At 62.5% G+C, this 55,926-nt stretch carries 56 protein-coding genes (1 of these 56 only partly in view); 30 read left to right on the forward strand and 26 right to left on the reverse strand.

From position 1 onward, the window contains the following. The coding region (locus tag KF827_RS05370; protein ID WP_291001449.1) for a hypothetical protein at window positions 1–893 on the reverse strand (893 nt) is incomplete at its 3' end. Window positions 894–1,074: 181 nt separating this feature from the next. Further along, complete coding sequence (locus KF827_RS05375) at window positions 1,075–2,379, reverse strand: solute carrier family 23 protein (protein WP_291001452.1); 1,305 nt, start codon at window positions 2,377–2,379, stop codon at window positions 1,075–1,077. Window positions 2,380–2,716: 337 nt separating this feature from the next. Here KF827_RS05375 and KF827_RS05380 point away from each other — a divergent pair, with 337 nt between their 5' ends. From KF827_RS05380 to kefC, 3 genes are read left to right on the forward strand one after another with little or no spacing between them, the layout of a single operon-like run. Continuing rightward, a complete protein-coding gene (locus tag KF827_RS05380) occupies window positions 2,717–3,982 on the forward strand; it encodes a pentapeptide repeat-containing protein (RefSeq protein ID WP_291001455.1) in 1,266 nt (421 codons plus the stop codon). A gap of 8 nt (window positions 3,983–3,990) precedes the next feature. Continuing rightward, entirely contained in the window at window positions 3,991–4,575 is a 585-nt protein-coding gene (locus KF827_RS05385; RefSeq protein ID WP_291001457.1) for an NAD(P)H-dependent oxidoreductase, read from the forward strand. Continuing rightward, on the forward strand, window positions 4,576–6,411 hold the full coding sequence (gene kefC / locus KF827_RS05390) for a glutathione-regulated potassium-efflux system protein KefC (RefSeq protein WP_291001460.1): 1,836 nt from the start codon (window positions 4,576–4,578) through the stop codon (window positions 6,409–6,411). On the opposite strand, the gene KF827_RS05395 is transcribed toward kefC, so the two are convergent. Genes KF827_RS05395 through KF827_RS05425 form a run of 7 tightly spaced genes read right to left on the reverse strand, consistent with a single transcriptional unit; the run spans window position 6,406 to window position 13,491 of the window. Further along, a complete protein-coding gene (locus KF827_RS05395; protein ID WP_291001463.1) occupies window positions 6,406–7,971 on the reverse strand; it encodes an acyl-CoA synthetase in 1,566 nt (521 codons plus the stop codon). The two genes, kefC and KF827_RS05395, sit on opposite strands and share 6 nt — an antisense overlap. Window positions 7,972–7,977: 6 nt before the next feature. Further along, a complete protein-coding gene (locus KF827_RS05400) occupies window positions 7,978–8,541 on the reverse strand; it encodes an ureidoglycolate lyase (protein ID WP_291001466.1) in 564 nt (187 codons plus the stop codon). Continuing rightward, window positions 8,538–9,785 carry an MFS transporter gene (locus KF827_RS05405; RefSeq protein ID WP_291001469.1) on the reverse strand — a complete coding sequence of 416 codons (1,248 nt, stop codon included), beginning with the start codon at window positions 9,783–9,785 and terminating at the stop codon, window positions 8,538–8,540. Before KF827_RS05405 ends, KF827_RS05400 begins: the two co-directional genes overlap by 4 nt. Before the next feature lie 7 nt (window positions 9,786–9,792). After that, on the reverse strand, window positions 9,793–11,103 hold the full coding sequence (locus KF827_RS05410; protein ID WP_291001472.1) for a TRAP transporter large permease: 1,311 nt from the start codon (window positions 11,101–11,103) through the stop codon (window positions 9,793–9,795). A gap of 1 nt (window position 11,104) precedes the next feature. Next, window positions 11,105–11,593: a TRAP transporter small permease gene (locus tag KF827_RS05415; RefSeq protein ID WP_291001475.1), complete on the reverse strand. Its 489-nt coding sequence runs from the start codon at window positions 11,591–11,593 to the stop codon at window positions 11,105–11,107. A 51-nt stretch (window positions 11,594–11,644) separates the two neighbouring features. Next, a complete protein-coding gene (gene dctP, locus KF827_RS05420) occupies window positions 11,645–12,646 on the reverse strand; it encodes a TRAP transporter substrate-binding protein DctP (protein WP_291001478.1) in 1,002 nt (333 codons plus the stop codon). A gap of 35 nt (window positions 12,647–12,681) precedes the next feature. Beyond that, window positions 12,682–13,491 carry a helix-turn-helix transcriptional regulator gene (locus KF827_RS05425; RefSeq protein ID WP_291001481.1) on the reverse strand — a complete coding sequence of 270 codons (810 nt, stop codon included), beginning with the start codon at window positions 13,489–13,491 and terminating at the stop codon, window positions 12,682–12,684. A gap of 82 nt (window positions 13,492–13,573) precedes the next feature. On the opposite strand from KF827_RS05425, the gene KF827_RS05430 reads away from it, so the two are divergent. Next, entirely contained in the window at window positions 13,574–14,776 is a 1,203-nt protein-coding gene (locus KF827_RS05430; RefSeq protein ID WP_291001486.1) for an MFS transporter, read from the forward strand. 5 nt (window positions 14,777–14,781) lie between these two features. On the opposite strand, the gene KF827_RS05435 is transcribed toward KF827_RS05430, so the two are convergent. The 4 genes from KF827_RS05435 to KF827_RS05450 form a co-directional block, all read right to left on the reverse strand. Continuing rightward, window positions 14,782–17,856, reverse strand: coding sequence for an efflux RND transporter permease subunit (locus tag KF827_RS05435; RefSeq protein ID WP_291001489.1), 3,075 nt, complete (start codon window positions 17,854–17,856; stop codon window positions 14,782–14,784). Window positions 17,857–17,859: 3 nt separating this feature from the next. Continuing rightward, window positions 17,860–18,972 (reverse strand): efflux RND transporter periplasmic adaptor subunit, encoded by a 1,113-nt coding sequence (locus KF827_RS05440; RefSeq protein WP_291001492.1) that lies wholly within the window; start codon window positions 18,970–18,972, stop codon window positions 17,860–17,862. Window positions 18,973–19,183: 211 nt separating this feature from the next. Beyond that, window positions 19,184–20,920 (reverse strand): RimK family protein, encoded by a 1,737-nt coding sequence (locus tag KF827_RS05445; protein ID WP_291001495.1) that lies wholly within the window; start codon window positions 20,918–20,920, stop codon window positions 19,184–19,186. 12 nt (window positions 20,921–20,932) lie between these two features. Then, window positions 20,933–21,550, reverse strand: coding sequence for an N-acetyltransferase (locus KF827_RS05450; RefSeq protein ID WP_291001498.1), 618 nt, complete (start codon window positions 21,548–21,550; stop codon window positions 20,933–20,935). Window positions 21,551–21,617: 67 nt separating this feature from the next. On the opposite strand from KF827_RS05450, the gene KF827_RS05455 reads away from it, so the two are divergent. The 7 genes from KF827_RS05455 (at window position 21,618) to KF827_RS05485 (ending at window position 27,046) form a co-directional block, all read left to right on the forward strand. Next, a complete protein-coding gene (locus KF827_RS05455; RefSeq protein ID WP_291001501.1) occupies window positions 21,618–21,911 on the forward strand; it encodes a Rap1a/Tai family immunity protein in 294 nt (97 codons plus the stop codon). Between the two features lie 81 nt (window positions 21,912–21,992). Beyond that, window positions 21,993–22,634 (forward strand): aminodeoxychorismate/anthranilate synthase component II, encoded by a 642-nt coding sequence (locus KF827_RS05460; RefSeq protein WP_291001506.1) that lies wholly within the window; start codon window positions 21,993–21,995, stop codon window positions 22,632–22,634. Then, a complete protein-coding gene (gene trpD, locus KF827_RS05465; RefSeq protein ID WP_291001509.1) occupies window positions 22,631–23,689 on the forward strand; it encodes an anthranilate phosphoribosyltransferase in 1,059 nt (352 codons plus the stop codon). The genes KF827_RS05460 and trpD overlap by 4 nt, the downstream gene beginning before the upstream one ends. Continuing rightward, window positions 23,686–24,489, forward strand: a complete 804-nt coding sequence (trpC, locus tag KF827_RS05470) for an indole-3-glycerol phosphate synthase TrpC (RefSeq protein WP_291001512.1) — start codon at window positions 23,686–23,688, stop codon at window positions 24,487–24,489. The genes trpD and trpC overlap by 4 nt, the downstream gene beginning before the upstream one ends. Next, entirely contained in the window at window positions 24,490–24,981 is a 492-nt protein-coding gene (gene moaC, locus KF827_RS05475; RefSeq protein ID WP_291001516.1) for a cyclic pyranopterin monophosphate synthase MoaC, read from the forward strand. It begins immediately after the preceding gene. Further along, window positions 24,978–26,180: a gephyrin-like molybdotransferase Glp gene (gene glp, locus KF827_RS05480; protein ID WP_291001521.1), complete on the forward strand. Its 1,203-nt coding sequence runs from the start codon at window positions 24,978–24,980 to the stop codon at window positions 26,178–26,180. Before moaC ends, glp begins: the two co-directional genes overlap by 4 nt. After that, window positions 26,177–27,046, forward strand: a complete 870-nt coding sequence (locus tag KF827_RS05485; RefSeq protein WP_291001524.1) for an MBL fold metallo-hydrolase — start codon at window positions 26,177–26,179, stop codon at window positions 27,044–27,046. The genes glp and KF827_RS05485 overlap by 4 nt, the downstream gene beginning before the upstream one ends. Before the next feature lie 114 nt (window positions 27,047–27,160). Here the strand turns inward: KF827_RS05485 and hemB are convergent, their stop codons facing one another. Beyond that, complete coding sequence (gene hemB, locus KF827_RS05490) at window positions 27,161–28,174, reverse strand: porphobilinogen synthase (protein WP_291001526.1); 1,014 nt, start codon at window positions 28,172–28,174, stop codon at window positions 27,161–27,163. Then, window positions 28,175–28,402 (reverse strand): hypothetical protein, encoded by a 228-nt coding sequence (locus tag KF827_RS05495; RefSeq protein WP_291001529.1) that lies wholly within the window; start codon window positions 28,400–28,402, stop codon window positions 28,175–28,177. A 103-nt stretch (window positions 28,403–28,505) separates the two neighbouring features. Here KF827_RS05495 and KF827_RS05500 point away from each other — a divergent pair, with 103 nt between their 5' ends. Continuing rightward, window positions 28,506–28,847: a YnfA family protein gene (locus KF827_RS05500; RefSeq protein ID WP_291001532.1), complete on the forward strand. Its 342-nt coding sequence runs from the start codon at window positions 28,506–28,508 to the stop codon at window positions 28,845–28,847. Here KF827_RS05500 and KF827_RS05505 read toward each other — a convergent pair. Continuing rightward, window positions 28,833–29,738: a LysR family transcriptional regulator gene (locus tag KF827_RS05505; protein WP_291001535.1), complete on the reverse strand. Its 906-nt coding sequence runs from the start codon at window positions 29,736–29,738 to the stop codon at window positions 28,833–28,835. The genes KF827_RS05500 and KF827_RS05505 overlap by 15 nt on opposite strands. Window positions 29,739–29,860: 122 nt before the next feature. Between KF827_RS05505 and KF827_RS05510 the strand changes: the two genes are divergently transcribed. The 6 genes from KF827_RS05510 to KF827_RS05535 are packed head-to-tail and all read left to right on the forward strand — an operon-like array spanning window position 29,861 to window position 36,361. Next, window positions 29,861–31,360 (forward strand): CoA-acylating methylmalonate-semialdehyde dehydrogenase, encoded by a 1,500-nt coding sequence (locus KF827_RS05510; RefSeq protein WP_291001538.1) that lies wholly within the window; start codon window positions 29,861–29,863, stop codon window positions 31,358–31,360. Between the two features lie 14 nt (window positions 31,361–31,374). Further along, the gene (locus KF827_RS05515; RefSeq protein WP_291001541.1) at window positions 31,375–32,526 is read left to right on the forward strand and encodes an isobutyryl-CoA dehydrogenase; all 1,152 of its coding nucleotides are present in this window, start codon (window positions 31,375–31,377) and stop codon (window positions 32,524–32,526) included. A 4-nt stretch (window positions 32,527–32,530) separates the two neighbouring features. Beyond that, window positions 32,531–33,577 carry an enoyl-CoA hydratase/isomerase family protein gene (locus tag KF827_RS05520; RefSeq protein ID WP_291001544.1) on the forward strand — a complete coding sequence of 349 codons (1,047 nt, stop codon included), beginning with the start codon at window positions 32,531–32,533 and terminating at the stop codon, window positions 33,575–33,577. A gap of 22 nt (window positions 33,578–33,599) precedes the next feature. After that, on the forward strand, window positions 33,600–34,493 hold the full coding sequence (gene mmsB, locus KF827_RS05525) for a 3-hydroxyisobutyrate dehydrogenase (RefSeq protein ID WP_291001547.1): 894 nt from the start codon (window positions 33,600–33,602) through the stop codon (window positions 34,491–34,493). Between the two features lie 30 nt (window positions 34,494–34,523). After that, on the forward strand, window positions 34,524–35,303 hold the full coding sequence (locus KF827_RS05530; RefSeq protein ID WP_291001550.1) for an enoyl-CoA hydratase/isomerase family protein: 780 nt from the start codon (window positions 34,524–34,526) through the stop codon (window positions 35,301–35,303). A 53-nt stretch (window positions 35,304–35,356) separates the two neighbouring features. Beyond that, the gene (locus KF827_RS05535; RefSeq protein WP_291001553.1) at window positions 35,357–36,361 is read left to right on the forward strand and encodes a CorA family divalent cation transporter; all 1,005 of its coding nucleotides are present in this window, start codon (window positions 35,357–35,359) and stop codon (window positions 36,359–36,361) included. On the opposite strand, the gene KF827_RS05540 is transcribed toward KF827_RS05535, so the two are convergent. Both KF827_RS05540 and KF827_RS05545 read right to left on the reverse strand, forming a co-directional pair. Then, the gene (locus KF827_RS05540; protein WP_291001556.1) at window positions 36,339–36,992 is read right to left on the reverse strand and encodes a uracil-DNA glycosylase; all 654 of its coding nucleotides are present in this window, start codon (window positions 36,990–36,992) and stop codon (window positions 36,339–36,341) included. The genes KF827_RS05535 and KF827_RS05540 overlap by 23 nt on opposite strands. 12 nt (window positions 36,993–37,004) lie before the next feature. Then, the gene (locus KF827_RS05545; protein ID WP_291001559.1) at window positions 37,005–37,676 is read right to left on the reverse strand and encodes an NYN domain-containing protein; all 672 of its coding nucleotides are present in this window, start codon (window positions 37,674–37,676) and stop codon (window positions 37,005–37,007) included. A 100-nt stretch (window positions 37,677–37,776) separates the two neighbouring features. Between KF827_RS05545 and folK the strand changes: the two genes are divergently transcribed. The 10 genes from folK to KF827_RS05595 all read left to right on the forward strand — a co-directional run bounded on the left by folK (window position 37,777) and on the right by KF827_RS05595 (window position 47,241). Further along, window positions 37,777–38,331 carry a 2-amino-4-hydroxy-6-hydroxymethyldihydropteridine diphosphokinase gene (gene folK, locus KF827_RS05550; RefSeq protein ID WP_291001562.1) on the forward strand — a complete coding sequence of 185 codons (555 nt, stop codon included), beginning with the start codon at window positions 37,777–37,779 and terminating at the stop codon, window positions 38,329–38,331. A 119-nt stretch (window positions 38,332–38,450) separates the two neighbouring features. Beyond that, a complete protein-coding gene (rpoZ, locus tag KF827_RS05555; RefSeq protein WP_291001565.1) occupies window positions 38,451–38,837 on the forward strand; it encodes a DNA-directed RNA polymerase subunit omega in 387 nt (128 codons plus the stop codon). A gap of 144 nt (window positions 38,838–38,981) precedes the next feature. Continuing rightward, window positions 38,982–41,177 carry a bifunctional (p)ppGpp synthetase/guanosine-3',5'-bis(diphosphate) 3'-pyrophosphohydrolase gene (locus KF827_RS05560; RefSeq protein ID WP_291001569.1) on the forward strand — a complete coding sequence of 732 codons (2,196 nt, stop codon included), beginning with the start codon at window positions 38,982–38,984 and terminating at the stop codon, window positions 41,175–41,177. Window positions 41,178–41,198: 21 nt separating this feature from the next. Continuing rightward, window positions 41,199–41,786 carry an orotate phosphoribosyltransferase gene (pyrE, locus tag KF827_RS05565; protein WP_291001572.1) on the forward strand — a complete coding sequence of 196 codons (588 nt, stop codon included), beginning with the start codon at window positions 41,199–41,201 and terminating at the stop codon, window positions 41,784–41,786. An 11-nt stretch (window positions 41,787–41,797) separates the two neighbouring features. Beyond that, a complete protein-coding gene (locus tag KF827_RS05570) occupies window positions 41,798–42,544 on the forward strand; it encodes a pyridoxine 5'-phosphate synthase (RefSeq protein WP_291001576.1) in 747 nt (248 codons plus the stop codon). A 1-nt stretch (window position 42,545) separates the two neighbouring features. After that, entirely contained in the window at window positions 42,546–42,956 is a 411-nt protein-coding gene (gene acpS, locus KF827_RS05575; protein ID WP_291001579.1) for a holo-ACP synthase, read from the forward strand. 96 nt (window positions 42,957–43,052) lie between these two features. Further along, entirely contained in the window at window positions 43,053–43,817 is a 765-nt protein-coding gene (lepB, locus tag KF827_RS05580; RefSeq protein ID WP_291001585.1) for a signal peptidase I, read from the forward strand. A gap of 2 nt (window positions 43,818–43,819) precedes the next feature. Further along, entirely contained in the window at window positions 43,820–44,569 is a 750-nt protein-coding gene (gene rnc, locus KF827_RS05585; protein WP_291001587.1) for a ribonuclease III, read from the forward strand. Beyond that, on the forward strand, window positions 44,569–45,489 hold the full coding sequence (gene era, locus KF827_RS05590; RefSeq protein WP_291001589.1) for a GTPase Era: 921 nt from the start codon (window positions 44,569–44,571) through the stop codon (window positions 45,487–45,489). The genes rnc and era overlap by 1 nt, the downstream gene beginning before the upstream one ends. Before the next feature lie 48 nt (window positions 45,490–45,537). Then, a complete protein-coding gene (locus KF827_RS05595) occupies window positions 45,538–47,241 on the forward strand; it encodes an adenylate/guanylate cyclase domain-containing protein (RefSeq protein ID WP_291001592.1) in 1,704 nt (567 codons plus the stop codon). A gap of 3 nt (window positions 47,242–47,244) precedes the next feature. Here KF827_RS05595 and KF827_RS05600 read toward each other — a convergent pair whose 3' ends face one another. The 5 genes from KF827_RS05600 to KF827_RS05620 are packed head-to-tail and all read right to left on the reverse strand — an operon-like array spanning window position 47,245 to window position 52,288. Continuing rightward, window positions 47,245–48,165: an AEC family transporter gene (locus KF827_RS05600; protein WP_291001597.1), complete on the reverse strand. Its 921-nt coding sequence runs from the start codon at window positions 48,163–48,165 to the stop codon at window positions 47,245–47,247. Window positions 48,166–48,177: 12 nt separating this feature from the next. Then, window positions 48,178–48,654 (reverse strand): hypothetical protein, encoded by a 477-nt coding sequence (locus tag KF827_RS05605; protein ID WP_291001600.1) that lies wholly within the window; start codon window positions 48,652–48,654, stop codon window positions 48,178–48,180. 54 nt (window positions 48,655–48,708) lie between these two features. Beyond that, a complete protein-coding gene (locus KF827_RS05610; RefSeq protein ID WP_291001603.1) occupies window positions 48,709–49,941 on the reverse strand; it encodes an ABC transporter permease in 1,233 nt (410 codons plus the stop codon). After that, window positions 49,938–50,690 (reverse strand): ABC transporter ATP-binding protein, encoded by a 753-nt coding sequence (locus KF827_RS05615; protein WP_291001609.1) that lies wholly within the window; start codon window positions 50,688–50,690, stop codon window positions 49,938–49,940. The genes KF827_RS05610 and KF827_RS05615 overlap by 4 nt, the downstream gene beginning before the upstream one ends. Then, window positions 50,690–52,288: an efflux RND transporter periplasmic adaptor subunit gene (locus tag KF827_RS05620; protein WP_291001612.1), complete on the reverse strand. Its 1,599-nt coding sequence runs from the start codon at window positions 52,286–52,288 to the stop codon at window positions 50,690–50,692. The genes KF827_RS05615 and KF827_RS05620 overlap by 1 nt, the downstream gene beginning before the upstream one ends. Window positions 52,289–52,592: 304 nt before the next feature. On the opposite strand from KF827_RS05620, the gene KF827_RS05625 reads away from it, so the two are divergent. Further along, window positions 52,593–53,219: an outer membrane beta-barrel protein gene (locus tag KF827_RS05625; RefSeq protein WP_291001615.1), complete on the forward strand. Its 627-nt coding sequence runs from the start codon at window positions 52,593–52,595 to the stop codon at window positions 53,217–53,219. 67 nt (window positions 53,220–53,286) lie between these two features. Here the strand turns inward: KF827_RS05625 and KF827_RS05630 are convergent, their stop codons facing one another. From KF827_RS05630 to KF827_RS05640, 3 genes are all read right to left on the reverse strand, one after another. Further along, entirely contained in the window at window positions 53,287–53,970 is a 684-nt protein-coding gene (locus KF827_RS05630) for an ATP-binding protein (protein WP_367273123.1), read from the reverse strand. After that, on the reverse strand, window positions 53,967–55,148 hold the full coding sequence (locus KF827_RS05635) for an acyl-CoA dehydrogenase (protein WP_291001618.1): 1,182 nt from the start codon (window positions 55,146–55,148) through the stop codon (window positions 53,967–53,969). Before KF827_RS05635 ends, KF827_RS05630 begins: the two co-directional genes overlap by 4 nt. 127 nt (window positions 55,149–55,275) lie before the next feature. Continuing rightward, window positions 55,276–55,674, reverse strand: a complete 399-nt coding sequence (locus tag KF827_RS05640) for a RidA family protein (RefSeq protein ID WP_291001621.1) — start codon at window positions 55,672–55,674, stop codon at window positions 55,276–55,278. A gap of 104 nt (window positions 55,675–55,778) precedes the next feature. Here KF827_RS05640 and KF827_RS05645 point away from each other — a divergent pair, with 104 nt between their 5' ends. Then, a protein-coding gene (locus KF827_RS05645; protein WP_291001624.1) for a hypothetical protein crosses the window boundary here: on the forward strand, window positions 55,779–55,926 show its 5' portion. Its footprint extends 47 nt past the window's final position; 148 of the gene's 195 nt are visible here — the first part of the coding sequence; it begins with the start codon at window positions 55,779–55,781; its stop codon lies off the right edge, out of view.

Genomic DNA, 55,926 nt, shown 5'->3' on the forward strand with positions numbered 1-55,926 from the left:
GTTAAAGCTGCTGCGATAATTGCAACGTATATGGCAGTATTTCTAAATTGCTTGAAAGCATCGTCTCTCGTTTTTTTGAGTTCATCTACTTTTGCCATCCAATATGTTACTGGCGCTTCAAGCTTCATATGTTCATTATATTTTGCAGTAATTTCATTGAGTGCTAGCGTATGATTTTGCATGACTTCATTTAGAAGTTGGTTTTGTTTGTTTTGTGTTTCTCTGCTTTTATGGAAATTTTCATATGCTAGGTTTAATGCTTCGGTAAACGCGTCATGCTGCTTTTGAATTTTTGAAATCCAACTTTCTACGTCCGACTTAACTATTGATCGCTCTTGGTCCGCAAGAGTGAATAAACTTTCCCAAACTTGTTGAAAGATAGGTGTTGTATTTATTGATGCCGAAAATTCAGCAATGCCTTTGAAGCATTCCCTAACAACATCCTCTTGGTTAATTCTTCTTAGAGTGTTCCGCAGATATCCTTTTGTTCGTATAACTACCCCCATTAACGCAGCAATTTTATTTGAATTTTTAAATGATAAAATTGTAGCGTCGTCGGGATTCAAACTCACTAATCCACGGAAATTTTGCCTGTCTGATGAAAAAAAATCAAAAATTTTATTGATGTCATCATTAGACGAATTTTCATCCAATGCTTGAATCTTATCGTAATTAGGTTTGAGCCCATCGAGCAAATACGCTTGAGTCTCGTATAACCTATTCACAATGGATTGATTTAAACCGTTAAAAAAGCCAGGTAATAAAATTGGTTCCCAATGTTCATCCCATTCTTTTTTGAAAAAAGCTTTTAAAGACTGAACAGTGTCAAATTTTTGCTCGATACCTGGAGCCGCAATAAAAGTTATGGTTCTTTTATCATTCTCGCTGGTCATGGTACCTGATCCCCTTATTTCCCTAAAGAAAATTCTTATTGTTTGTCATTAAATCACTCTTCGTATCTTATTTCGCGTGATCTTACTTGAGATATACTCACTGCTGCTAACGTTTTCATTTTTTACTGAAATGTATCCGCCCCGGGCTCCTTACCCGGGGCGGTGCGTTTTCAGTCCAGCCTCACGCTTCTGTCCGTTCCAGTCCGGCCAGCAGGTGATACAGGATGATGCAGCCGAAGGTGGCTGTGCCGATGCCGCCCAAGGTGAAGCCGCCGAATTTCAGCGCCAGGTCGCCGGCGCCCACGGTGAGCGTGACGCCGACGGTGACGAGGTTGCGGGCGCTGGAAAAGTCCACGCGGTTCTCCACCCAGATGCGGCCGGCCGTGGCGGCGATCAGGCCGAACACCACCAGCGACAAACCGCCCAGCACCGGGCCGGGGATGGTGCCGATCAGCGCGCCGAATTTCGGCGAGAAGCCCAGCACCAGGGCGAACAGCGCGGCCACCACGAACAAGGCGGTCGAGAAGTTTTTCGTCACCGCCATCACGCCCATGTTTTCGGCATAGGTGGTCATGCCGGTGCCGCCGCCGGCGCCCGACAGCATGGTGGCGATGCCGTCGCCCAGAAAGGCGCGGCCGAGCAGCGGATCGAGATTGCGCCCGGTCATCACGCCGATGGCCTTCACATGGCCGAGATTTTCCGCCACCAGGATGATCGCCACCGGGGCGATCAGCGCCATCGCCGCCGGTTGGAAAACCGGGCTGGTGAAATTCGGCATCCCGAACCAGGCGGCATTGGCCACGCCGGAGAAATCCACCGGCTTGTCCATGCCCATGCCGTTGGCCAGCAGCACATAGGCCAGATAGGCGATCAGGCCGCCGATCAGGATCGGCAGGCGGCGCAGGCTGCCGGGGGCTGCCACCGCCACGATGCCCACCGCCACCACGGTGAGCAGGCCGATGAAGCTGGCAAAGCCCGAGCCGCTGACGCCCTTCACGGCGATGGGCGCCAGGTTGAGCCCGATCACCGCCACGATGGCGCCGGTGACGACAGGCGGCATCAGCTTTTCGATCCAGGCATGGCCGGCGAACATCACCACCAGGCCGATCACGGCATACAGCGCGCCGGCGGCGATGATGCCGCCCAGCGCCACGCCGATATTGCCGTTGGGGCCCGAGCCGGCATAGGCGGAGGCTGCGATCACCACGGCGATGAAGGAGAAGCTGGAGCCCAGATAGCTGGGCAGCCTTCCGCCGGTGATGACGAAAAAGATCAGCGTGCCGATGCCGGAAAACAGGATCGACACATTGGGGTCGAAGCCCATCAGGATCGGTGCCAGGGCGGTGGCGCCGAACATGGCTACCACATGCTGCAGGCCGGCCACGATGGTTTGCGGCCAGGGCAGGCGTTCTTCCGGCGCGATCACGCTGCCGGTCTTTTCGGTCCAGGTGGTGAGGATGCCTTTGCTGTCGGGTGCGGTCGTCATTGGAAACCCCCAATTATGATTATTGAGCAGATTCGGTCTGTGGTTCGGGGCGGGGGCCGACTCGGCGGCTGCCGGGCGGCCTCTGCCAGGATACTCCCACTGCGCCCCGGCGCGGCAAGCGCAGATAGGCGGCAGCGGGCGTTCCGTGGCGGCAACAGCGGCTCAAGCTTATGCCCGGAGGTTGTTTCTTTTCATGGAGTTTTCTCGGACGGCCTGTCTCCGGCAACCGGAGCAGGCTGCGGAGATTGCGTGGCAGCGGAAAAACACTAATATGATGTAAGGGGTTAATCTGCCCGCCGGCTGAAATAGCCGGTTGGCTGGGGGATGATAGAGTCGCATGAATCCGATGGAAGTCGAACGGATGTTGGCGCTCCATCGGGAATGGCTCGCCAAACGTCCCCGCGGCGCGCGGCTCAATTTGTCGCTGGCTGATTTGCAAGGCTACGATTTTTCCGGTGCCGACCTGCGGGCCGCCAAACTGTCTGGCGCCAATCTCTCCCGCGCCGTGCTGGCCGATGTAAACCTGTCCGAAGCCGATCTGTTCGCCGCCAATCTGGAGCGTGCCGACCTGTCGCGCGCCGATCTGTCCAAGGCCGATCTGCGCGGCGCCAGCTTGCGCGGTTCGCAACTGGCCGGCGCCCGCCTGCTGGGCGTGGATTTTCGCGGCGGCGCGCTGATGCAGGCATCCGAGGATGGAGTGGGCTTCGGTGCGCCCAATGCCGATGGCAAGAAGCCGAAGGCCAACACGTCGGGCGCCGATCTGTCGGAAGCCAATCTGCGTGGCTCCAATCTCACCGGCTCGAACATGACCGGCGTGAATCTCTCCGGCGCCAATCTCAGCAAGGCCAATATGTCGAAGGTCATGCTGCGCAAGGCCAACCTGGCCGGCGCCAATCTGTCCGGGGCGTCCTTGCGCGGCGCCGATCTGTCGCTTGCGTTGATCGAGGGGGCCAATTTCGAGGGCGCCGATCTCAAGGGCGCGGTGCTCGAGGATGTGGATATCGAGACCGCCAATTTCGCCGGCGCCGAGATGTTCGTGGATGTGGAAAGCTTCGGCAGTTCGGTGGCCAGCATCCTGCAGGACCATGAACGCTGGATCAAAAGCGATGGCCAGGAAGGCACCCGGGCCGATCTGTCTGGCGTGGCGATGGAGCGCATCGATCTGTCGGGCAAGGATTTGTCAGGCGCCAACCTGAAAGGCGCCAAGCTTTCCGGCGCCAAGCTGAGCAATGCCACCCTGGTGATGACCGATCTTTCCGAAGCCGATCTCAGCGGCGCCAATCTGGCCGGTGCGCTGATGAACGGAGTCAATCTCGCGCGCGCCATCATGCAGAAAACCGTGCTGCACCGCGCCACCTTGGGCCAGGTGCCGCTGCGCGGGCCGGATGGCAAGCCGATCGGCCGTTACTGGTCGGCCAGCCTGGCGGCAGCCGATTGCACCGAGGCGGATTTTTCCGAAGCCGTGCTCAAGGGCGCCAACCTGATTGATGCCAGGCTCACCCGCGCACGGCTGTGCAACGCCAATCTCAGCGAAGCCAAGCTGGCCAATGCCGACATGACCGAAGCCGATACCACGGGCGCGATCCTGCCAGTCGTCGAGTGAGGTCGGGCGTGATTGCGCCCCTGCCGCCGCAACCCAAAATCCTGGTGCTGTTTGCCCATCCTTATCCGCATGCCTCGCGGGTGAATGTGGCCATGCGCCGGGCGATTGCCGATCTGCCGCATGTGCGGGTGCATGATCTCTACGACCTCTATCCCGAATTCGATATCGACGTGGAGCATGAGCAGGCGGCTTTGCTGGAGCATGATGTGATCGTGCTGCAGCATCCGCTCTATTGGTATAGCTGCCCGGCGCTGTTGAAAGAATGGATCGACAGCGTGCTGCGCTATGGCTGGGCCTATGGGCCCGGCGGCGGCAGCTTGCAGGGCAAGGAACTGGTGCAGGTGGTTTCCGCCAGCAGTGCCGCCGACGGCTATGGGCCGGAAGGTTTCGATGGCCACGACTTGCCGGCGCTGCTGCTGCCTTTCACGCGTACGGCGCAGCTTTGCGGCATGACCTACCGCGCACCGCTGTTTTTCGACGATGCGAATACCCGCAGCAGCGATGAAGTGATGGCCCATGCCGCCGCGTATCGCAACTGGCTGCGGGATTACGCGCGGCCAAATATCGCGGCTTCATCGGATGGAGGCGTCTAGATGGCTGTGGTGCAGGATGGCCTGCTGGTCAATGCGCTGATCTATCTGGGCGCTGCGGTGGTGGCGGTGCCGGTTGCCAAGCGGCTTGGGCTGGGATCGGTGATCGGCTATCTCGCCGCCGGATTGATCATCGGTCCCTGGGGATTGCGCTTGATCACCGATGTGCAATCGATCCTGCATTTCTCCGAATTCGGCGTGGTGTTGCTGCTGTTCCTGATCGGACTGGAACTGGAACCGCGACGGCTGTGGCAGATGCGAATGCCGATCTTTGGCCTCGGCGGCGCGCAGGTGGCAGGCTGTGCTGTGCTGATCGGTGTTATAGGCACGGTTTTCGGCTGGCATTGGAGCACGGCGCTGGTGGCAGGGCTGGGATTGGCGTTGTCTTCCACCGCCATTGCCTTGCAACCGCTGACCGAACGCCACCTGCTGGGCACCGATGGCGGGCGTGCCACATTCTCCATCCTGCTGTTTCAGGACATCGCGGTGATCCCCATGCTGGCGGTGCTGCCGCTGCTGGCCGGGCGTAGCGCCGCTACGGATGCCGAAGGCGGCATCAAGGCGGTGATACTGGCGTTGCTGGTGATTGGCGCGGTGGTGCTGGGCGGGCGTTATCTCACCCGGCCGCTTTTCCGGTTCATTGCCGCCACCGGCATGCGCGAAATCTTCACGGCGGCCGCGTTGTTGATCGTTGTAGGTATTGCGGTGCTGATGCAATTCGCCGGCCTGTCGATGGCGCTGGGCACGTTCATTGCCGGCGTGCTGCTGGCGGAAAGCGAATACCGCCACGAACTGGAAAGCGATATCGAGCCGTTCAAGGGCCTGCTGCTCGGCTTGTTCTTCACATCGGTGGGCATGTCGGTGGATGTGGGTCTGCTGCTCAGCCAACCGGCTACCATCCTGGGCCTGCTGCTGGCTTTGTTGCTGGCCAAGGCCTTGGTGCTGGTGGCGTTGGCGCGGTTCGGCAAGGTGCCGGGCGGGCAGGCGGCGTTGTTCGTGTTTCTGCTGGCGCCGGGCGGTGAATTCGCATTCGTGCTGTTCGGCGCCGCCGGGCAGATCGGTGCCATGGCCCATGAAGTGGCCGCACAGCTTACCGTGGCGGTCGCGCTTTCCATGCTGGCCGGGCCGTTGCTGCTGGTGCTGAATGATCGGCTGATCCAGCCGCGCCTGGCACGGGGTCCGCAACGGCCGCATGATACGCCGGAAGACGAAGGCAATCCGGTGATCGTGGCCGGGTTCGGTCGTTTCGGCCAGATCATCGTGCGCCTGCTTTATGCCAACCGCATCGGCGCCACGGTGCTGGATCATGATCCCGTCACCATCGAAACCCTGCGGCCTTACGGCTTCAAGGCGTTTTACGGCGATGCCACGCGGATCGATCTGCTGGAGGCGGCGGGTGCTGCCAAGGCCAAGGTTCTGGTGGTGGCGCTGGATAGCCAGGAGGCATCATTGCTGCTGGTGGATATCGCCCAGCGGCATTTTCCCAACCTGCATATCGTGGCCCGCGCCCGCGATCTCACCCATGCGGTGGAGTTGATGAATCGCGCGGTGCCGGCAATAGAGCGCGAGACATTCCATTCGGCGCTTAAATTGGGCGAGGCCACATTGCGCGCGCTTGGCTTCGGCGGCTATGCGGCGCATAAGCGGGCGCAAACGTTCCGCCGGCATAATCTGCGGCTGTTGCAGGATATCCACGCCCATTGGGACGACGACGAAGCCCGCCATATCTCGCTGCAACAGCAGGCGCGCGCCCGCATCCAACAGAATCTGGATGCCGATGAAGCCGCCTTCACGCGCCATGAAGCGCCGCCGCCGCAACAGTCCGACAAGGATCTATAACAGCGGCGCCTCGGCGAGTTTCTTGCGCTGCACCTTGCCATTGGCGGTGCGCGGCAGGGTCGCAACCAGCCGCCATTCGCGCGGGCATTTGTAAGCGGCGAGGCGGTCGCGGATAAAAGCATCCAGTTCGGATGGGCGCGGGCGGGCATCCTCGCGCGGTACGATGAAAGCGGCGATCACCGAAACATCGGCGCGCACGCGCAGTTCGGTCACGCCCACTTCCGCCACGGCCGGATGATCGGCGATGGCGGCCTCCACCTCGGCGGGCGACACGCGATAGCCCATGGCATTCATCACATCGTCGTTGCGGCCATGATGCCAGACATAGCCATCGGCATCGATGGCGGCCAGGTCGCCGCCCACGAACCATTCGCCGCGATAGACCTGGGCTTCCTCGTCTGGCCGCTGCCAATAGCCCAGCATCAGCGAAGGGTCTGTGCGATGCACCGCCAGCAGGCCGATCTCGCCGGCAGGCAGCGGCTCGTTGCCGCCCTCCGCCGCCGCATCCACGGGCAGGATGGCCACGCGCCGCCCGCTCTGCGGCTTGCCGGGGCTGCCGGGTTTGATGGTCATGCCCGGCCCGGTGGAGATGTAGGTCGATACCTCGCTCATGCCCAAGGCTTCCAGCAGCGGCTTGCCCAGGGTTTCCTGAAACTCGGCCAGCAGCGCGGGCTGCAACGCTTCGCCGGCCGTGGCGCCATGACGCAGGCTGGAGAGATCATGCGCCTGTACTTCGCCGTATTTCAGGATCTGCCGATACAGCGTCGGCACGGCGGCAAAGATGGTGGCGCGGTATTTGGCAATCAGGCGCGGCCATACCGTGATATCGCGCTGACCGTTATACAGCACGGTGGTGGCGCCCATCGCCCAGGGGTCTACCAGGCCGACGCCCAGAGTGTAGGTCCAGTTGAAGGCGCCGGCATGCAGCAGCACATCATGCTCGCTGAGGCCCAGCCAGCCGGCATACATCGGGCGGCGGCCCCAGGCGGCGCGCTGGGCATGCAGCACGCCCTTGGGGCGGCCGGTGGTGCCCGAAGTGTAAACCAGATAAGCCGGATCGTTTGCTGCCGTATCGGCATAATCGGGCAGCGGGTCGAAGGCCTTCAGCCGCGCCAGGGTGGGCGGATCCAGCAGCACAACGCCGGCCGGCAAGCTCAGGTCACGCGCCAGATCAGCCGAGGCGGCCACGGCGGCGGCACCGGAATTCTCCAGCAGGAAAGCGGCTTCGCCCGGCGTCAGCTGCGCGCTGGAAGCCAAAGCCACATGGCCGGCCGCGATGGTGGCGAAATAGGTGAGGGCGTAATCGGCATCGTTGGCCATGCGGATCATGATGCGCGAGCCGCGCGGCAGGCCCAGGCTGAGCAGGCCATTGGCCAGGCGGCGCACCGCCAGGTCCACTTCCGCGAAGCTCATGCGGGTTTCAGCCCAATGCCCCGCCTTATCGGCATCGCCCACCAGGATCATCGCGGTTTTGTCGCCACGCAGCCGGGCATTTTCGGCCAGGCAATGGCGGGCGATGTTGAAGCGGCTGGGTACGGGCGCAGGTGCAAGCTCTGTCATGGCTGGCTATTTCGGTTTTGGAAAGGAAAGGACATGCGCCGGAATGGCGCTGATTTGCGTTTCTTGGGCGGGTGCGCCGGTGTTCAGATGTCGCACCAGATCGGCAGTGGTGGAACGGCGGCTCAGCATCAGGCAATCGGCGCTTTCGACCGGCACGCGCGTGGTGTGCCATATGCCCGGCCGCATGCAGATGCCGGTGCCGACCGGAATGACGAAGGCGCGCGCGCTGGTCATGTCGGGCCCGCCATCGGCTGCCGGCAATGCCAGTATCTGTATGATCGCACCGGTCAGCGGGATAACGGCCTGCTGCGTCAGGCTGTGTTTTTCACATTCCGTGATCGTGCGGTCGGTCGAACGATACACCACCCAGAGAATGTCGGTCTCGCCGCCCGGGCCGGTATCGAAGCCATGCTCATGCCAGAAATCCGTGGCCGGGCTGGTGAAGGCCAGAGCGGTATCGGCGGCGGCATCGGCGGCAGACACGGCCTTGCCCAGCAGCCAGCCGAACGGCGCCAGGGCGGCTGCCGAAACGGTTTCGACCGGCAAGGGTTTTTCAGGCAGTGGCGTCATGGCTTTGCCGCGTGGGGTTTGGCATCGGGTACCCGGAGATAGAACACTATGGCAGCCAGCAGCAACAGCGCCTGAATGCCGAAAACCACCCGGTAGGCGAATTCGTTTGGCTGCAGTCCGATGGGGGTAACGGCGCCCATCAGATAGCCGGTCAGCACCTGCTGAAAGGCCGCGCCGCCCATGGTGCCGATATTTAGCGCGGTCATGCCGCGGCCGGCGATATGGGCCGGAAAGATCGAACGGCCATGGGCGAAGATCACCACGGTGATGCCGTTCAGCACTCCCATGATGGTGAAGATCACCGTGGCGGCGAGCAGGCCGAGGCCCGGCAGCATTGCCAAGACCGACACGCAAAACAGCTGGCAGATCGTGCAGGGGATGATGATCCATTTCCGCGTATTGAAGATGCGATCCAGCGGCCCCCAGAAGAAATAGCTCAGCGCGGATGCCACGGCCATGTAGATCAGCACCTGGCCCCGCGCCGTGGAATCCAGACCATGCACATCATGCAGATAGGGGCCACTCCACAGGCCCATGATGGTGATGAACGTGGCATAGACGTTGAAGAACATCACGAACAGATATTTGAAATTCGGATTCCCGATCGCTTCGGCCACGCCGCGCATTGTCTCGGCCAGTGTTTCCGGCTTGGCGCTCGCTCGGTCGGTCCCGGCCGTGCTTGCGTTGGGCGGCGTGTCCTGCAGCACGAAAAACGAAGCAACGCCCATCACCAAAGTGATGCCGGCGGTGACATAGAAGGCGTTGCGCCAGCCATATTGCGCTGAGAACCAGGCCAGCGGAATGGTGGAGGCGATCACGCCCAGGCTGCCCACGGCGATCAGGATGCCGGAAATGGTGGCGAATTTTTCCGGCGCGAACCAGCGCGAGAACAGCACCATCGGCGCAATCAGCAGCGCTGCACAGCCGAAGCCCAATACGATACGCGCAGCAGTGAGTTCCGCCAGTCCATCGCCATTGGCGAACCACAAGGCGCCCAGGAAGGCGATGGCCAGCGTAACCAGGATGGTGCGGCGCGGGCCCCAGCGGTCGATGGCGATGCCGACCGGAATCTGGCTGACCGAGAAGGTGATGAAGAAGGCGCCGGTGAGAATGCCCAGGTCTTCCGGCGAGAGATGCAACTCGCGCATCAGGTCCGGCCCGATCACCGCATTTGCCGAGCGGTAGAACTGACTGATGACGTAGGTCAGACAGGTGCAGGCAAGAATGCGGTAGCCGACGGACACGCGGTGCTCAGGTTCCCATCAATACCTCGGGCAGCCAGGTGGCCAGACCGGGGAAGAAGCAGAGTATCAAGATTGCCAGCGCCATGCAGGCCATGAATGGCAGCGCGCCCTTCAGGATCACCGGCAGCTTTACGTCTGGCGCGATTCCGTTGATCACGAACAGGTTAAGCCCCACCGGCGGCGTGATCAATCCCATTTCCATGTTGATGGTGAGGATGATGCCGAACCAGATCGGATCGAATCCCGCATTGGCGATGATCGGCGCCAGGATCGGCGTGGTCATCAGGATGATGGCGGCCGGCGGCAGGAAACAGCCGGCTACCAGCAGCAGCAGGTTGACGAACAGCATCAACACCCATTTGTTGATATCCAGCGCGGCGATCCATTCGGCAATGGATTGGGTGATGTAAAGGCTCGACATCATATAGCCGAACAGGATCGAGGTGCCGATGATCATCAGCAGCATGCCGCTTTCGCGCATGCCATCGCGCAATATGTCCCACAGCTTCACCGGATCCCACACCCGATAAACCACGACCACCATCAGCAGGCAAAGCAGGGCGCCCACGCCGGCGGCTTCAGATGGCGTGGCGATGCCGCCATACAGCGCATAGACCACGCCCGCGATTACCACCAGGAAAGGCAATACGCGCGGCAGCAATTCCAGCTTTTCGGCCAGGCTGTAGACGCGCTCTGCGTCCACCAGCTTTTCACCGCGTTTCCAGGAGATGAACAGGGCCCAGGCCATGAACAGCCCGGTGAGCAGCAGACCGGGGATCACGCCGGCCAGAAACAGTTTGCCGATCGAGGTTTCCGAGGCGATGCCGTAAAGGATCAGGGTTACGCTGGGTGGAATCAGAATGCCTAATGTGCCGCCTGCCGCGATGGCGCCGGTGGCCAGATCGGCGGCATAGCCGCGCTTGCGCATTTCCGGGATGCCCATCTTGCCGATGGCGGCGCAGGTGGCGGGCGAGGAGCCGGTGAGGGCGGCAAACAATGCGCAGGCGCCGATATTGGAGATCACCAGCGAACCCGGCACTTTGTGCATCCAGCGTGCCAGGGCTTCGTAAAGATCGCTGCCGGCGCGCGAAGAGGCTACCGCCGCGCCCATGATCACGAACATCGGGATCGACACCAGCGTAAAATCGTTCAGGCCGGAGAACAGCGTCTCGGCCAGGAAGTTCATGCTGTTGAAGCCGTCGAAAACGATCAGGAATACCACGGCGACAATGCCGAGCCCGAAAGCGATGGGAATGCCGGTGCCGAGGACCAGCAAGGTGGCCATGCAGATCAGCAGGCCGGTTTGCAGCGGTGTCATGTCAAATACCATCCTCGGGCTTTAGCCCAAAGGGCAGGCCGCGTCCGGTCAGCAGGCAAAGAATATCGGCAACGTATTGCAGGCAGAGCAGCCCCATGCCGACCGGTACGGCGAGATAGGGAATCCACAGCCGGGCGCGCCACATGGATGAAGTGACATGGCCGCCTTCAAAGGCTTCCAGCCACCAATGCGCGCCATTCCAGGTTACCAATACGCAAAAGCCCAGGGCCATGATGGAGGCAAACAAGGCCAGCCGGATTCGGGCCGCGTGGCTGAGATACAGCGGCAGCAGATCCACATTCACATGGCCATGCGTCATCAGAATATACGGAGCGCCGACGAAGGTGGCCGCGATCAGCCCGAAGGTGACGAACTCGGTTTGCCAGATGGAGGATTCGCCCAGCACGGTGCGGACGAAGATCATCTGGCAGACCACGAGGATGGAAACCAGGATCAGCAGGGTGGAAACCACCCCGCTGACCCGAGACATCCATCGAACCAGGTCGATAAAAGCCTGCATTGGATTCCTGTGCCTGAAGGGTTACTTGACCGCCAGCGCTTTGGCGATCAATTCCTTGCCGCCGGGCACCTTTTCCGAAAAGGTTTTATAGGAGCTGGTGGCTGCCACATCGCGCCATTTCTGGGCCTGCTCGGCGGTCATGGTCACCACCTTCACATTGGCCTTGGTGAAAGCCGCCACCATTTCGTCGTCCAGCTTCTTGGATTCGCCGGCGAAATAATCTTCGCTCTTCTTCGCAGCAGCCATCAGGGCCGCCTTCTGCTTGTCGTTCAGCTTGGAAAAGCTGGCCTTCGACATCAGCACCGGCTCATACATGAACCACAGGGCATTGTCGCCCGGCGCGGTGATGCAGCTCACCTGCTCGTAAAGCCGGAAGGAGACGAAGCTGCCGGTGGACGTATCGGTGCCATCGGCCACGCCGGTCTGCAGCGCGTTATACACTTCGTTGGACGGGATAGACACGATGGAAGCGCCGGCGCCGGCCCACATTTCGGCGAAGGTTGCGCCTGCCGAGCGCACCTTCTGGCCCTTGGCATCGGCGGGTTCGAGGATGCAGTTTTTCTTCGAGGCGAAGGCACCGGCAAGCCAGGCATCGGCCAGCACGATCACGCCGGCATCCTCGATCACCTTCTTGATATCCTGCATGAACGGCGAAGTGTTCAGCCGCTTGGCATGCTCATGGCTCTTCACCAGGCCGGGCATCAGCGTGGCGCCGAATTGCGGATGGCGGCCCGAGGCGTAATCCAGCGGAAAAGCCGAGATATCGATCTGGCCCTTCAGCATGGCATTCCACTGCTCGTTTGCCTTCACCAGGCTGGCGCCGGGGAATACCTTGATATCCAGGCCCACATTGGCGGCAGCCACTTCGCGGGCGATGATCTGCACCATTTCATCGCGCACATCGCCCTTGCCGCCGGGAAATTGGTGCGAGGCCTTCATCTGGATTTGCGCCGAAGCCTGGCCTGCAAACAGGGCGCCAAAGGCAAAGGTGGCCGCAGCTATGCTGAGAGTACGAATGAGCATTGTTTCCTCCGAGTTATTTTTATGTGCAAGCGATACTAACGATTGCTCGCATCCGTCACAAGCATAGATGGTTGATGTCCGCGTATGTATCGCTGCGGTGCAACACCGAGCTGGCGGCGGAACATCACGCTGAAGGCGCTGGCGCTGTCATAGCCCAGCAGACGGGCGACCCGGGCCACCGGTTCTCCCTGGGCCAGACGGGCCATCGCATCGGCAAGCCTGGCGCGTTCGCGCCAGCGGCGGAAGCTCATGCCGGTCTCGCGCTGAAACAACCGCGCCAGGGTTCGGGCGCTGGCGCCGGCCTGGCTGGCCCAATCCTCCAGGGTCAGTGTGCTGCCGGGCTGGTTCAGCAGGCTGTCGCATAGCCGGCGCAGCCGGATATCCTGGGGCATCGGCAGGCCCAAAGGCTGGGCGGGCAGGCGGCGCAGTTCGGCCAGGATCAACTGCATCACCAGGCCGGCGCGGCCCTGGGTGTCGTATTCCACAGGTTCGGCGATTGCAGCCAGGATCAACTCGCGCAGCAGCAGCGACACATCCAGCACCCGGCAATCCTGCGGCAGCCCGGGATCGGCATCGGCGGCAATGTAAAGCGTGCGCATTTCCACCGGGCCGGCCATGTGCACTTCATGCTCCAGACCGGGCGGTATCCACACCGCGCGCAGCGGCGGCACCATGAAGGCGCCGGCCGGCGTCACCACCCGCATGGTGCCCGAAACCGCATGCAGCAATTGTCCGCGCGGATGGCTATGCGGCGGAATCCGGTGCCCGGCCGCAAAGCCCTTGGCCATGGCCGCCACCGGGCGGGGCACCATCTGGTAGTCTTCGGCTATTGTGCTGCGGGTCATGACTGTTTTGCGATAGTTTATGTCCGAACAAATTGAACCAGACAAGGTAGATTGTCCATCACAAGTCATTCTGGAGTCTCCCATGCCTGCCGCCGCGTCGCGCCGTATCGTCACTTTTGTGAACATCGCCCATGGTTTCGACCATATGCTGATGCTGATCTTTCCCACCGCCGTGCTGGCCATGGAAGGCGCCTTCGGGCTGCCCTATGGCGAATTGCTGGCGCTGTCGCTGGGCGGTTTCGTCGCGTTCGGTGCCTTCTCGATACCGGCCGGCTGGCTGGGCGATCGCTGGAGCCGGCATCGCATGATGATCCTGTTTTTCTTCGGCATCGGCCTGTCTGCCCTGGCCACCGGTTTTGCCAGCCAGCCCTGGCATTTGGCGGTGGGGCTGTTCTGCATCGGCATGTTCGCCGCGATCTATCATCCGGTAGGCGGCGCCCTGCTGATTGCCAATGTGCAGAAGATGGGCCGCGACCTCGGCATCAATGGCGTATGGGGCAATATGGGCGTGGCGCTGGCGGCGCTGATCACCGGTGCGCTGTCGGATTGGTTCGGCTGGCGCGCCGCCTTCATGCTGCCCGGTGCCGCCGCTTTGATCGCCGGCATCTTCTATCTGCTGCTGGTGCCGGATATGCATCAGGCCGCCAAGGCGGCGGCCAAGAAGCCGCTGGCGATTCCGCGCGGCGTGGTGATCCGGGCCTTTGCCGTGCTTTCGCTGGTCACCATCGCCGGCGGGCTCACCTTCAATGCCGGCACGGTTTCATTGCCCAAGCTGTTCGAACAGCGGCTGGATCTTGGCGGCTTGTCCACCTTCGGCGTGGGCGCGGTGGCGGCATTGGTGTTTTCGTTCGGCGCCGTGGCGCAGTTGATCATCGGCAATATCATCGACCGTTATCCGCTGCGCCGGGTGTTCATCCCGGTGGCGGCGCTGCAGGCGCCATGCTTTTTCCTGGCCGGTTGGGCGGTGGGCTGGCCGCTGGCCGGGCTGGCGGCGGGGATCATGTTTGCCATGTTCGGCCAGGTGACGATCAACGATGCGATGATTGCGCGCTACACCACCGATGAATGGCGGGCGCGGGCCTTCGCCTTGCGCTATGTGATGTCGTTCGGCGCCAGCGCCACGGCAGTGCCGTTGATCGCCTGGCTGCATGGCCGCAGCGGCGATTTCCAGAGTTTGTATATGGTGCTGGCGGCTTGCGGCGTGGTGATCTTCGCCGGCGCCCTGGCATTTCCATTGCGGCCGGAAGAAGTGGAACCCGCAGCGGTGAACCAGGCGGCGGAATAAAGCCCTTATTCCGCCGGGTGCGGCTCCGCTGTTGCCGCATGCTTATGCGCAAGCTTGCTGCGGTCGCGCGCCAGCAAGGTATAGGCGGTAGGCACCACGAACAGCGTAAGCAGGGTGCCCAGCAGCAGGCCGCCCACGATCACCAGGCCGATCTGATTGCGGCTTTCCGCGCCGGCGCCCATGGCCATGGCCAGCGGCACCGAACCCAGCACCATGGCCGCCGTGGTCATCAGGATCGGCCTCAGGCGCAGCGATGCCGCCTCGATCACCGCATCGAGCCGCGAACGGCCTTGCTCCTGCAGCTGGTTGGCGAATTCCACGATCAGGATGCCGTTCTTGGTGATCAGGCCAACCAGGGTGACCAATCCCACCTGGCTGTAGATGTTCATCGTGCCGCCGCCCAGCTTCAGCGCCAGCAATGCGCCGGTCATGGAAAGCGGCACGGTCAACATGATGATGAATGGATCGATGAAGCTTTCGAACTGCGCCGCCAGCACCAGGTAGATGAACAGCAGCGCCAGGATGAAGGTGAAATAGATGTCGCCCGAAGCCTGTTTGAATTCGCGCGACTGGCCGTTGTAGTCGATCTGCGCGCCGGGCGGCAGCACCATGCGGGCTGCTGCTTCCAACTGGGCCAGCGCTTCGCCTTCCGAATAGCCGGCAGCCACGTTGGCGGTGATATCGGCGGCGCGGATCTGCCCCATGCGGGTCAGTTCGCGCGCGGTGAGGGATTCCCGCACGGTCACCAGGTTGGATAGCTGCACCATCTGGCCGCCGCTGCCGCGCACATAGATTTTCGACAGATCCTCGGGATTGGTGCGTTCCACATCGGCAACCTGCACCACCACTTCGTATTGCTTGCCGTTCTGCTTGAAGCGGGTGACCTGCCGGCCGCCCAGCATGGTTTCCAGCGTGCGGCCGATGGTATCCACTTCGATGCCCATATCGGCGGCCTTGTCGCGGTTCACCGCCACCTTCACTTCAGGCTTGTTCAGCTTCAGGCGGGTGTCCAGATTGTCGAGCGCCGGCATCTTGCGGGCTTCGACCATGATCCGCTCGACCAGACGGTTGAGCTCGTCGGATTCCACGCTGGCCTGCACCACGATCCAGATCGGCGAGGAGCGCAGATTCTGGCCCAGCGACGGCGGATTGCTGACAAAGCCCTGCACGCCGGCCAGTTCGCGGAATTTCGGCACCAACTGGGTCACGATATCCTGCTGCTTGCGCTGGCGCTCATCCCAGGGCGCCAGGCGGGTGAACGACACGCCCTGCGACACGATGGGATTGCCCGATACCACGAAGCGCGAATAGGCCTCGGGGATGCCCTCCACGATGCCCTCCACCTGGCGGGCATATTTCTCCATGTAGTTCACCGTGGCGCCTTCGGGGCCATTGAAGCTGCCGATGATGGTGCCGCGATCTTCCACCGGCGAAAGCTCGGATTTCAGGCCCGCGAAAATGAAATAGCTGGCGGCGGCGAACACCGCGCCGATCAGGATCACCAGCGGCCGTACTTTCAACGAACCGCGCAGCAGGCTGGTATAGCCGTTGGTAATGCCCACCAGCACATTTTCCACCAGATTGTACAGGAAACCATGCTTGCTCTCATGCTTCAGCATGTGGCCGCACATCATCGGGCTCAGCGTCAGTGCCACGAAACCCGATATCAGCACCGATCCGGCCAAGGCCCAGGCGAATTCGGTGAACAGCCTGCCGGTGGTGCCGCTCATGAAGCCGATCGGCGCATACACCGCGGCCAGGGTAAGCGTCATGGCCACCACGGCAAAGCCGATTTCCTTGGCGCCCTTGAAGGCGGCGGCCATCGGCGCCATGCCTTCCTCGATATGGCGATAGATGTTTTCCAGCACCACGATGGCATCATCCACCACCAGGCCGATGGCCAGCACCATGGCCAGCAGGGTGAGGGTGTTAATGGTGAAGCCCAGCGCATGCATGATGGCAAACGCGCCCAGCAGCGAGGCCGGGATGGTGACAACCGGAATCAGCGTGGCGCGCAGATTGCGCAGGAACAGGAACACCACGGCCACCACCAGCAGCACGGCTTCGCCGATGGTGCGATACACGGAATCGATCGAGGCGCGGATGAAGATGGAGGTATCGTAGGCTATATCGGCGCGCATGCCTTCGGGCAGTTCGGCCAGGATGCCGGGCAGCGCCTCGCGCACGCCGGCAGAGATATCCAGCGGGTTGGCGGTGGCCTGCTTCACGATGCCCAGCGACACGGCGGGTTTGCCGTTGAAGCGCACATTCACGCGTTCGTCCTGCGGGCCGACTTCCACGCGCGCCAGATCGCGGATGCGTACCGGGTAGCCGTTCACCTCGCGCACGATGATGGCGCCGAATTGTTCGGCATCGCGCAGGTCGGTTTCCGACAGCACGGTGAATTCCACATTGCGGCTTTCGATACGGCCGGCCGGCACTTCAACATTCTGCCGGCGCAGGGCGGATTCCACATCCTGCGGGGTAAGGCTATAGGCGGCCAGGCGGCCGGCATTCAGCCAGATGCGCATGGCATAGCGGCGTTCGCCGAAGATGCGGGCTTCCGATACGCCGGTGATGGATTGCAGCCGGTCCTTCACGAAGCGGTCGGCGTAATCGCTGAGTTCAAGGGCGGAATGGCGGTCGGACGAGAAGGCGATGAACAAGACCGGCTGGGCATCGGCCTCCACCTTGGATACCACCGGCTCGTCGATTTCGGAGGGCAATTTGCCGCGCACGCGGCTGACGCGGTCGCGCACGTCGTTGGCGGTGGATTCCGCATCGCGCGACAGTTTGAAACGCACCACCACCATGCTGGCTTCCGGTCGCGTGATCGAACGCACGGTATCGATGCCCTCGATGCCGGAGATCGATTCCTCCAGCACGCGGGTCACCTGGCTTTCGATCACTTCGGCGCTGGCGCCGCGATAGGTGGTCTGCACCAGCACCACGGGCGGGTCGATATTGGGGTATTCGCGCACGCTGAGCCGGGTGAAAGACACCAGGCCGATCAGCACCACGACCAGGCTGAGCACCGTGGCGAAAACCGGCCGCCGGATGCAGAGTTCGGAAATCCCCATGGCTTACGACCCCTTCACCACGGGGGCGGGCGCCGTGGCGGGCCGCACATATTGTCCGTTGCGCAATTTCTGCACGCCTTCGGTCACGATCTTGTCGTCACGATCCAGGCCTTCCAGGATTTCCACCTGGCCGTCGCGGCGCAGGCCGATGCGCAGCTTGGTTTGCACGGCGCGGCCATCCGCCACTCGGAAGGCGTAGATGTCGCGGCCCGAAGGCACCAAGGCGGTTTCCGGCACCAGAATGGCGTTGTTGCGTTCTTCCACGATCAGGGTTACGCGGGCAAACATGCCGGGATTGAGCTGGCGCTCGGGATTGGGCAGGCGGGCGCGCAGTATCGCAGCGCGGCCATTGGGATCGAAAGCGGGATCGATGGCGTAGACCTTGCCATCGAAGGTCTTGCCGGGAATGGCATCCAGCCGCACGCGGATTGCCTGGTTCACGGCGACGAGCTGCGAATGCACCTCGGGAATGCGGAAATCCACCTTCAACTGATCCAGGCTTTCCACGTTCACCAACGCCTGGCCGGGATTGACGTAATCGCCCACGCTGACCTGGCGCAGACCCAGCACGCCATCGAACGGCGCCAGCAGGGTGCTTTTGTCCAGCGTCGCCTGGGCCAGTGCCAGAGCGGCTTCGTCGGCTGAAAGCTTGGCGATGGTTTCGTCGCGCGCCCGCTGGGTGCCGGCGCCCTTGCCATAGAGTTCCTCGGCGCGGCTATGGTTGGCCCGGCTGAGCGCGATGCTGGCCTTGGCCTGGTTCACCTGGGCGCGGGCGATGGCGGCATCCAGCCGCACCAGCGGCGTGCCGCGCTTCACCGGCTGGCCTTCCTCGAACAGGATTTCGCTGATCCGACCGGCAATCTCAGGACGCAGAATCACCGATTCATTAGAGCGCAGGCTGCCGACCGCCTCGATCTGGTCGCGCACCCGACCAAGCGTTACCTGGCGAATTTCTACTGCAATGGGGGCTTGCTGGCTGCCCTGCTGGGGCGCGCCGGGCGCCGAGGCGGCTGCGGTGGGCGCCAGCTTTTCGCGGATTTCAGGCCCATAAAGCCACCATCCGGCACCGCCTGCCACGGCAAGCGCCAATACACCGATACCAATGATCCTGCTCATCGACTGCCTGCGTCAACGTTCGTTTGGGGGAGTTTTCGTGGAACGGCGCTTTTGGAGCGCCTTGTACTCACAGGGATACTTGTACTCGCAGGGATAATAGCCCGGGTGGTGGAATTTAGCGAAGGCTAATTCCAGGGCCGGCGGTCACGTATGCGATAACCCTTAAAACGATAGTTTGGGGAAATATCGATATAATTTGTAAATAACGATTTTATCGATTGCCGCCGACAGGGAAAGGCAAGGCCGGATCGTCGTCGGTGGCGGCGGTGCTTACCACCTGGGGCCGCGCGGCATTGAGCGCCTGGCTAAGCACCTGGCTGGATACCTCGGCGGCGATACGCGAGGCGATTTCGCCCGATACCTGGGCGGCCACCTTGGCGGCAACCTGGGCGGCGATCTGGGCCGGCGAGGGGGCGCCGCCCGGCAGCGCCAACCCGGCCGCTGCCAGGGCGGGCAGCGCGGCAATGACGGCTTCCGGCGCCGAGGCCTGGCCTGGCTTGCCTTCCATGCGGCGGATGAATTCCTGCATGATGCGGCGATAGAGTTCGTCCTTCAGCACGGCGTCTTCTTCGCCCTGATTGATCGAGGGGTTGTCGTTCACCTCGATCACCACCACGCCCTTCGGGGTCTGCTTCAGGTCCACGCCATACAGGCCGTCGCCGATAAGGCTGGCGGCTTTCAGCGCCATCTGTACGATCTCGGCCGGCGCATCCTCCACCTTGATGGTGCGGAAGCCGCCTTCGGTGAAGCGGCCGCCTTCGCCATGCTTCACCACCTGCCAATGGCCGCGCGACATGAAATACTGGCAGGCGAAAATCGCCTCGCCGCGCAGGATGCCGATGCGCCAGTCGAAATCGGTATAAAGGTATTCCTGCGCCAGGATCACGTCTGACTCGCGCAGCAGCCGGTTGGCTTCATCCAGCAATTGCTGGCGGTTGGCCGCCTTCACGATGCCGCGCGAGAAGCTGCCATCGGGAATCTTGAGGATGATCGGGTAGGGGATTTCCTGTTCCACCGCTTCGATGCCGCTCTTATCCAGCACCACGGTTTTCGGCGTGGGAATCTTGTTGGCCTTGAGCAATTCGGCCAGATAAACCTTGTTGGTGCAGCGCAGGATCGAGGTGGGATCGTCGATCACCGCCATGCCTTCATTCTCCGCGCGTTTGGCGAAGCGGTAGGTATGGTGATCCAGCGCCGTGGTCTCGCGGATGAACAGGCCGTCATATTCGGCGAGTTCGGAATAATCCTTCTTCTCGATAAGCTCTACATCCACGCCCATCTGTTCGCCGATGCGGATGAATTTCTGCAATGTGCGGCGATCGGAAGGGGGCAGCGCCTCGGCCGGATTATGCAACACCGCCAGGCTGTATTTCGCCACGCTCTTGGCCTTGGGCGTGCGCCAGCCGGCGCGTGTATAGGCATCCAGCGTTTTCTCGAAGAATTCCTGCTGTTCGGGCTTGAGGTCCGACAGCGACATCGGGCGGATCGAGGCGATATGCCAGCCATCCTCGGGCGAGATGTTCAGCTTGAGCATCGGACAGCGGAATTCGTCGAACACCCGGCGCGCCAGGTCGGGAAAGCGCAGATCGTCGGTGCGGCCGAAAAACACATGCAGCGTGAAGGGCGCGGTGGGCATCATCACCAGCTTCTTCAATTGCTGCGCCAGCAATTCGTCCAGTTCGGGCAGGGTGTGGGTGTAGATGCTGCGCTCGCGCAGTTCCAGGATGGTTTTGACCCCGGGGATCACCTTCTGGTTCCGGGCTTCCGCCAGCAGCGAGCAGTAATAGCCATAGCCCAGATAGGAATAGTCTTTCGACAGATTGATGATCTTGGCGCGCTTGTCCTGCACCAGCTCGGGCCGGGTGATGTATTCGCGGTTGTTCAGCACCAGGCAACCGGGGTTGCGGTAGCGGAAATGCGTCTTGCGTTCGACGATGATGATATGCATCGGATGGTCGTCTCAGTTTGATCCGGGGCGGGGTGCGAGGGGCTTGGCCAGACGCAGGGCGTCGGCGCCATCCTCGTAATACCCGCTCACCCGGGCGAATATCTCATAACCCGATTCTTCGTAGAGCGCGAGGGCGGCGCGGTTGTTGATCGAAACTTCCAACCGCATTTCCCGTGCGCCGTTTTTTTGGGCAGCGATTTCCATATGGCGCAGCAAGCGGCGGGCCAGCCCCTGGCCGCGTGCCGCCGGATGCACGGCAATCGAATAGAGCCGCGCCGCCGGGCTGTCTTGCCTGGTATAAACCACGGCGGCGCCGAGCAGGCCGCCATCCGGGCCTGAACCCAGGCCTGAATTCGGGCCTGAACCCAGGCCTGAACCCGGGCCTGGCACAACGGCGATTTGCGCGCGCGGATTGCCCAGCGCGCGGCGGAAGGCGCGGCGCGACATACGGTCGCTTTGGAAACAGGTATTCTCCAAAACCAGCAATGCCTCCAGATCGTTGGCCTTGGCTGGGCGGATCCCCAGCGTAATCTGCTGCGCAGCCTGGGACGCAGCCTGACCCTTGCCGTTTGCGCGCTGCCTGCCTAAGGCTTGTCTATTGCGGGCGGAAACCATGAAAGCCACGACCATGAACAAAACATGTGGGCGCAACGCTTATCATAGCCTGCCGCGAAACAAAGGCGTTTTTGCGGCAGGCTTGTTATTTTCCGCTATCGTCGGCGCGGCTATCGCGGGCGGGGCTGTTGCCGCCGGCCCCAATATCGACGAACGCCCCTGCCGCTCGCAGGATGCCTATTGCCGGGGCTATGTGGCCGGTATCCTGGATAGCCTGCGGATATCCGGCAAGGTCTGCCTGCCCGATGCGGTGCCGCCGCCCCGGGTGGAATTCATCGTACGCGACTGGCTGGCGCTGAATCCCAGCCTGGTGTCTCGCTCCGGCGCCGAACTGATTGCCGGCGCCCTGGAAAAATCGTTTCCGTGCAAACGATAAGCCGGTACGGAAGGGCTATGGCTTTCCCCCGGGGCGGTAATTTTCTATGGTGACGCGGCTTGTTGGCTGGGAAGGCCCCGTATGCTGGTTTTGATCGATAATTACGATAGTTTCACCTGGAACCTGGTGCATTACTTCGGGATGCTGGGCCAGCGGGTGGAGGTTATCCGCAACGACGAGAAGTCGGTGGCCGAGGTGATGGCCCTGAATCCCAAGGGGGTGGTGCTGTCGCCTGGCCCCTGCGACCCCGACCGCGCCGGCATCTGCCTGGAGTTGATCGGTGCTGCGGCCGAGAAAGTACCGGTTTTCGGCGTATGCCTTGGGCATCAGGCGATCGGCCAGGCCTTCGGCGGCCAGGTGGTGCGGGCGCCGCAACCGCTGCATGGCAAGCTGAGCCGCATCCGGCACGACAATACCGGCGTATTCGCCGGCCTGCCGCAGGATTTCCTGGTCACGCGCTATCACTCGCTTACGGTGGCGCCGGAAAGCCTGCCCAATTCGCTGCGCGCCAATGCCCATGCTGAAGATGGCGTGGTGATGGGCCTGGCCCATGCCGCCCTGCCGATCCATGGCGTGCAGTTTCACCCGGAAAGCATCGCCTCCGAACATGGCCTGGCCATGCTGGCGAATTTCCTGCGTCAATGCGGCCTGAGCGTGGATGAAGAGGCGCTGGCGCGCTTCAATCCGGCCGGCAATATTTCTGGCGGGAAGGCCGCAGCATGACCGATCCGCGTAACGATGTGGCTGAATTCAAACGCCTGCTCGGCCAGGTGGCCGGCGGGGCCCGGTTGAATGTGGATGATGCCCGCCAGGCTTTCGATATCATGATGTCGGGCAATGCCACGCCCTCGCAGATGGGCGCCTTTCTGATGGCGCTGCGGGTGCGCGGCGAGACCGTGGACGAAATCACCGGCGGCGCCCAGACCTTGCGTGCCAAGGTGCTGGGCGTGAAGGCGCCGGCCGGCGCCATCGATATCGTGGGCACCGGCGGCGATGCCAAGGGCACCTGGAATGTTTCCACCTGCTCGTCGCTGGTGGTTGCGGCCAGCGGCGTGCCGGTGGCCAAGCATGGCAACCGTGCGCTGTCGTCCAAGACCGGCGCCGCCGATGTGCTGACGGCTTTGGGTGTGAACATCGATTGCGACCTGCGGCTGATCGAGCGCGCGATTGCCGAGGCCGGGGTGGGCTTCATGATGGCGCCGCGCCATCACGGTGCCATGCGCCATGTCGGCCCCACCCGCGTGGAGCTGGGCACCCGCACGATCTTCAATCTGCTTGGTCCGCTTTCCAACCCGGCCGCCGTGAAGCGGCAATTGCTGGGCGTGTTCGCCCGCGAATGGGTGGAGCCGCTGGCCCAGGTGATGGGCAAGCTGGGTTCGGAGCGGGTCTGGGTGATGCATGGCTCGGACGGGCTGGATGAAATCACGCTGACCGGCCCCACCTATGTGTCGGAACTCAAGGATGGCAAGGTGGCATCCTTCGAGATCGCGCCCGAGGATGCCGGCCTGTCGCGGGTGAAGTTCGAGGAGCTCAAGGGCGACGATCCCACCACCAATGCCGTGGCCTTGCGCGCGGTGCTGAACGGTGCAAAGGGTGCGTTCCGCGATATCGTGCTGTTCAATTCGGCGGCTGCCCTGGTGATTGCCGGCAAGGCCGCCGACCTCAAGGCCGGCGTGGCGCTCGCCGCCGAAGCCATCGACAGCGGCAAGGCCCGTGCGGTGTTGGCCAAGCTGATCGAAATCACCCATGCGGCACCGCCGCCGGCCGAAGAAGAATGACCGACATTCTGGAAAAAATTTGCGCCGACAAGCGCGTGCACATCGCCGCCAGCAAGGCGGCAAAGGCTCTGTCTGCCGTAGAAGCCGAGGCAGGGGCCACGGCCAAGCCGCGCGGCTTTCATCAGGCGCTGAAGGCAACGGTGGCGGGCGGCGGCTATGGCCTGATTGCCGAGATCAAGAAGGCTTCGCCGTCGAAGGGCCTGATCCGCGCCGATTTCGATCCGGCCAGCCTGGCACGCGCCTACCGCGCCGGCGGCGCAAGCTGCCTCAGCGTGCTGACCGACATGCCGTATTTCCAGGGCCACGACGATTACCTGCGCCAGGTGCGCGCCGCCGTCGATCTGCCGATCATCCGCAAGGATTTCATGCTCGACCCCTATCAGGTGGCCGAGGCCCGCGCGCTGGGCGCCGATTGCATCCTGCTGATCATGGCGTGTTTAAGCGATGCCCAGGCCGCCGAGCTTGAGGATGCGGCGATCCGTTGGGGCCTGGATGTGCTGGTGGAAGTGCATGATGCCGCCGAAACCGAACGGGCGCTGAAACTGAAATCCCGCCTGCTGGGCGTGAACAACCGCAATCTCAAAACCCTCAGCGTCGATCTCGCCACTACCGAGGCTTTGGCTGCCCTGGTGCCGGCGGGCTACACGCTGGTGAGTGAATCCGGCCTGTATGAAAAGGCCGATCTGGAGCGCATGGCGAAGGTGGGCGCAAGCTGCTTCCTGGTCGGCGAAAGCCTGATGCGCCAGGCCGATGTGGAAGCCGCCACGCGATTGCTGCTGACGGGCAAGAAGGCAGCCTGAATGGCTTCGCGCAAGACAGCATCGCTCACCCATCTGGATGCCGCAGGCAACGCCCATATGGTGGATGTGTCGGAGAAGGCGGAAACCGAGCGCGTGGCCGTTGCCGGCTGCCGGGTGAAGATGCTGCCTGCCACGCTGAAACTGATCCTGTCTGGCAACGCGCCGAAAGGCGATGTGCTGGCCACTGCGCGCATCGCCGGCATCATGGCCGCCAAGCGCACCCATGAACTGATCCCGCTCTGCCATCCGCTGGCATTGAGCAAGGTGACGGTGGAATTGACGCCCAAGCGCAAGGATAGCTGCATCGAGATCACCGCCACTTGCAAGCTGAAAGGCCGCACCGGCGTGGAGATGGAAGCCCTGACCGCTGCCAGCGTGGCGGCTCTGACTTTGTATGACATGGTGAAGGCGGTGGACCGCGCCATGCAGATTACTGATATTAGGCTGCTGCATAAATCCGGCGGCAAGTCCGGCGTTTTCGAGGCGCGATGATCCCCGTTGCCGAAGCCCGCACCCGCATTGTCTCCGCCTTGCCGAAGATGGCGGCGGAAACCGTTGCGCTGACCGCCGCCCATGGCCGCGTGTTGGCGGAAGGAGTGTCAGCGCGGCGCACCCAGCCGCCCTTTGCCGTCAGTGCCATGGATGGCTGGGCGGCGCGCCATGTCGACCTGGCGAATAAACTGAAACCCATCGGCAGCGTGGCGGCCGGCGGTCGGTTCGCGGGCAAGGTCGGTGCGGGCGAAACCGTTCGTATTTTCACCGGCGCGCCTTTGCCCGATGGCGCCGATGCCATCGTGATTCAGGAAGATGCCGATCTCGGGCCCGATGGCCTGCTGAGTGTGCGCGAGATGCCGAAGCCCGGGCAATGGATCCGCCGCGCCGGGCTGGATTTTGCCGAAGGCGATGAATTGCTGCCTATCGGGCGCCAACTCGGCCCCGCCGATATCGCATTGGCCGCGGCGATGAACCGGCCCTGGCTGGCGGTGCGCCGTAAGCCGCGCCTGGCGGTGCTGGCCACGGGCGACGAATTGGCGCGGCCGGGCGATCCGATCGGGCCGAACCAGATCGTGAGTTCCAACAATCTCGGGCTATGCGCCTTGATTGCGGCTTGCGGCGGCGAGGCGGTCGATCTCGGCATCGCGCGCGACACTGAGGCAGACTTGCGCGAAAAGGCCGAGGCTGCGCGCGGCTGCGATATGCTGCTGACGCTCGGCGGCGCCAGCGTGGGCGAGCATGACCTGATTCACAAAGTGTTGGGCTCGGGCGGCGCCGGCATAGATTTCTGGCGCATTGCGATGCGGCCGGGCAAGCCGCTGATGTTCGGCCGCGCGGCCCTGAGTTTCGGAGACATGCCGCTGCTCGGCCTGCCGGGCAATCCGGTTTCCGCGCTGGTTTGCGCGCTGCTGTTCGTGAAGCCTGCCATCCGGGCCATGCTGGGCCAGGACTGGACTTTGCAGCCCGAGATCGCTCTGGCCGCCGAAGCATTGGGCGCCAACGACAAGCGCGAGGATTACTTGCGCGCCAAGCTGGAAACCGATGATAAGGGCCGGCTGCTGGCGCGGCCGTTTGCGCGGCAGGATAGTTCCATGCTGCGGTTGTTGTCGGATGCCGATTGCCTGGTGATCCGCCCGCCGTTGGCACCGCCCGTGGCAGCCGGCGAGCCGGTGCCGTTTCTGAGGATGGCGCTGTGAAGATCACCTTGCTCGGCACCGGCTGTCCGCAAGTCTCCTCGGCGCGGCGCGGGCCGGCCAATCTGCTGGACTGGCAGGGCAAGCAATATCTGATCGATTGCGGCTCGGGCGTTACCCAGCGCCTGGTGGAGGCCGGTACCGCCGGCCGCGCTATTGAGGCGCTGCTGCTGACCCATCTGCATTCCGATCATCTGGTGGATCTGTATCAGTTGATTGTTTCTTCATGGCATCAAGGCCGCGACCGACCGCAGCGTATCTATGGTCCGGTCGGCACCAAGCGCTTCGCCGATGGCCTGATGGCTTTGTGGAAGCCCGAACTGGATGCCCGCATCGCGCATGAGAAACGCCCATCCACCAAGGCGCTGGAACTGGACGTGACCGAGTTGCAGCCCGGCGATGTGCTGCGCGAGGGCGACCTCACCATCACGGCGGTGGGCGTGCGGCACCAGCCGGTGACGAATGCTTTCGGATTCATCTTCCAGGATGCTCATCACCGCGTGGGGTTCAGCGGCGACACGGCCTATTGCCCGGAGCTGATCGAGGCATCGCGCGGCGCCGATGCGCTGGTGCATGAATGCTTCATCCACCGCGAAATCATGATCCGGCCCGGTATTCGCAGCGAGGAAGGCACACGCAATGTGGCCTCTTATCACACGCTGTCCAGCGAAGTGGGCAAGGTGGCGCGCGAGGCGCAGGTGAAATGCCTGATCCTGAATCATTTCGTGCCGGTGGAATTCGACCGCGCCGCCTTGCTGGCCGAAGTGCGCGCCGATTTCGCCGGCAGCCTGGTGGTGGGCGAGGATCTGATGCGCTTCGATTGCGCGGCCCGCAGCCTCACCCATAACGGCGCGGTGATCGGGTTTTAACCGACACCGAAACCGTCACCCTCGGATTCATTCCGAGGGTCCATGCCGGACACGGCAAAACAGCTGAACCATGGACCACCGGAACAAGTCCGGTGGTGACGAACGGGGGGCGGTTTAGCCCTTGATCCGGCGCGCGATGTCGCGGGCGAAATAGGTGAGGATGCCATCGCAGCCGGCGCGCTTGAAGGCCAGCAGGCTTTCCCAGGCCACGCGTTCGCCATCCAGCCAGCCGCGTTCGGCCGCACCCGCCAGCATCGCGTATTCGCCAGACACCTGATAGGCATAGGTGGGCAGGCCGAAAGCCTGCTTCACGCGCCAGCAGATATCCAGGTAAGGCATGCCGGGTTTCACCATCACCATGTCGGCGCCCTCGGCGATATCCAGCGCCACTTCGCGCAAAGCCTCGTCGCCATTGGCCGGGTTCATCTGATAGGTGCGCTTGTCGCCGCGGCCTAGATTAGCGCTGGAACCCACCGCATCGCGGAACGGGCCATAGAAAGCCGAAGCGTATTTCGCCGCATAGGCCATGATCTGCACATGCTCGAAACCTTCGGCATCCAGCGCGGTGCGGATGGCGCCGACGCGGCCATCCATCATGTCGGACGGCGCGATGATGTCGCAGCCGGCGCGCGCTTGGTTCAGCGCCTGCTGCACCAGAACCTCGACGGAGGCATCGTTGACGATTTCGTCGTTGCGGATCAGGCCGTCATGGCCATGGCTGGTATAGGGGTCCAGGGCCACATCGCACAGCACGCCGATATTCTTGGTCGCGGCCTTGATGGCACGCACGCTCTGGCAGATCAGGTTCTGCGGATTCAGCGCCTCGCTGCCGTCTTCATCCTTCACCTTGGGGTCGGTGGCGGGGAACAGCGCGATGGCCGGGATGCCCAAAGCCTCGGCTTCCTTGGCGGCTTCGGCGGCACCCGCCACGCTCAGGCGTTCCACGCCGGGCATGGAGGGCACCGGCACGGCCTTGTTGCCGTCATGCACGAAGATCGGCCAGATCAGGTCATCCACGCTCAAGGCATTTTCGGCGACCAGTCGGCGAGACCAATCGGCACGGCGCAGGCGGCGCGGGCGGGCGGCGGGGAAGGCGGGCAGGGTGGGCGGAAGTCGGCTCTGGCTCATTCAGATGGCTTTATCATACCTCTGCTGGAATGCAATCCAGACCCAGGGGCTGGTGCCCAGCATCCGGCTCAGCCGCATGGCGGTGCCCAGCTTGATCCGGCGCTTGCCGCTCAGCACCGCGTTGAACAGCCGGGGCGGCATGCGCGCCTCGCTGCGGAAGCTTTCCGGCGTATAGCCGCGCAACTGGATGGCGTTCTGCAGCAGGGCGGCGGGATGGATCGGCAGCATGGCTCAGGCTCCCATGAAGATTTGCCCGAAGTCTGCGGCCAGGGTGGTTAATAGGCCGTGAAGCGGGTTGTGAGCCCGGCGGCCATTGGTTAGCGTGCCTGCCATGACCGCCGCTTACAGCATCGCCGCTTATATTGGTGCCGCCCTTGCCGAGATCGCCGGCTGCTTCGCCTTCTGGGCCTGGCTGAAGTTGGACCGTTCGCCCTGGTGGCTGGTGCCGGGCATGGCCGCGCTGGCCTTGTTCGCCTTCCTGCTCACCCGGGTGGAGGCGGAATTCGCCGGCCGGGCCTATGCCGCCTATGGCGGGGTGTATATCGCCGCCTCGCTGTTCTGGCTCTGGGCGGTGGAAGGCACAAGGCCGGACCGCTGGGATCTTGCCGGTATGGCGCTTTGCCTGCTGGGCGCCGGACTGATCCTGTTCGGGCCGCGCTCAGCCATCCAATAGGAACAGCCCGCGCTCGTGCCGCACCAGATCGGCGATGAAATCGCCGCAGGCCCGGATGCGCGGCAGTTCGCGCTGGTCGGCATGGGTGATCATCCAATAGGTGCGGGTGAGGCGGATGCTTTCGGGCAGCACCGGCACCAGTTCCGGCTCGCCGGCCGCCATGAAACAGGGCAGCACGCAGAGCCCGGCGCCGGCCAGCGTCATGCGCATCTGGGCCAGCAGGTTGGAGGCGCGCAGACGCGGCTTCAGGCCGGGGCCGACAAGGTGCAGGTAATCCAGCTCCGGCGTGTAGAGGTAATCATCCACATAGCCCACCAGGGGATGGCCGGGAATCTGCTCCGGCGCGCTGATCGGGGCATGGCGGGCCAGGTAATCCCGGGCGCCATAAAGCTGTAAATGGTAGTCGGTCAGTCGCCGGGCAAAGACCCGCCCGGTCTTCGGCCGGCTCAAGCCGATGGCGATATCGGCCTCGCGTTTGGACAGGCTCAAAAGGTGAGGCATAGTGATAAGTTCTATATTCAAGCTACTATTTTGTAATGATAATTCCTTTATACGCGGCGCCAGGAAATGCGCCCCGAAACCATCCGGCGTGCCGATCCGCACGCTGCCGGCCAGGCCATCTGGCCCGGCGGTTTCGGCCTGCGCGGCCAAGGTTGCGCTTTCCACCGCCTGGGCCGTGGCGAGCAGCCGCTGGCCGGCCTCGGTAAGCTGGTAGCCCTGCGGGCTGCGCAGGAAAAGCTGACAATGCAGAGCGGTTTCCAGGGCTCGGAGTCTGCGGCTGACGGTGGTATGCTCCTGCCCGAGCCGCTTGGCCGCCAGGGTCAGCCGGCCCGCCCGGGCCACGGCCAGGAAATAGCGCAGATCGTCCCAATCGAATGCGGTTTCCGCCATGGCCTTGCACCTTCATAAGCCCGCACATCGAATGTGCGAAGATTCCCATACCATGGGGCATTAAGACCTGTCATATGTGCAAGATCAACAATGCCTTTTAGAGCGCCAATCAGGGGACGGAAATGACCAAGGACCTTTATCATTTTATCGGTGGCAAGAAGGTGGCCGGCACGTCTGGCCGCTTCCTGGACGTGTACAACCCCACCACGGGCGAAATCGGCGCCCGCGCCCCGCTGGCCACCAAGGCCGAGGTTGAGGCCGCCATTGCCGACAGCCAGAAGGCCTTCGAGACCTGGTCGCGCACCTCGCCGCTGGTCCGCGCCCGGGTGATGTTCAAGTTCAAGGAGCTTTGCGAAAAGCATGCCGATGAAATCGCCCTGCTGATTTCCAACGAGCATGGCAAGGTGGTGTCGGATGCCAAGGGCTCGCTGCAGCGCGGCCTTGAGGTGGTGGAATTCGCCTGCGGCATTCCGCATCTGCTGAAGGGCGAATATTCCGACAGCGTGGCTACCGGCATCGACGTGTATTCCATGCGCCAGCCGCTGGGTGTGGTGGCGGGCATCACGCCGTTCAACTTCCCGGCCATGGTGCCGATGTGGATGTTTGCCGTGGCGATTGCCTGCGGCAACACCTTCATCCTCAAGCCCAGCGAAAAGGATCCGAGCTGCCCGCTGCGCCTGGCCGAGCTGATGATCGAAGCCGGCGCCCCCGCCGGTGTGCTGAACTGCGTGATCGGCGACAAGATTTCGGTGGATACGCTGCTCACCGATCCGCGCATCCAGGCGGTCAGCTTCGTCGGCTCCACGCCGATTGCGCAATATGTTTACGCCACTGCCGCCGCCAATGGTAAGCGCGTGCAGGCCATGGGCGGCGCCAAGAACCATATGATCATCATGCCCGATGCCGATTTGGACCAGGCCGTGGATGCGCTGATCGGCGCCGGCTACGGTTCGGCCGGCGAACGCTGCATGGCCGTGTCGGTTGCCGTGCCGGTGGGCAAGGCCACCGCCGACAAGCTGGTGGAAGCCCTGGCGCCCCGCGTGCGCGCCCTCAAGGTGGGCCCCAGCACCGACAAGGATAGCGAGATGGGCCCGCTGGTGACGGCGGAGCATCTGGCCAAGGTGAAGGGCTATGTGGATACCGGCGTGAAGGAAGGCGCCAAGCTGGTGGTGGATGGCCGCGGCCTGAATCTGCAGGGCTATGAGAAGGGCTTCTTCATGGGCGGTTGCCTGTTCGACAACGTGACGCCGGACATGCGCATCTACAAGGAAGAAATTTTCGGCCCGGTACTCAGCGTGGTGCGCACCGAAAGCTTCGAGGAAGCCGCCAAGCTGCCCACCGAGCATGAATTCGGCAATGGCGTGGCGATCTTCACCCGCGATGGCGATGCCGCGCGCGACTTTGCCGCCAAGGTGCAGGTGGGCATGGTGGGCGTGAATGTGCCGATCCCGGTGCCGCTGGCTTTCCACACCTTCGGCGGCTGGAAGAAATCGGCTTTCGGCGATACCAACCAGCATGGCCCCGAGGGCGTGAAATTCTTCACCAAGATCAAGACCGTGACCGCGCGCTGGCCCACCGGCATTCGCTCGGGCGCCGAGTTCAACATCCCCACCATGAAGTGAAGCCGGAGGGCGCCATGACCCTCCACCTCACCGACGACCAGCGCGCCATCCAGGAGATGGCGCGCCGTTTCGCCGCCGAACGCATGCTGCCCAATGCCGCCCGCTGGGATGAACAGAAGCATTTTCCCGTGGATGAATTGCGCGAGGCCGCCGGGCTTGGTTTCGGCGGCATCTATGTGCGCGAGGATGTGGGCGGCTCAGGCCTCGGCCGCCTGGATGCGGCGCTGATCTTCGAGGAACTGGCTGCCGGCTGCACCTCCACGGCCGCCTATATCTCGATCCACAACATGGCGGCGTGGATGATCGACCGCTTCGGCAATGAAGAGCAGCGGCAACGCTTTCTGCCCAAGCTGTGCAGCATGCAGCATTTCGCTTCCTACTGCCTCACCGAGCCCAATGCCGGCTCCGATGCGGCAGCTTTGCAAACCCGCGCGGTGGATGCCGGCGATCATTATGTGCTGAACGGCACCAAGGCCTTCATTTCGGGCGGCGGGCGTTCGGACATCTATGTGTGCATGGTGCGCACCGGCGAGGCCGGCGCGCGCGGTGTGAGTTGCCTGGTGGTGGAGAATGGCACGCCGGGCCTGAGCTTCGGCGCACAGGAGCGCAAGCTGGGCTGGAATAGCCAGCCCACCGCCATGGTGATCTTCGAGGATTGCAAGGTGCCGAAAGCCAACCGCATCGGCGCGGAAGGCGAGGGCTTCAAGATCGCCATGAGCGGCCTGGATGGCGGGCGCATCAATATCGGCGCCTGTTCGCTGGGCGCGGCCAAGGCCTGCCTGAATATCACCAGGGACTATGTCGGTCAGCGCAAGCAGTTCGGCCAGCCGATTGCCGGCTTTCAGGCCACGCAATTCAAGCTGGCAGACATGGCCACCGATCTGGCGGCAGCCAGGCTGATGATCCGCAATGCCGCTGCCATGCTGGATGAAAAGCATCCCGAGGCGACGCTCTATTGCGCCATGGCGAAGCGCTTTGCCACCGATGCCGGATTCACTATCTGCAACGATGCGATGCAGTTGCATGGCGGCTATGGCTATTTGAAGGATTATCCCATCGAGCGTTACCTGCGCGATGCCCGCGTGCACCAGATTCTGGAAGGCACCAACGAGATCATGCGGGTGATCGTGTCGCGCTCGCTGTTGTCAGGCAGTTTCACGGAGTGAGAGTATGAGTGAAGAGATTCTGTTTTCGGTTCAGAACGGCTTAGGCATCATCCAGCTTAACCGCCCGCAGGCGTTGAACGCGCTGAACCACGATATGTGCGTGCCGCTGGAAAAGCATCTGCGGCTTTGGGCGAAAGATGCTGCCATCAAGGCGGTGCTGATCAAGGCGGCCGGCGAAAAGGCATTCTGTGCTGGCGGCGATATTCGCAAGCTGGCCGATACCGGGCCCGATGGCGTGGCCTATCGGCGGAATTTCTGGGGCGATGAATACCGCGCCAATACGGTGATCGCCGAATATCCCAAGCCCTTCATCGCGCTGATCGACGGCATCTGCATGGGCGGCGGCGTCGGCCTTTCCGTGCATGGCAGCCATCGCGTGGTTTCCGAATTCGCGCTGTTCGCCATGCCGGAAACCGGCATCGGCCTGTTTCCCGATGTGGGCGGCACGTATTTTCTGCCGCGCCTGCCCGGCGAAACCGGGATGTATCTGGGGCTGACCGGCGCGCGGCTGAAGCATGCCGATATCATGGCGCTGGGCGTTGGCACCCATCATGTGCCCCGCGCCAGACTGGCCGACCTGGAAGCCGCGCTGGTTGCGGCATCGCTGCCGGATAACGCCGCGGTGGATGCGGTGATTGCGCAATTCCAGGCCGATCCAGGCCCGGCGCCGATCGACGCTTTGCGGCCCGAGATCGATGCGCTGTTCAAGGGCGATAGCGTGGCGACCATCATGGCGGCACTGGAGGCATCGCCTGGTTTCGGCGAGCAGCAGGCCAAGATCATCCGCGGCAAGTCGCCTACATCGGTGAAGCTGACTTTCGCGCAATTGCGGCGCGGCCGCAATCTGGCCTTCCGCGATTGCATGATCCTGGAATGGCGCATGTGCAATCATGTCGGCCAGGGCCATGATTTCTATGAAGGTGTGCGCGCGGTGATCGTGGACAAGGATCATGCGCCGAAATGGCAGCCGGCCACGCTGGAGGCGGTGTCGGATGAGTATATCGCACGTTATTTCGCGCCTTTGCCGGATGGCGATTTGAAATTCGATTGATGGCCTTACCAGGGAGGAAAGAATGAAAAATATCGGTTTCATCGGCGTGGGCAATATGGGCGGGCCGATGGCACGCAATCTGCTGAAGGCCGGCTTTGCCGTTAAGGCTTTCGATCTCAGCGCCGAGGCGGTGGCGGCCGTGGTGGCAGCGGGCGGAACCAAGGCGGCCAGCGCGCAGGAAGCGGCAACCGATGTCGACCTCGTGGTCACCATGCTGCCGGCGGGCAAGCATGTGCGCGATGTGTATCTTGGCGCCAAGGGCATTCTGGCCGTGGCGCGCAAGGGCACGGTGTTCGTGGATAGCTCTACCATCGACGTAAAAACCGCGCGCGAAGTGATCAAGGCAGCAGAAGCCGCCGGCATGCTGATGCTGGATGCGCCGGTATCGGGCGGCGTAGGCGGCGCGGAGAATGCCGCGCTTACCTTCATGGTGGGCGGCAGCGATGCGGCCTTTGCCGCCGCCAAGCCGGTGCTGGAAAAGATGGGCAAGAAGATCGTGCATGCCGGTGGCGCCGGCAACGGCCAGGTCGCCAAGGCCTGCAACAACATGGTGCTGGGAATCACCATGACCGCGATCTCGGAAGCCTTCGTGATGGCTGAGAAGTTGGGCCTGGCACCACAAGCGATGTTCGACATCGTTTCGGCATCTTCTGGCGGCTGCTGGGCGTTGAGCAACCATTGTCCGGTGCCGGGCCCGGTGCCCACATCGGCAGCCAACCGCGATTACAAGCCGGGTTTTTCGGCCGAGCTGATGCTGAAGGATCTCAAGCTATCGCAGGAAGCGGCGCGTGCCGCCGGCATGTCCACGCCGCTGGGTTCGGAGGCCACGGCGCTGTATTCCGAATTCGTCAATGCCGGCAATGGCGGCCTGGATTATTCGGCCATCATCAAGCTGGTGCGCGGCGAGACCGCCTGAGCATTCTGGCTGACCATACTGGACCTGAGCATGCTTCAACTCGAACGTCGCGGCCGCCTGGCCCTCTTGCGCTTCGATCGTGGCGATGGGCGCAATGCGCTTTCCATTGCCGCGATGCAGGCCCTGCGCGCGGCTTTCGACGAACTGGCGCAGGAACCGCCGGTGGCTTTGGTGCTGACCGGTGCGGAGAGCGTATTCTCCGTCGGTTTCGACCTGAAGGATCCAGCGGTAAGCAATCTGGCCCAGGCCGCGATTCCTGAGCGCATGCAGGGTCCGCTGGCGGGTGCTGCCATGTGCAAGGCCTTTGCTGCACTGGAATGTTACACGATCGTTGCAGTGGAAGGGTATTGCCTGGGCGGCGGTCTGGCGCTGGCGGCGGCTGGCGATCTGCTGATTGCCGGCGAGGGGGCGCGGCTGGGTTTGCCGGAAGTGGATCGCGGCATGAATCTGAGTTGGACCGCCCTGCCGCGCCTGATTGCGCGCGCCGGGCCTGCGGCAGGCAAGCGGTTGGCCATTCTGGGCGAAGTGATGCCGGCCCATGAGGCGCGCACATTCGGCGTTGTGGACGAAACCGTGCCGAGCGGCACCGCGCTGCAGCGTGCGCTTGCCCTGGGTGAACTGGCCGCAGCAAAGCCGCCATTGGCTGTGCGCATGATCAAGCGCGGCGCCAATGCTTATCAGGAAGGCCTGATCCAGATGGCTTCCGCCCTGGATGCGGAACAATTCGCCTTGATGACCATGACCGAGGATTTCGCCGAGAGCCTGGCGGCTTTCAAGGCGCGCCGCCCGCCCAAGTTTGAGGGGCGCTGAAACCCCACGCATGCTATGCTGGCCCTGGTAACGGATTCACCGGGGTGGGTGAGATGGATCAGCAACGTGGCTTGATTTATGGCCAGCAGCAGGGCCTGCGCTTTGCCCTGTTGCTTGATGGCAGCGGCGGTGCGCGCGAAATCGGCTGGGATGGCATCCGTGCCTGGCATCCGGCGCAAGGCGTGCTGTGGGTGCATCTGGAGCGCGACGACGAATATGCCGCCCGCTGGCTGCGCGATGAAAGCGGCCTGGATGCCGTGCTCTGCGATGCGCTGCTGGCCGAGGAATCCCGCCCGCGTGTGCAGGAGACCAATGGCGGCCTGCAAGTGGTGATGCGCGGCGTGAACCGCGATCCCGATAATAACGTGCTCGATCTGGTGCCGATCCATATCTGGGGCAACGAGCAGCGACTGATCAGCCTGCGCGACAAGGATCATTATCTGCATGCCCTGCGCGATATCCGGGAAAGCCTGGCAACTCGGCGCGGACCGGTGCGGGCAGGGCATCTGTTTACCAAGATCGCGCGCAAGGTGATCAAGGGTATCGAGCCGGTGCTGGATCAGCTTGAGGATGAAGTGGACGATCTGGACCATGAGATCGAACAATGCGATGTGAAAGAATCGCGTTCCACGCTCAGCCTGCTGCGCCGCCGCGCCATATCCCTGCGCCGCTACATGGCGCCGCAGCGCGAGGCCTTGTTCAGGATGCAGGGCGCCGATGTGGAATGGCTGAAACCGCGCGACCGCCAGCGCATGCGCGATTTGACCGACAAGGTGCTGCGCAGCGTGGAAACCCTGGATGCGCTGCGCGACCGCACAACCATATTGCATGAAGATTTGACCACCCTGGTGACCGAGCAGATCGCCCAGACCTCCAATCGCCTGACCGCGCTGGCTGCCGTGCTGCTGCCGCCCAGCCTGGTGGCTGGTCTGCTGGGTGCGAATGTGGCGGGCATTCCCGGCCACGATACGCCCTGGGCCTTCGCCGTGATATGCGGCATCACGGCCTTTATGCTGGTGGCGGAAGTCTGGCTGCTCAGGAAGCTGAAGTGGTTTTGACGATTTTGTCGAACACCGCGTGGAACATCGCTTCGGTCAGCCGTCCGGTATTGGTGTTGTAGCGCGAGCAGTGATAGCTGGAAAACAGCGTGGCGCCGGTGGGCAATGGATAGGCCGTGTTATGGCCGAAGGGCGCTGTGCTGCGCTTCACCTTCAAGGCATCCAGCACGGCGATATGCGCGATCTGGCCCAGCGCCAGGATGGCTTTCACGCTTTTCATCTCGGCCATTTCGAGCGAGAGATAGCTGCGCAGGCAGGTTTTGGTTTCGGCCGGTGTGGGCTTGTTTTCCGGCGGCACGCATTTCACCGCGTTGCTGATGCGGGCCTTCAGCAATTGCAGGCCGTCATTCGGATCGGCGCGGAATTCGCCTTTCGAGAAGCCGTATTTCTTCAGCGTGCTGTATAGCAGGTCGCCGGCATAATCGCCGGTGAAGGGCCGGCCGGTGCGGTTGGCGCCTTTCAGGCCTGGCGCCAGACCGACGATCAGCAAACGCGGCGCCTCGTCGCCCCAGGCCGGCACCGGCGCATTGAAGAAATCCGGATAAGCGCGGCGGTTATCGTCGCGGAATTGCTTCAGGCGCGGGCAGAGATCGCAATCGCGGCCCGGAATGGGAGCGGAGAGCAGCGCCATCGGCGCGCCCCATTACCGCTGGTAGCCGCGCGGATTTGCGGTGTCGATGTCGTCTTCGTCGTCATAGGCGCCAGCGGGCGTGCTGGTGCCGGGGCCGACGCGCAGCGTGGCATTCACGCCGGCGGCGCGCTGAGACTGCACAGCCTCGCGGGCCGCGCCTTCGCGCATGATCTTCGGCATCAGATCCTGCAATTCAACGAAGGTATCGGCCTGGCGGCGCAATTCGTCGGCCACCATGGGCGGATTGCTGCGGGTGGTGGCCACCACGCTGACACGCACGCCGCGGCGCTGCACGGCTTCCACCAGGCGGCGGAAATCGCCATCGCCGGAAAACAGCACGGCATGATTGATATGCGGCGCAAGGTCCATCATGTCGATGGCCAGCTCGATATCCATGTTGCTCTTGAAACGGCGGCGACCGGATGCGTCGGTATATTCCTTGGCCGGCTTGGTCACCATGGTGTAGCCGTTATAGTCCAGCCAATCGATCAGCGGGCGCAGCGGCGAATAATCGGCGTCTTCCACCAGCGCGGTGTAATAGAAGGCGCGGATCAGATTCGATTCCCGGCGGAAATGCTCCAGCAGCCGGCGATAGTCGATTTCAAAGCCCAGGCTGCGGGCGGCGGAATATAGGTTGGCACCATCGATAAACAGCGCTACGCGCTCTTGCGGATAGAATTTCATATGAGGCTCCTGGGATTATCTGTTCAAGTAAGAACGGGAATAGTGTTTCGCAATGCCTGAATCTTCGTTGTCGGAACGCTGTCTTGATATACTTTCCAGTATGGATGGCAAGGGTCTGATCGTGCAAGCCAGCGTAAAGTCTGCGATTTATGTTGCAATTGGTGGCAATCTCACCATTGCGGCGTTGCCGGATTTGCGTTCCACACTTGAAGCGGGTGTGCGTGCATTGGGGGCCGCAGGATTGTTTGTGGCGGCGCGCTCTTCCTGGTGGCAATCGCCCGCATGGCCGCCACCTGTGGCAGGAGAAATCGCGCAGCCCGATTATCTCAACGCAATGGTACGCATCGATACGATTCTGTCGCCGCGCGATTTGCTGGCCCGCTTGCATGCCATCGAGCAGGATTTCGGTCGGGTACGCCGGGGCCGCTGGGATGCCAGGCCGCTGGATCTGGACCTGATCGATTATGCCGGCCAGGTGAGCCCGGGGGATGCCACGGGCGAGCCGGTATTGCCGCATCCTCGCGCCACCGGTCGGCTGTTCGTGCTGCTGCCATTGCAGGAAATCGCCCCGGATTGGCATGATCCCGCCAGCGGACGCTCCATTGCGACCCTGATCGAGGCGGCTGATCCTATTAAAATCAATAAGTTATCTTGATGTTCTGCCGCCGGAGCAGGGGTGCTTGCAGGGCTGCCGGGCAACAATTATCTTGCGCTGCATCACGATAGGCTGTAATCAGCCGGCTTTCCCGATTCCGTATCCTTGAGGATCCCGCCATGGCGCGCGTTACCGTTGAAGATTGCGTTCTGAGAGTGCCCAACCGCTTCGAGCTGGTGATGCTGGCTTCGCAGCGTGCCCGGGCTGTCTCGGCCGGCGCGCCGCTGACCGTGGATCGCGATAACGACAAGAATCCCGTGGTTGCCCTGCGCGAAATCGCCGACGAAACGGTGGATATCGAGACGCTGCGCCAGCGCATGATCGGCGGCATGCAGAAGCATGTGGAAGTGGACGAGCCGGAAGACGACAACATGGCCGCCCTGATGGAATCGGCCGAATGGTCTGGCATTCAGCAGGGCGACGACGAATTGCCTGAAGGCATGGGCCTGGAAGACGCCGCCGACGAAGCCGACGAAGCGGAAGAGCCGGACGCCGCCGAGGAGTAATCCTCACGCCTTATTGTGGCTTTTTTGTCACTGGCGCCGGCCTTGGCGCCAGCGGCACTTGCCGTTGCCCGATTTTAGCCCAAAATTCAGATTGTTGTGTAACCGTTGGCGCCCGGGAGAATCCGGGCTGGAGAACGGTAGAAAATGGCGCGCGCCCGCATTTTGAGACAGGTCGAACTGGTAGAGAAGGTTCTGGCGTATGATCCCGACGCCGATGAGGACCTGCTGAATCGCGCCTATGTGTTTTCGCTGAAGGCCCATGGCGCCCAGAAGCGCGCTTCCGGCGACCCCTATTTCAGCCATCCGGTGGAGGTGGCCGGCATCCTGGCCGGCATGAAGCTGGACGACAAGACCATCGCCACCGGCCTGCTGCACGACACGCTGGAAGACACCGTGGCCACGCCCAAGGAACTGGAGAGCGCCTTCGGCGGCGACGTGCTGCGCCTGGTAGATGGCGTGACCAAGCTGTCGCGCATCGAGCAGCAATCCGACCGCACGCGCCAGGCGGAGAATTTCCGCAAACTTCTGCTGGCGATGTCGAACGACATCCGCGTGCTGCTGGTGAAACTGGCCGACCGGCTGCACAACATGCGCACGCTGCATTACATCGCCACGCCGGAGAAGCGCAAACGCATCGCCAAAGAGACGATGGAAATCTATGTGCCGCTGGCCGACCGCATCGGCATGCAGCAGATCAAGGAAGAACTGGAAGACCTGGCCTTCGCCGAATTGAACGGCGATGCCCGCGCCTCGATCATCACCCGCCTGGAGCAACTGCGCAGCGAAGGCGGCAGCCTGACCGAGCGCATTTCCGATCGCATCAAGCGCACCCTGGCGGAGCAGGGCCTGGATGCCTGGGTTTCCGGGCGCGAGAAACGGCCTTTCTCGATCTGGGAGAAGATGCAGCGCAAGAACATTCCGTTCGAGCAGCTTTCAGACATCATCGCCTTCCGCATCGTGGTGCGCGATATCGGCGCCTGCTATCAGGCGCTGGGCATCGTGCACAATACCTGGCCATCGGTGCCCGGGCGGTTCAAGGATTACATCTCCACGCCGAAGCAGAATGGCTATCGCAGCCTGCACACCACGGTGATCGGCCCGGAGAACAAGCGTATCGAAATCCAGATCCGCACCCAGGATATGCACGAGGTGGCCGATCTGGGCGTGGCCGCGCATTGGCAATACAAGCAGCCTGGCGAAAAGGGCAATGCGCCCGATGCCGAAGCCAAGCAATATCGCTGGCTGCGCGAGTTGCTGGAAATTCTGGAACAGACCTCGGACCCGGAAGAATTTCTTGAGCATACCAAGCTCAATATGTTCCAGGATCAGGTTTTCTGTTTTTCGCCGAAGGGCGACCTGATTGCCTTGCCGCGCGATGCCACGGTGGTGGATTTCGCCTACGCGGTGCATTCCGATATCGGCGACACGGCGGTGGGCGCCAAGGTGAATGGCCGCGTGGTGCCGCTGCGCACGGTGCTGCGCAATGGCGACCAGGTGGAAATCCTGCGCTCGAAAGTGCCGGCGCCCAATCCGTCCTGGCTGAATTTCGTCAAATCGGGCCGCGCCAAATCCTGCATCAATCGTTTCATCCGCCAGCAGCAGCGCGGCCAGTATATCGAGCTGGGCCGGGCGATCCTGAACAAGACCTTCAAGGATCATGACCACCAGGTTTCCGAGAAGGGCATGGAAATCGCTGCCAAGGCGCTGAAGCTGCGCGGCGCCGACGATGTGTATGTGGGCGTGGGCGATGGCACGCTTACGCCGCGCAGCGTGCTGCATCTGGTGTTCCCGGGCGAAAAGGAAAAAGACCGCGAGGCCGACCGCCTGCCGGTGACGCAGAAGGTGAGCAAGCCGCTGGATCAGAACCGCACCAGCGGCGGCGGCATTCCGATCCGTGGCTTGATTCCGGGCATGGCGATGCATTTCGCCGGCTGCTGCCATCCGCTGCCGGGCGACCGCATAGTGGGCATCGTCACCACCGGCAAGGGCGTGACGATCCACACGATAGATTGCGAAAGCCTGGGCCAGTTTGCCGATCAGCCGGAACGTTGGCTCGATCTGGCCTGGGATGCGCCGCAGGATGGCGAAAAAGACAGCCAGGCCCATACCGGCCGCGTGGTTCTTATGGTAACCAACGAACCGGGTTCGCTGTCGGCGCTCTCCACCGTGATCGCCAAGCACAAGGGTAATATCACCAATCTGAAGATTACCAACCGCACCCAGGAATTCTTTGAAATGTTCGTGGATGTGGAAGTGCGGGATGTGAAGCATCTCACCAATATCATTGCCGCCCTGCGCGCCACGCCGAATATCCATTCGGTGGAACGGGCGAGGGGCTGAACCAGGCGGGAAAAGGGGCTTATGAACAAGGAAGACGTACTTCGCCATTACCGTGAAACCGGCGCCCTGCTGGAAGGCCATTTCCTGCTGACCTCGGGCCTGCACAGCCCGGTCTACATGCAATCGGCCAAGGTGCTGATGCATCCCGATCGTGCAGCCTTGTTGTGCAAGGCGCTGGCCGATGCGATCCGCGCCAAGCTGGGCCCCAAGCCGGTTGATCTGGTCTGTTCGCCGGCCATGGGCGGCGTTGTGGTGGGGTATGAACTGGCGCGCCAGCTTGGCGTGCCGTCGATCTTCACCGAGCGCGTGGATGGCGCCTTTACATTGCGGCGCGGTTTCGAGATTCCCGAGGGCGCGCGCGTGTTGATGGCGGAGGATGTGGTCACCACCGGCAAATCCAGCCGCGAATGCATCGCCACCATCCAGGCCAATGGCGGCCACACGGTGGCGGCTTCCTGCATCGTCGATCGTTCGGATGGCGAAGTGGATTTGGGCGTGCCGCTGTTTGCGCTCTGCGGCTACAAGGTGCCGGCCTATGCCGCCGATGCGTTGCCGCCGGAGATGGCAAAGCTGCCGGCCATCAAGCCCGGCAGTCGCAATCTGGCCTGAAGGAGAGCGTGATGAGCAAGCTGCGCCTGGGTGTGAATATCGATCATGTGGCCACCATACGTAATGCACGCGGCGGCCCGCATCCCGATCCCATCCGCGCAGCCAAGATGGCGGCCAGCGCCGGCGCCGATGGCATCACAGCGCATCTGCGCGAAGACCGCCGGCATATCTCGGATCGCGATATCGACCGGCTGATGGCCGAGATCGACCTGCCGCTGAATCTGGAAATGGCGGCCACCGAGGAAATGCTGGCCATCGCGCTGCGCCACAAGCCGCATGCCTGCTGCATCGTGCCCGAGCGGCGCGAGGAGCGCACCACGGAGGGCGGCCTGGATGCAGCGGCGCATCACAGCCACCTGCTGCCGATCATCGCCAAGTTGAACGATGCCGGCATTCGCGTGTCGCTGTTCATCGAACCCTCGCCGGTACAATTGGCCGTGGCCAAGGCGATGGGCGCGCCGGTGGTGGAATTGCATACCGGCCGGTATTGCGAGTTGGAAGGCGCGGCCCGCGAGGCGGAATTGCTGCGGCTGCGGAAAGCCGCCGAACACGCTGCCGAACTGGGCCTGGAATGCCATGCCGGCCATGGCCTCAGCTTCGATACGGTTGGCCCTGTGGCGGCCATACCCAGCGTGCAGGAACTCAATATCGGGCATTTTCTGATCGGCGAAGCGATCTTCGGCGGCCTGGATGGCGCCATCCGCCGTATGCGCAGCCTGATGGATCGTGCCCGCGGCAATATGGGGCTGACTGCCTGACATGATCATTGGCATCGGTTCCGACCTGATCGATATCCGCCGGATCGAGAAAACCATCGAACGCTTCGGCGACCGTTTTCTCGACCGCATTTTCACCGAGACTGAAAAGGCCCGCTCGGCGCGCCGGCCGCTTACCCGCACGGCCTCCTATGCCAAACGCTTCGCCGCCAAGGAAGCCTGTTCCAAGGCTTTGGGCACGGGTTTTCGCAAGGGGGTATTCTGGCGCGATATGGGGGTGGTGAACCTGCCCGGCGGCAAGCCCACCATGCGTTTGAGCGGCGGCGCCCTGGCCCGGCTGGAAAGCCTGCTGCCGCCAGGCCACCGGGCGCAGATCGACCTGACCATCACCGACGAGCCGCCATTGGCTCAGGCGTTTGTCATAATTTCTGCGATACCGATTTTAGATCAATAGGTTAGGGTGGTTTTTGGGGCGGTTTCGCCTGGGCGTGCTTGACAGCGCGCGGGGGATACCGTCTTTTGTCTCCGCCGTTGAAACACGGGGTGTCAAATGCAGCAGGAGCAGAGTGTGTCCAAGCCGAAATCCGATATCTGGGAGACGCTGCGCACGCTGTTCTATGCCATCCTGATTGCCTTGGGCATCCGCTCGTTTGCCTATGAGCCGTTTCACATTCCCTCGGAATCCATGCTGCCCACCCTGCTGGTGGGGGATTATCTGTTCGTCTCGAAATATGCCTATGGCTATTCGCAATATTCGCTGTTCATGAGCCCGCCGCTGTTCAAGGGCCGTATCCTGGAAAGCGTGCCGGAGCGCGGCGATGTGGCGGTGTTCCGCTATCCCGGCGATACCAGCAAGGATTACATCAAGCGCGTGATCGGCCTGCCGGGCGACCGCGTGCAGATGCGCGGCGGCGAATTGTGGCTGAATGGCGAGAAGGTGGAGCGTCGCCGCATTGCCGATTTCGAGGAGCGCGACCGGTTCGGCAATGTGCGTCCGCGCATCCGCCAGTATGAGGAAATCCTGCCCGGCGGCCGCAGCTATTTCGTGCTGGATTCCAGCACCACCGAGGGCGACGACACCCCGGTTTTCACCGTGCCGGCCGGGCATTATTTCGTGATGGGCGATAACCGCGACAATTCGCTGGATAGCCGCTTTCAGGTGGCCTTCGGCGGCGTGGGATATCTGCCGGCGGAAAACCTGATCGGCCGGGCCGAGGTGCGGTGGATTTCGCTGGATAGCTCGGCTTCGCTGTTCAAGCCCTGGACCTGGTTCGGCGGGTTCCGGTTCGAGCGCATGTTTACCAGTATCCGCTGATCGTGCCGGCCGACCTTCCAAAGCCCGATCTTGTTGGCCTGCAAAAGGCGCTGGGCCATCAGTTCGCCGATACAACCCTGCTGGAAGAAGCGCTGGTGCATCCATCGGCCAATCCGCGCCGCAGCCGCGCGCGGTCGGCCCGGCGTGGCAGCAGTGGAAAGACCGCAGATGCAGCCTCGCGCGATTACAATCGCCTTGAATTCATCGGCGACCGCGTGCTGGGGTTGATCGTGGCCACCATGCTGGCCAAGACCTACCCGGAAGCCGCGGCCGGCGAACTGGCACTGCGCTACAACGCGCTGGTGAAGCAGGAAAGCCTGGCGCGCTTCGCCCATGATCTGGGCCTTGGCGAGTATATCCAGTTTTCGCGTTCGGAGCGCGATTCAGGTGGCGCCGGCAAGCCGGCTATCCTGGCCGATGCGCTGGAAGCGGTGATTGCCGCGCTGTACCTGGATGGCGGCCTGGCGCCGGCCGAACGCTTCGTGGCCAAGCATATGCAGCCGCAACTGGCGGAATCGCTCAGCGGCGCCGCCAAGGATGCCAAGACCGCCTTGCAGGAATGGGCGGCGGCGCATCTGCAGCAGGTGCCGCGTTACGACGTGGTGAGTATCGAAGGCCCGCCGCATGAGCCGCGTTTCACGGTTTCGGTGGCATTGGGCGAGGGTGAACCGGAATTGGGTCGTGGCGGCTCCAAGCGGGCTGCCGAGCAGGAGGCTGCCGGCCGTTTATTGAAAAGGCTGGGTGGTGAGTGATGCCTGAAGAAACCCCGACACAGACCGAAACCGCGTGCGGCTATGTCGCCATCGTGGGCGCGCCGAATGCCGGCAAGTCCACTTTGTTGAATCAACTGGTCGGTGCCAAGATTTCCATCGTGTCGTCGAAGGTGCAGACCACGCGGGCGCGCATCACCGGCATCGGCATGGAAGGCCAGACGCAGCTGGTTTATGTGGATACGCCCGGCATCTTCGCACCCAAGCGGCGGCTGGACCGCGCCATGGTGCAGGCAGCCTGGAGCGGCATCGACGATGCCGATGTGATCCTGCTGGTGGTGGATGCCGCGCGCGGCTTCGATCAGGAGACCCGCGATATCCTGAAGAATCTCGATGGCCGCAAGGTGCCGGCGGTGTTGGCGCTGAACAAGGTGGACAAGGTGGCACGCGAAAAGCTGCTGGGCCTTACCCAGGCGCTGAACGATGCCTTCCCGTTCGCCGCCACCTTCATGATTGCCGCCAGCAATGGCGATGGCTGCAAGGAACTGCTGCGCGATCTTGTGGCCCGCATGCCCAAGGGGCCGTGGCTGTATCCGGAAGATCAGCTATCCGATGCGCCGATGCGCTTCCTGGCCGCCGAGATCACCCGCGAGAAATTGTTCAACGCCATGCGGCAGGAACTGCCCTATGCGCTGACGGTGGAAACCGAAAATTGGAAAGACCAGAAGAACGGCTCGGCGCGCATCGATCAGGTGATCTTCGTGGAACGCGAAGGCCAGAAGAAGATCGTGATCGGCGAGGGCGGTGCCATGCTGAAAAAGGTGGGCGCCGCCGCCCGGCAGGAAATGGAAAAGCAGTTCGAGCGGCGGGTGCATCTGTTTCTGTTCGTGAAGGTGCGCGGCGATTGGGGCGACGACCCCGAGCGCTATGAGGCCATGGGCCTGGAGTTTCCGAAGAAGTAGGCTGTGCACCGCTGAGGATTTCCGGACGGCTTTGGAGGAGGGGTTGCCATGGCCATGCTGCGTTCCATCGGTTCGAAGATTTTCTCCATCGCCTTGGTTCTGATCACCCTGATGCTGATCACCTCGATGGGCACCAGTTGGGTGGCCCGCGAAGTGGATGAGGAACTTGAGCGCGTCGAGCAGCATTATGTGCCGGCCTACGCCGATCTGTCGCAAGCCGAGGTGAAATCCCTGGAAGTGGCCCTGGCGCTGCGGCAATTCGTTTATCAAGCGGAGCATGGCGGCGATCCGGCAACCCTGAAATTGCTGCGCGAGCGCGTGGATGAACTTGAGAGCGCAGCGACCGCCGAGATCATCAAGGCGCGTGGTCAACTTAAATTCCTGCTGGCTGAGAACGATGCCTATGCCAAGGTCGAGCGCTTGGCGCGGCTGGATACGCGGCTGGAATTCCTGCTGGAGATGCTGGAGAAATACGAAGTCAGCGTGCGCGATATGATCCTTGCCGTCGAGGCCGGCGATCTTGCCGGATCGGAAAACCAGATGCGGTTGCTTGATCGTCGGCGGGCCGAGATCAACCGCCATCTCGAACGCGATCATGCCGATATGTATGCCAGCTTGAAATACGCCAGCGACAACCTGCAAATCATGCAGCATCGCGCTTCTCAGGCCAGTATGGCGCTGACGGTTATCGCCTGCATTCTCGGTTTGCTGGCGGCGGGCTATCTCACGCGCAATCTGGTGCGCCCGGTGCGGCGGTTGCTGGAAGGCGCGCGGCAGGTGGAGCATGGTTCGCTGGAAGTCGATTTGCCGGTGCGCAGCCGCGACGAAATCGGCGAACTCACCCAGAGCTTCAACATGATGGTGGGTGAGCTCAAGAAAAAAGAGCGCATCCGCGACACCTTCGGTCGCTACATGGATCCGCGCATCGTGGATGGCCTGTTGATGCGGCCCGATCTGGCGCATGATGAGGGCGAGCGCCGGGTGATGACGGTGCTGTTTTGCGACATGCAGGGCTTCACCGGCTTGAGCGAGCGGTTGACCCCGACCGCATTGGTGACGGTGATCAACCGTTATCTCACCCTGATGTCGGAACCGATCCGCGCCAATGACGGGGTGATAGACAAATATATCGGCGATGCGGTGATGGCCTATTGGGGCCCTCCCTTCGTGCCTGCAGAACGTCAGGCCGAACTGGCCTGCCGCGCGGCGCTCGATATGCTGGATCAACTCGAGCGTTTCCGCGCGGAATTGCCGGACCTGCTGGGCTTGCGCCGCGAGGTGCCGCCGATTTCAATCCGCATCGGCATTGCCACCGGCGATGTGGTGGTTGGCTCGATCGGCTCGGAATTTTCCCGCAGCTACTCGCTGCTGGGCGATACGGTAAACCTTGCCGCGCGGCTGGAATCCGCCAACCGTTATTACGGCAGCACGATCATGCTGGCGGAAGCCACGCGGCGCATGGTGGGGCCCGGCATGTCGTTGCGCGAGTTGGATCGCCTGCGGGTGGCCGGCAAACAGGAAGCCGAGGTGGTGTACGAGCTTTACGGCCGCCAGCCGCAGCCGCAGCGCGATGCCGCCTTCGCCGATGCCCTGGCTGCTTATCGCAGGGGCGATTGGCCGAAAGCCCGCAATGCTTTTGCCACGCTGGCCGATGGCGATGCGGTGGCGGCGACGTTCCTGCACCGGGTGGAAAAGCTGCAAGCCGATGCGCCGACCGATTGGACCGGCGACTGGACCTTTACCGAGAAGTAGGCTTCAAAGCCCCAGCAGGGCCAGGAAGATCGGCATCGTAATGAAGGCGCCCAGCGTGCTGGCCGTGACGATGGCAGCCATCAGCGGCGCGTTGCCGCCCATCTGGCGCGCCAGGATATAGCTGGCGCTGGCGGTTGGCAGCATGGCCCAGAGCACCAATATCTGGGTTTCCATACGATCCAGTCCCCAAAGCCAGCTGACGGTCAGCACAGTGCTGGGATAGACCACCAGTTTCAGCAATGTGGCTGTAATCACCGTCTTGCCGCCCTGGCGCGCCGCATCCATTTGCAAGGCCGCGCCAACGGTGAGCAGGCCAAGCGGTGCCGCCACATCGCCCAGCATCTTGAACATCGGGTCTATGCCCGGCGGCAAGTGCAATCCGCTCAGGTTGATCAGGATGCCGGCGAGGCAGGCCAGGATCAGCGGGTTTTTGCCAAGCAGCAGCAATTGATCGCGCAGGGATGTGCCGCCGCCATGGGCGCCGTAGCGCACCAATACCAGCACGCACAGCACGTTCATGGTGGGAATAGCCAGCGATATCACCACGGCATAGAGCGTGATGCCGGGATTGCCGGCCAGGGCTGCGGCCGCGCCGAAGCCTACGAAAGTGTTGAATCGCACCGACCCTTGAAACAGGCTGGTGAAGGAGGGGCCATCGATCTTCAGCCAGGGTTTCATGGCGAAGGCGAGCAAAGCATTCAGCAGCAATGCGCAATACAATGTGCCGAACAGGCCTGTGGGGTCTAATTCGCCAAGATTGGCGCGGGCCAGGTTATGCACCAGCAGCGCGGGAAAGAAGATGAAATAAACCGCACGATCGGCCAGCGGCCAGAAGGCGTCGCCGGGAAAATTCCAGCGCCGCATGGCATGGCCGATCACGATCAGAATGAAAATGGGAAGGACAGACAGGATGACGCTGAGCATGGTCTCGGCAGTTTAGACCGAACCCATGCCGAATTGCACCTGCAGGGAGAGATCGATCAGCCGATTGGCCAGCAGATAGCCGAGATACAGCGCCAGCGCCCGCAACAAGGTTTCGCCCCAGCCCAGCGGTTTGCCGGCATGGCGTTGGCGACGGTCGGTCTTGACGGCCTTTCTGGAATCTACCGTCAATGCCGGGGCGGGCTGGCGGATATCGTCGTTGGCAGCGGGCGGCGGCATCACCGCTTCGGCCTCCACATCGATCACCACCGGCAGGGCAGCCGGCGCGGCGCGGGAAACGGCGGGCTTGGCTTCGGAAAATTGCCCCAGCGAAGCGATCAGCGTGCGGCCCGGGCCATAGATGCGGCGCCAGCGGAAAGCCTCGGCCTCGGCGGCTTCACGGTCGCCCAGGGCAGCCCGGAATATCCAGCTATCGCCCAGCCGGGTCAGCACCGCATAGCGGGCAGTATCATGGCATTCATCCACGCTCATGGGACATATCGTGTCACTACAGCGTTAATGGAAGTTAAACAGATATTAAAAAATCTACTCGAAGCGCAACGCTTCCATGGGCTGCAGGCGCGATGCCTTTCTGGCCGGATAAAAGCCAAAAAACACGCCCACGGCAGCGGCAAAGCCAACCGCCAGGATGATGGCTTCCGGGGCGAAGCGCACCGGCCAATCGGTAAAATAGGCAATCGCGGTGGCGGCGGCCACGCCGAGTCCGACACCGATCAGGCCGCCGATGGCCGCCAGGGTTACGGCCTCGATCAGGAATTGCGCCAGGATATCCCGCCGCCTGGCGCCGACTGCCATGCGCAGGCCGATCTCGCGGGTGCGCTCGGTCACGCTGACCAGCATGATGTTCATGATGCCGATGCCGCCCACCACCAGCGACACCGAGGCGACGGCGGCCAGCAGCAAAGCCATCACGCGCTGGGCGGCCTGCTGGGTTTCCAGCACTTCGGAAAGATTGCGCAGCCAGAAATCGTCATCCTGATTGCTGCCCAGGCGATGGCGCTGGCGCAACAGGTCGCGGATCTGCGCTTCCGCCTCGCCCAGATCGGCGCCGTCGCGCACCTTCACCGATATCGCTACCACGGCGCGCTGTCGGGCCTGCTGGCCGCCGAGCAGGCGTTTGCGCGCGGTGCTGATCGGCACCAGGATTGTGTCGTCCTGGTCCTGGCCCTGCATGCTCTGGCCCTTGCGCGCCAGCACGCCGATCACCGTGAACGGCACTTTGCGCACGCGGATGGTCTGATCCAGCGGATCGGCATCGCCGAACAGATTGTTGGCCACGGTCTGGCCCAGCACCACCACCTTGGCGGCAGCATCCACATCCTCCTGCGCCAGCGGCCGGCCGGCCTGCATCTCCCAGTCGCGCACCTCCAGGTATTCCGGCGTCACGCCATAGAGCGTGGTGCCCCAGTTGAGATTGCCGAACACGGTCTGCACGGTGCCGCGCGTTACCGGCGCCGAAGCTTGCACGATGTCGATTTCGCGGGCGATGGCATAGCCGTCATCCTCGGTGATGGTGAGCTGCGAGCCGAAGCCGAGCCGTGCGCCACCCTGGGTAACGGCGCCGGACAGGATGATGATGAGGTTGGAACCGAGCGAGCGGATCTGTTCGCGCACGCGCTGTTGCGCGCCTTCGCCCACCGCCACCATGGTGATCACGGCTGCCACGCCGATCACGATGCCTAGCATGGTGAGGCTGCTGCGCAGCAGGTTCACCCGCAGTGCGCGCAACGCCACCACAAGGCTTGCCAGCGCATTCATGCAGCGGCTTCCGGCGGCGGCATTGCGACCAGTTCGGCGGCGGCATCGCGCGGTGCGGCTAGCGTTTCATCCTGCACCAGACGGCCATCGCGGAACAGCAGGCGGCGTTTGGCATAGGCGGCGATATCGGCCTCGTGGGTGACCAGCACGATGGTGATGCCGCGCGCATTCAGCGCCTGGAACAGCGCCATGATCTCCACCGAGGTGCGGCTGTCGAGCGCGCCGGTGGGTTCGTCGGCCAGCAGCAAGGCCGGATCGTTCACCAATGCGCGGGCAATCGCCACGCGCTGCTGCTGGCCGCCGGAAAGCTGCGCCGGCTGATGATCGGCGCGTTGCGACAGCCCAACCTCGGCCAGCCTCTGCGCAGCCAATGCAAGGCGCTGCGCATGGGGCAGGGCGCCATCGCGGCGATAGAGCAGCGGCAGCGCCACGTTATCCAGGGCGGTGGTGCGCGGCAGCAGATTGAAATTCTGGAACACGAAACCGATCATGCGGTTGCGCAGATCGGCGCGGGCATCGTCGTCCAGCCCGGCTACGTCATGGCCATCCAGCCGATAGCTGCCGCCGCTGGGCGCATCCAGGCAGCCGATCATGTTCATGAAAGTGGATTTGCCCGAACCGGATGGCCCCATCACCGCCACGAACGCGCCGCGCGCGATTTCGATATCGATGCCGGCCAAAGCGGTGACCGTGTTGTCGCCCAGCCTGAACTGTTTGCGCAGGCCGTGGGTTTCGATCAACGGCTGCATCAGAGGCGCAGCCTGGGCATGGCGGAATTGCTGCCGGGCGCTGCGTTGGCGCCTGAAGATTGCAGGCCGATCACGATTTCATCGCCTTCCTGCAAACCGCCGCCGAGGATTTCGGTGTAAGCGCCATCGGTGATGCCGACCCGCAATGGCAGCGCAACCAGCACGCCATCCTTGCTGCGATAGACGCGGCCTTCGCTGCCGCCTCCGGCATTGCCGGCATTCATCGCCTGGAATTTCTGGCGTTGTTCAGGCGTGAGCAGGCCCGCGATGCGGCCACGATTTTCGGCGCGCAGGCGTTCGATGCTCTGGCGCCGTTGCGCTTCGGTGAGCGATGGGGCCAAAGCCGCGATGCGGCTGCGGAATTCCGCGAAGGCGGCATCCAGCGCCTGAATCTGACTTTCCGACAAGGCCAGATCGCGGATCAGCCTTTCGCGCACGGCCTGAATGCTTCCGGCCGGTCCCGGCGCCGGCCCCGCATTGCCTGCGGAAGCCGTTGGCTGGCCGGCGCCATCGGTGGCCTGCACAGGCGCACCCGGCGGTGCGCGAAACCGCAGCGCTGCATTGGGCAGCTTCAGTGCATTGGGGCGCTGCTCCACCACGATACGCACATTAGCGGTCATGCCCGGCAGCAATTTCTGATCCGGATTATCGGCGGCGATCACCACCGTGTAGGTGACGACATTCTGCACTACCTGGGGCGATTTGCGGATCTGCCGGATGCTGCCTTCGAAATTGCGGCCAGGCAGGCTGTCCACCGTGAAACTGGCTGCCATGCGTTCCGCCAGACGCCCGATATCGGCTTCGTCAACGCTGGTTTCCACCTGCATCTTGGTGAGGGTTTCGGCAATGGTGAACAGCACGGGCGATTGCAGGCTGGCGGCCACGGTTTGCCCGGCATCCACATTGCGCAGGATCACCACGCCATCCACCGGGGCGCGGATATAGCTGCGTTCCAGATCGATGCGGGCCTGGCGCAAAGCGGCTTCGCGCTGCTTCACCACCGCCAGGGCATTGGCAAGCTGCGCCTCGGCCATGGTGCCGGCGGCCCGCGCGCCCTGCAATTGCGCCTTGGCGCCCAGGGCATTGGCTTCTTGGCGATCCTTGTCGGCGGCCGAACCGACGCCGCGTTCCGCAAGGTCGCGCTTGCGGCCGAATTCGCGTTCGGCATCCAGGCGGGTGATATCGGCACGTTGGGTGTCGGTGCGGGCGCGTTCCAGGCTGGCGCGCTGCACCAGCACGGCGGCCTGCGCGACTTCCAGCTCGGCAGCGGCCTGGGCCACCCGGGCCTCGAAGGATTCCGGGTCGATCCGGGCGATCACCTGGTTGGCGCGCACCTCGGTGTTGAAATCCGCCAGCACTTCCTTGATCTGGCCGGATACCTGGCTGCCCACCTGCACCTGGGTGACCGGCGCCAGCGTACCGGAAGCGGAGACCGTGCTGACCAGTGCCCCGCGCTCCACTTTCGCGGTGCGGTAGCGGGGCGCTTCTGGCACAGCGAAATATTGCCGCCATAGCAGGAAGCCGCCGCCGGCAAGGCCGACCAGCAGCAGCAAAACACCGATTTTACGCAGCAGACGACGCGAGGATGTAGCCGGCATTTGTGCATGTTCTATGTTTTTTCTTGGGCAGTTTAGCACGGCTGCAATCGGGAATCTTGCCCCGCTTTATCGCCTCAGGTTTATCGCTTCAAAATTTATCGGTTCAAATATGTGCTTTTGGGATCTCGGCGTATGAATTACGCAATTAACCAGCCACGTCTGGTACCAGGAGATGATTTTAATACGGTTGTGGTTTATATGACATGCACCATCTAAAAGTATTTATTCCATCACGGCGGGCATTGCCCATAACGTTTATTTTAAATATATTAAAAAAACAAACTAACTAAGAAAGGGAATATTAATGCGCTTGCTTGCCGTAGCACTAGTTTTTTCTGCTGTAATTTCCGCTCCAGTTGTGGCTCAGGAAAAGGCTAAGACGGGCTGGTATGGCTCGATTACAGCCGGTTACCTGATCCCCAACGACACGGATGGTTCCATTGGCAATACGCCCGTCAGCCTCGAAATAGATAACGGCTACTCCATATTTGGCGCGGCCGGTTACAAGTTCGGCAATGGCTTTCGCGTAGAGGGCGAACTTGGCTATAGCACGGCCGATCTGGACAAAGTTAAAATCGGGAGTACGCCGGTTACCCTGAATGGCGATGTCCAGCTGTTCACGGCCACTGGCGGTCTTTTCTACGATCTGACCACCAAGTCAGCGTTTACCCCTTATGTCGGTGTGGGCGTCGGCGTCGTTCGTGAAGAGTTGAGCCGCACGAGGGCTACCGCAAACGGCGTTACCGTCACGACCAATGGCGGTTCGGAGACCAACCTCACCGCTTTTGGCGAAGCCGGCGTTGGCGTGAGCCTGGGGTCCAAAATCGAACTGGTTCCCTCATACCGCTATCAGTGGATCGACGATGGCAGCGGCGGCCTAGACGATACGACCGCGCATCTGTTCCGCCTCGGTTTGCGCTACTGGTTCTAATCCGAAAAAGCTCAGAACCTATCGATGGAATGGCCGGTCGCAAGATCGGCCATTCTTGCTACTGGCTTTAAGCAGGAATCACATCCGCATAGACGAAGCCGTCGCGTTCCACCACTTCGCCCAGCCGCACATCTATGGCTGTATCGAACATCGGGCCGGCCACCACGGCGGTATGGAATTCGCCATTCTCGCCGCAGGGATCCACGTCTGCCGGCAGGTCGGCCAACAGGCTGGCATCGAAACGGCGGCCGGCGAAGCTCTTATCCAGCTTGCGCGGATCGACGGTGACGAGGTGGGCCACAAGGCCATCGGCGATCATACTGCGGGCCAATGCGCCGGTTTCGCGGCCCCAGAGCGGATAAATCGCCTGCATGCCGATGGCAGCCAGCTTTTCGTTGCGATAGGCGCGGATATCTTCCAGATACAAATCGCCGAACACCATATGGCGCACGCCCTGGGCGGCAATCTCGTCCATGGCCTTGGCCATGCGGGATTCGTATTCGTCGTTGGAGCAGGGCCAGGGCAGCGGCACTTTCAGGCAGGGCAGGCCGGTGGCGGCGATCTGGCGGTCGAGCAATGCGTTGCGCGTGCCGTGCATGGCCACGCGGTCGAAGGCTTCATTCGTTGTGGTGATCAGGCCGACTATATCGGCAAGCCCAAGACGCCGGGCTTCGAACAGCGCATAGGCGCTGTCCTTGCCCGACGACCAGGACAGATAGGCTTTCGTCCTATCCGTGTTCGGCTGGTTCAGGAGAAAGCCTGAATGCCGGTGATGGCGCGGCCCAGGATCAGGGCATGCACATCATGGGTGCCTTCATAGGTATTCACGGTTTCCAGGTTCACCATGTGGCGGATCACGTGGAAATCCTCGTGGATGCCGTTGCCGCCATGCATGTCGCGGGCGACGCGGGCGATGTCGAGGGCCTTGCCGCAGGAATTGCGCTTGATCAGCGAGATCATTTCCGGCGCGGCCTTGTCCTCGTCCTTCAGGCGGCCCACGCGCAGGCAGGCGGCCAGGCCGATGGCGATTTCGGTCTGCATGTTGGCCAGCTTAAGCTGCACCAACTGGGTTGCGGCCAGCGGACGGTTGAACTGCTTGCGGTCCAGCGTGTATTGGCGAGCCTGATGCCAGCAGGCTTCGGCGGCGCCCAGCGCGCCCCAGGCGATGCCGTAGCGGGCATTGTTGAGGCAGCCGAACGGGCCCTTGAGGCCTTCCACATTGGGCAGCCAGTTTTCATCCGGCACGAACACATCATCCATGACGATTTCGCCGGTGATGGAGGCGCGCAGCGAAATCTTGCCCTGGATCTTCGGGGCGGAGAGCCCCTTCATGCCCTTGTCGAGCACGAAGCCGCGGATCACGCCGTCTTCGGTCTTGGCCCAGACCACGAACACATCGGCGATCGGGGCGTTGGAAATCCACATCTTGCTGCCGGTCAGCTTGTAGCCACCGGGCACCTTCACGGCGCGGGTTTTCATGCTGCCCGGATCGGAGCCGGCATCGGGCTCGGTGAGGCCGAAGCAGCCGATCCATTCGCCGGTGGCCAGCTTGGGCAGGTATTTCTGGCGGGTCGCCTCGGTGCCATAGGCATGGATCGGGTGCATCACCAGGCTGGATTGCACGCTCATCATCGAGCGATAGCCGCTATCCACGCGCTCGACTTCGCGGGCGATCAGGCCGTAGGACACATAATTGGTGCCGGCGCAGCCATAGCCGTCGATGGTGGAACCGAGCAGGCCCAGTTCGCCCATCTCGCGGAAAATCGCGGGGTCGGTCTTTTCCTCGCGGAAAGCCTCCTTCACGCGGGGCATCAGCTTGGCTTGGGCATAGTCGCGCGCGGTGTCGCGGACCATGCGCTCTTCTTCGGTCAATTCGGCATCCAGCAGAAGGGCATCGTCCCACTGGAAATGAGCGCGTGTGTTTGCCATGTGTCTCTCGTTCGGTTGGTAGTCTGACTCGGCCGGTTCCGGCGGGGCAGGAGACTATATCAAGCACCCGAAAGTGCAATCCGTCGCTGGGTCAAACCGCCGTATTCACCTGGCAGACGGCCAGTATTCACTTGGCAGGGGGGATGACCGCCGTGGCCTCGATTTCAACTTTGGCTCGATCTTCCAGAAGCGCTGCCACCTGCACCAGGGTCATGGCCGGATAATGCCGGCCGAAGATGTCGCGGTAGGCCTTGCCGATGGCCTCGGCGGCGGCCAGGTATTCCCGCTTGTCGGTGACATACCAGGTCATCCGGGTCACATGCTCGGGCCGGGCGCCGCCCTCGGCCAGAACCCGGGCGATATTCAGCATGGCCTGGCGGGCCTGTTCGCCGAAATCATCGGTTTCGAACTCGGCCTGCGCATTCCAGCCGATCTGGCCGGCCACATGCACATGGCTGCCCTCGGCCAGGATGCCATTGGCATAGCCCTTGGGCTTGATCCATTCCGCCGGATTCAGGATGCGCATCTCGGGCTCCCTTTCTGAAAATACTTTAAATATAAAATAAACCGGAAATCCCGGCAGCGAAAGCCCCCGCTTGAGGGCCTGGGCGATTCAGGCTAGCAAAGGCCATGAGCGACGACGATCTCCAAGCCATTATCGAATTCCGCCGGGTTGGCAGCGTGCTGAAGGTGATCGCGGTGGACCCGGCCACGGGCATCGAGGTGTCGATGGTGGGGGATCCGCGCTATTCCCAGCAGGAACTGGGCCGGCTGGCGG

Origin of the sequence: Ferrovibrio sp. (assembly GCF_019636075.1) — a bacterium.
Lineage (GTDB): Bacteria > Pseudomonadota > Alphaproteobacteria > Ferrovibrionales > Ferrovibrionaceae > Ferrovibrio.

Excerpts from the sequence above, each read along its gene's own strand:
- glp (WP_291001521.1), top strand. The coding sequence starts at position 24,978 with ATGATCCCCGTTGCCGAAGCCCGCACCCGCATTGTCTCCGCCTTGCCG.
- KF827_RS05570 (WP_291001576.1), top strand. The coding sequence starts at position 41,798 with ATGAGCAAGCTGCGCCTGGGTGTGAATATCGATCATGTGGCCACCATA.
- lepB (WP_291001585.1), top strand. The coding sequence starts at position 43,053 with ATGCAGCAGGAGCAGAGTGTGTCCAAGCCGAAATCCGATATCTGGGAG.
- KF827_RS05430 (WP_291001486.1), top strand. The coding sequence starts at position 13,574 with ATGCCTGCCGCCGCGTCGCGCCGTATCGTCACTTTTGTGAACATCGCC.
- KF827_RS05515 (WP_291001541.1), top strand. The coding sequence starts at position 31,375 with ATGACCCTCCACCTCACCGACGACCAGCGCGCCATCCAGGAGATGGCG.
- KF827_RS05625 (WP_291001615.1), top strand. The coding sequence starts at position 52,593 with ATGCGCTTGCTTGCCGTAGCACTAGTTTTTTCTGCTGTAATTTCCGCT.
- trpC (WP_291001512.1), top strand. The coding sequence starts at position 23,686 with ATGACCGACATTCTGGAAAAAATTTGCGCCGACAAGCGCGTGCACATC.
- KF827_RS05505 (WP_291001535.1), bottom strand. The coding sequence starts at position 29,738 with ATGGCGGAAACCGCATTCGATTGGGACGATCTGCGCTATTTCCTGGCC.
- KF827_RS05380 (WP_291001455.1), top strand. The coding sequence starts at position 2,717 with ATGAATCCGATGGAAGTCGAACGGATGTTGGCGCTCCATCGGGAATGG.
- pyrE (WP_291001572.1), top strand. The coding sequence starts at position 41,199 with ATGAACAAGGAAGACGTACTTCGCCATTACCGTGAAACCGGCGCCCTG.
- KF827_RS05510 (WP_291001538.1), top strand. The coding sequence starts at position 29,861 with ATGACCAAGGACCTTTATCATTTTATCGGTGGCAAGAAGGTGGCCGGC.
- KF827_RS05635 (WP_291001618.1), bottom strand. The coding sequence starts at position 55,148 with ATGGCAAACACACGCGCTCATTTCCAGTGGGACGATGCCCTTCTGCTG.
- KF827_RS05545 (WP_291001559.1), bottom strand. The coding sequence starts at position 37,676 with ATGAAATTCTATCCGCAAGAGCGCGTAGCGCTGTTTATCGATGGTGCC.
- KF827_RS05435 (WP_291001489.1), bottom strand. The coding sequence starts at position 17,856 with ATGGGGATTTCCGAACTCTGCATCCGGCGGCCGGTTTTCGCCACGGTG.
- KF827_RS05460 (WP_291001506.1), top strand. The coding sequence starts at position 21,993 with ATGCTGGTTTTGATCGATAATTACGATAGTTTCACCTGGAACCTGGTG.
- trpD (WP_291001509.1), top strand. The coding sequence starts at position 22,631 with ATGACCGATCCGCGTAACGATGTGGCTGAATTCAAACGCCTGCTCGGC.
- hemB (WP_291001526.1), bottom strand. The coding sequence starts at position 28,174 with ATGAGCCAGAGCCGACTTCCGCCCACCCTGCCCGCCTTCCCCGCCGCC.
- acpS (WP_291001579.1), top strand. The coding sequence starts at position 42,546 with ATGATCATTGGCATCGGTTCCGACCTGATCGATATCCGCCGGATCGAG.
- kefC (WP_291001460.1), top strand. The coding sequence starts at position 4,576 with ATGGCTGTGGTGCAGGATGGCCTGCTGGTCAATGCGCTGATCTATCTG.
- KF827_RS05615 (WP_291001609.1), bottom strand. The coding sequence starts at position 50,690 with ATGCAGCCGTTGATCGAAACCCACGGCCTGCGCAAACAGTTCAGGCTG.
- KF827_RS05560 (WP_291001569.1), top strand. The coding sequence starts at position 38,982 with ATGGCGCGCGCCCGCATTTTGAGACAGGTCGAACTGGTAGAGAAGGTT.
- KF827_RS05400 (WP_291001466.1), bottom strand. The coding sequence starts at position 8,541 with ATGACGCCACTGCCTGAAAAACCCTTGCCGGTCGAAACCGTTTCGGCA.
- KF827_RS05610 (WP_291001603.1), bottom strand. The coding sequence starts at position 49,941 with ATGAATGCGCTGGCAAGCCTTGTGGTGGCGTTGCGCGCACTGCGGGTG.
- KF827_RS05595 (WP_291001592.1), top strand. The coding sequence starts at position 45,538 with ATGGCCATGCTGCGTTCCATCGGTTCGAAGATTTTCTCCATCGCCTTG.
- KF827_RS05395 (WP_291001463.1), bottom strand. The coding sequence starts at position 7,971 with ATGACAGAGCTTGCACCTGCGCCCGTACCCAGCCGCTTCAACATCGCC.
- KF827_RS05620 (WP_291001612.1), bottom strand. The coding sequence starts at position 52,288 with ATGCCGGCTACATCCTCGCGTCGTCTGCTGCGTAAAATCGGTGTTTTG.
- KF827_RS05540 (WP_291001556.1), bottom strand. The coding sequence starts at position 36,992 with ATGGCGCTGCTCTCCGCTCCCATTCCGGGCCGCGATTGCGATCTCTGC.
- KF827_RS05375 (WP_291001452.1), bottom strand. The coding sequence starts at position 2,379 with ATGACGACCGCACCCGACAGCAAAGGCATCCTCACCACCTGGACCGAA.
- KF827_RS05530 (WP_291001550.1), top strand. The coding sequence starts at position 34,524 with ATGCTTCAACTCGAACGTCGCGGCCGCCTGGCCCTCTTGCGCTTCGAT.
- KF827_RS05605 (WP_291001600.1), bottom strand. The coding sequence starts at position 48,654 with ATGAGCGTGGATGAATGCCATGATACTGCCCGCTATGCGGTGCTGACC.
- KF827_RS05495 (WP_291001529.1), bottom strand. The coding sequence starts at position 28,402 with ATGCTGCCGATCCATCCCGCCGCCCTGCTGCAGAACGCCATCCAGTTG.
- rpoZ (WP_291001565.1), top strand. The coding sequence starts at position 38,451 with ATGGCGCGCGTTACCGTTGAAGATTGCGTTCTGAGAGTGCCCAACCGC.
- KF827_RS05600 (WP_291001597.1), bottom strand. The coding sequence starts at position 48,165 with ATGCTCAGCGTCATCCTGTCTGTCCTTCCCATTTTCATTCTGATCGTG.
- KF827_RS05500 (WP_291001532.1), top strand. The coding sequence starts at position 28,506 with ATGACCGCCGCTTACAGCATCGCCGCTTATATTGGTGCCGCCCTTGCC.
- KF827_RS05415 (WP_291001475.1), bottom strand. The coding sequence starts at position 11,593 with ATGTCTCGGGTCAGCGGGGTGGTTTCCACCCTGCTGATCCTGGTTTCC.
- KF827_RS05410 (WP_291001472.1), bottom strand. The coding sequence starts at position 11,103 with ATGACACCGCTGCAAACCGGCCTGCTGATCTGCATGGCCACCTTGCTG.
- KF827_RS05520 (WP_291001544.1), top strand. The coding sequence starts at position 32,531 with ATGAGTGAAGAGATTCTGTTTTCGGTTCAGAACGGCTTAGGCATCATC.
- moaC (WP_291001516.1), top strand. The coding sequence starts at position 24,490 with ATGGCTTCGCGCAAGACAGCATCGCTCACCCATCTGGATGCCGCAGGC.
- era (WP_291001589.1), top strand. The coding sequence starts at position 44,569 with ATGCCTGAAGAAACCCCGACACAGACCGAAACCGCGTGCGGCTATGTC.
- dctP (WP_291001478.1), bottom strand. The coding sequence starts at position 12,646 with ATGCTCATTCGTACTCTCAGCATAGCTGCGGCCACCTTTGCCTTTGGC.
- KF827_RS05440 (WP_291001492.1), bottom strand. The coding sequence starts at position 18,972 with ATGAGCAGGATCATTGGTATCGGTGTATTGGCGCTTGCCGTGGCAGGC.
- KF827_RS05450 (WP_291001498.1), bottom strand. The coding sequence starts at position 21,550 with ATGGTCGTGGCTTTCATGGTTTCCGCCCGCAATAGACAAGCCTTAGGC.
- KF827_RS05445 (WP_291001495.1), bottom strand. The coding sequence starts at position 20,920 with ATGCATATCATCATCGTCGAACGCAAGACGCATTTCCGCTACCGCAAC.
- KF827_RS05425 (WP_291001481.1), bottom strand. The coding sequence starts at position 13,491 with ATGACCCGCAGCACAATAGCCGAAGACTACCAGATGGTGCCCCGCCCG.
- KF827_RS05535 (WP_291001553.1), top strand. The coding sequence starts at position 35,357 with ATGGATCAGCAACGTGGCTTGATTTATGGCCAGCAGCAGGGCCTGCGC.
- folK (WP_291001562.1), top strand. The coding sequence starts at position 37,777 with ATGGATGGCAAGGGTCTGATCGTGCAAGCCAGCGTAAAGTCTGCGATT.
- KF827_RS05640 (WP_291001621.1), bottom strand. The coding sequence starts at position 55,674 with ATGCGCATCCTGAATCCGGCGGAATGGATCAAGCCCAAGGGCTATGCC.
- mmsB (WP_291001547.1), top strand. The coding sequence starts at position 33,600 with ATGAAAAATATCGGTTTCATCGGCGTGGGCAATATGGGCGGGCCGATG.